This window comes from Shewanella litorisediminis (genome assembly GCF_016834455.1).
Lineage (GTDB): Bacteria > Pseudomonadota > Gammaproteobacteria > Enterobacterales > Shewanellaceae > Shewanella > Shewanella litorisediminis.
Window position 1 is genome coordinate 3,308,187 of sequence record NZ_CP069213.1, and the last position, 56,991, is coordinate 3,365,177.

57 protein-coding genes (2 of these 57 running past the window's edge) are annotated in these 56,991 nt (G+C 54.8%); 19 read left to right on the forward strand and 38 right to left on the reverse strand.

From position 1 onward, the window contains the following. On the forward strand, positions 1-113 hold the final stretch of the coding sequence (locus JQC75_RS14585; protein WP_203324772.1) for a symmetrical bis(5'-nucleosyl)-tetraphosphatase. Its footprint begins 700 nt before the window's first position; only the last 113 of its 813 coding nucleotides appear in the window; its start codon lies off the left edge, out of view; the stop codon is at positions 111-113. Between the two features lie 104 nt (positions 114-217). Continuing rightward, positions 218-2,239, forward strand: a complete 2,022-nt coding sequence (locus JQC75_RS14590; protein WP_203324773.1) for a methyl-accepting chemotaxis protein — start codon at positions 218-220, stop codon at positions 2,237-2,239. A gap of 282 nt (positions 2,240-2,521) precedes the next feature. Here JQC75_RS14590 and JQC75_RS14595 read toward each other — a convergent pair whose 3' ends face one another. From JQC75_RS14595 to rplU, 7 genes are all read right to left on the reverse strand, one after another. Beyond that, positions 2,522-2,929, reverse strand: a complete 408-nt coding sequence (locus tag JQC75_RS14595) for a DUF3718 domain-containing protein (protein WP_203324774.1) — start codon at positions 2,927-2,929, stop codon at positions 2,522-2,524. An 87-nt stretch (positions 2,930-3,016) separates the two neighbouring features. Next, on the reverse strand, positions 3,017-3,499 hold the full coding sequence (gene folA / locus JQC75_RS14600) for a type 3 dihydrofolate reductase (RefSeq protein WP_203324775.1): 483 nt from the start codon (positions 3,497-3,499) through the stop codon (positions 3,017-3,019). 24 nt (positions 3,500-3,523) lie between these two features. Continuing rightward, complete coding sequence (locus tag JQC75_RS14605; RefSeq protein ID WP_203324776.1) at positions 3,524-3,991, reverse strand: threonine/serine exporter family protein; 468 nt, start codon at positions 3,989-3,991, stop codon at positions 3,524-3,526. Continuing rightward, the gene (locus tag JQC75_RS14610) at positions 3,988-4,749 is read right to left on the reverse strand and encodes a threonine/serine exporter family protein (protein ID WP_203324777.1); all 762 of its coding nucleotides are present in this window, start codon (positions 4,747-4,749) and stop codon (positions 3,988-3,990) included. Before JQC75_RS14610 ends, JQC75_RS14605 begins: the two co-directional genes overlap by 4 nt. Positions 4,750-4,769: 20 nt before the next feature. Further along, positions 4,770-5,939 carry an Obg family GTPase CgtA gene (cgtA, locus tag JQC75_RS14615; RefSeq protein WP_011760935.1) on the reverse strand — a complete coding sequence of 390 codons (1,170 nt, stop codon included), beginning with the start codon at positions 5,937-5,939 and terminating at the stop codon, positions 4,770-4,772. 142 nt (positions 5,940-6,081) lie between these two features. Next, positions 6,082-6,336, reverse strand: a complete 255-nt coding sequence (gene rpmA / locus JQC75_RS14620; protein ID WP_037439204.1) for a 50S ribosomal protein L27 — start codon at positions 6,334-6,336, stop codon at positions 6,082-6,084. Between the two features lie 14 nt (positions 6,337-6,350). Beyond that, positions 6,351-6,662: a 50S ribosomal protein L21 gene (gene rplU / locus JQC75_RS14625; RefSeq protein ID WP_011760937.1), complete on the reverse strand. Its 312-nt coding sequence runs from the start codon at positions 6,660-6,662 to the stop codon at positions 6,351-6,353. 284 nt (positions 6,663-6,946) lie between these two features. Here rplU and ispB point away from each other — a divergent pair, with 284 nt between their 5' ends. Continuing rightward, on the forward strand, positions 6,947-7,918 hold the full coding sequence (gene ispB / locus JQC75_RS14630; protein ID WP_203327235.1) for an octaprenyl diphosphate synthase: 972 nt from the start codon (positions 6,947-6,949) through the stop codon (positions 7,916-7,918). Positions 7,919-8,011: 93 nt separating this feature from the next. Here ispB and ung read toward each other — a convergent pair whose 3' ends face one another. After that, positions 8,012-8,677, reverse strand: a complete 666-nt coding sequence (gene ung, locus JQC75_RS14635) for a uracil-DNA glycosylase (RefSeq protein WP_203324778.1) — start codon at positions 8,675-8,677, stop codon at positions 8,012-8,014. A gap of 181 nt (positions 8,678-8,858) precedes the next feature. Here ung and JQC75_RS14640 point away from each other — a divergent pair, with 181 nt between their 5' ends. Then, positions 8,859-9,176 (forward strand): DUF3144 domain-containing protein, encoded by a 318-nt coding sequence (locus JQC75_RS14640; protein WP_203324779.1) that lies wholly within the window; start codon positions 8,859-8,861, stop codon positions 9,174-9,176. 62 nt (positions 9,177-9,238) lie between these two features. On the opposite strand, the gene JQC75_RS14645 is transcribed toward JQC75_RS14640, so the two are convergent. After that, a complete protein-coding gene (locus tag JQC75_RS14645; protein ID WP_203324780.1) occupies positions 9,239-9,865 on the reverse strand; it encodes a LysE family translocator in 627 nt (208 codons plus the stop codon). A gap of 368 nt (positions 9,866-10,233) precedes the next feature. On the opposite strand from JQC75_RS14645, the gene JQC75_RS14650 reads away from it, so the two are divergent. The 3 genes from JQC75_RS14650 (at position 10,234) to JQC75_RS14660 (ending at position 14,019) form a co-directional block, all read left to right on the forward strand. Beyond that, positions 10,234-11,649, forward strand: a complete 1,416-nt coding sequence (locus JQC75_RS14650; RefSeq protein WP_203324781.1) for a sigma-54 interaction domain-containing protein — start codon at positions 10,234-10,236, stop codon at positions 11,647-11,649. A gap of 227 nt (positions 11,650-11,876) precedes the next feature. Further along, entirely contained in the window at positions 11,877-13,352 is a 1,476-nt protein-coding gene (ccoG, locus tag JQC75_RS14655) for a cytochrome c oxidase accessory protein CcoG (protein ID WP_203327236.1), read from the forward strand. Positions 13,353-13,479: 127 nt separating this feature from the next. Next, positions 13,480-14,019: a thioredoxin family protein gene (locus tag JQC75_RS14660; RefSeq protein ID WP_203324782.1), complete on the forward strand. Its 540-nt coding sequence runs from the start codon at positions 13,480-13,482 to the stop codon at positions 14,017-14,019. A gap of 71 nt (positions 14,020-14,090) precedes the next feature. On the opposite strand, the gene JQC75_RS14665 is transcribed toward JQC75_RS14660, so the two are convergent. The 3 genes from JQC75_RS14665 to JQC75_RS14675 all read right to left on the reverse strand — a co-directional run bounded on the left by JQC75_RS14665 (position 14,091) and on the right by JQC75_RS14675 (position 18,440). Continuing rightward, on the reverse strand, positions 14,091-14,819 hold the full coding sequence (locus JQC75_RS14665) for a phosphoadenylyl-sulfate reductase (RefSeq protein ID WP_203324783.1): 729 nt from the start codon (positions 14,817-14,819) through the stop codon (positions 14,091-14,093). Positions 14,820-14,916: 97 nt separating this feature from the next. Then, positions 14,917-16,632, reverse strand: a complete 1,716-nt coding sequence (cysI, locus tag JQC75_RS14670; RefSeq protein ID WP_203324784.1) for an assimilatory sulfite reductase (NADPH) hemoprotein subunit — start codon at positions 16,630-16,632, stop codon at positions 14,917-14,919. After that, positions 16,632-18,440: an assimilatory sulfite reductase (NADPH) flavoprotein subunit gene (locus JQC75_RS14675; RefSeq protein WP_203324785.1), complete on the reverse strand. Its 1,809-nt coding sequence runs from the start codon at positions 18,438-18,440 to the stop codon at positions 16,632-16,634. The genes cysI and JQC75_RS14675 overlap by 1 nt, the downstream gene beginning before the upstream one ends. Before the next feature lie 346 nt (positions 18,441-18,786). Between JQC75_RS14675 and JQC75_RS14680 the strand changes: the two genes are divergently transcribed. The 3 genes from JQC75_RS14680 to JQC75_RS14690 all read left to right on the forward strand — a co-directional run bounded on the left by JQC75_RS14680 (position 18,787) and on the right by JQC75_RS14690 (position 23,498). Beyond that, entirely contained in the window at positions 18,787-20,313 is a 1,527-nt protein-coding gene (locus tag JQC75_RS14680) for a Re/Si-specific NAD(P)(+) transhydrogenase subunit alpha (RefSeq protein ID WP_203324786.1), read from the forward strand. Between the two features lie 12 nt (positions 20,314-20,325). Then, positions 20,326-21,810 (forward strand): Re/Si-specific NAD(P)(+) transhydrogenase subunit beta, encoded by a 1,485-nt coding sequence (gene pntB / locus JQC75_RS14685; RefSeq protein WP_203324787.1) that lies wholly within the window; start codon positions 20,326-20,328, stop codon positions 21,808-21,810. A 542-nt stretch (positions 21,811-22,352) separates the two neighbouring features. Beyond that, positions 22,353-23,498, forward strand: coding sequence for a hypothetical protein (locus tag JQC75_RS14690; protein ID WP_203324788.1), 1,146 nt, complete (start codon positions 22,353-22,355; stop codon positions 23,496-23,498). Positions 23,499-23,659: 161 nt separating this feature from the next. Here the strand turns inward: JQC75_RS14690 and JQC75_RS14695 are convergent, their stop codons facing one another. Both JQC75_RS14695 and JQC75_RS14700 read right to left on the reverse strand, forming a co-directional pair. Then, positions 23,660-24,400 (reverse strand): sporulation protein, encoded by a 741-nt coding sequence (locus JQC75_RS14695; protein ID WP_203324789.1) that lies wholly within the window; start codon positions 24,398-24,400, stop codon positions 23,660-23,662. Positions 24,401-24,483: 83 nt separating this feature from the next. After that, positions 24,484-25,374 (reverse strand): LysR family transcriptional regulator, encoded by an 891-nt coding sequence (locus JQC75_RS14700; RefSeq protein WP_203324790.1) that lies wholly within the window; start codon positions 25,372-25,374, stop codon positions 24,484-24,486. Positions 25,375-25,482: 108 nt separating this feature from the next. On the opposite strand from JQC75_RS14700, the gene JQC75_RS14705 reads away from it, so the two are divergent. Both JQC75_RS14705 and JQC75_RS14710 read left to right on the forward strand, forming a co-directional pair. Then, positions 25,483-25,845 (forward strand): DoxX family protein, encoded by a 363-nt coding sequence (locus tag JQC75_RS14705; protein WP_203324791.1) that lies wholly within the window; start codon positions 25,483-25,485, stop codon positions 25,843-25,845. 210 nt (positions 25,846-26,055) lie between these two features. Beyond that, positions 26,056-27,594 (forward strand): MFS transporter, encoded by a 1,539-nt coding sequence (locus tag JQC75_RS14710; protein ID WP_203324792.1) that lies wholly within the window; start codon positions 26,056-26,058, stop codon positions 27,592-27,594. 83 nt (positions 27,595-27,677) lie between these two features. Here JQC75_RS14710 and JQC75_RS14715 read toward each other — a convergent pair whose 3' ends face one another. The 3 genes from JQC75_RS14715 to JQC75_RS14725 form a co-directional block, all read right to left on the reverse strand. Further along, complete coding sequence (locus JQC75_RS14715) at positions 27,678-28,340, reverse strand: hypothetical protein (RefSeq protein ID WP_203324793.1); 663 nt, start codon at positions 28,338-28,340, stop codon at positions 27,678-27,680. A 148-nt stretch (positions 28,341-28,488) separates the two neighbouring features. Then, on the reverse strand, positions 28,489-28,920 hold the full coding sequence (locus tag JQC75_RS14720; RefSeq protein ID WP_203324794.1) for a universal stress protein: 432 nt from the start codon (positions 28,918-28,920) through the stop codon (positions 28,489-28,491). A gap of 49 nt (positions 28,921-28,969) precedes the next feature. After that, complete coding sequence (locus tag JQC75_RS14725) at positions 28,970-29,353, reverse strand: SpoIIAA family protein (RefSeq protein ID WP_203324795.1); 384 nt, start codon at positions 29,351-29,353, stop codon at positions 28,970-28,972. A 192-nt stretch (positions 29,354-29,545) separates the two neighbouring features. Here JQC75_RS14725 and JQC75_RS14730 point away from each other — a divergent pair, with 192 nt between their 5' ends. Together JQC75_RS14730 and JQC75_RS14735 are read left to right on the forward strand one after the other, a co-directional pair. Next, positions 29,546-30,985, forward strand: coding sequence for a coniferyl aldehyde dehydrogenase (locus JQC75_RS14730; RefSeq protein WP_203324796.1), 1,440 nt, complete (start codon positions 29,546-29,548; stop codon positions 30,983-30,985). Between the two features lie 12 nt (positions 30,986-30,997). Further along, positions 30,998-31,582: a TetR/AcrR family transcriptional regulator gene (locus tag JQC75_RS14735; protein ID WP_203324797.1), complete on the forward strand. Its 585-nt coding sequence runs from the start codon at positions 30,998-31,000 to the stop codon at positions 31,580-31,582. A gap of 123 nt (positions 31,583-31,705) precedes the next feature. On the opposite strand, the gene JQC75_RS14740 is transcribed toward JQC75_RS14735, so the two are convergent. From JQC75_RS14740 to JQC75_RS14790, 11 genes are all read right to left on the reverse strand, one after another. Continuing rightward, complete coding sequence (locus JQC75_RS14740) at positions 31,706-32,491, reverse strand: CsgG/HfaB family protein (protein WP_203324798.1); 786 nt, start codon at positions 32,489-32,491, stop codon at positions 31,706-31,708. After that, the gene (locus JQC75_RS14745; RefSeq protein WP_203324799.1) at positions 32,488-32,877 is read right to left on the reverse strand and encodes a curli assembly protein CsgF; all 390 of its coding nucleotides are present in this window, start codon (positions 32,875-32,877) and stop codon (positions 32,488-32,490) included. Before JQC75_RS14745 ends, JQC75_RS14740 begins: the two co-directional genes overlap by 4 nt. A 2-nt stretch (positions 32,878-32,879) precedes the next feature. Further along, positions 32,880-33,248: a curli production assembly/transport protein CsgE gene (locus tag JQC75_RS14750; protein ID WP_203327237.1), complete on the reverse strand. Its 369-nt coding sequence runs from the start codon at positions 33,246-33,248 to the stop codon at positions 32,880-32,882. 193 nt (positions 33,249-33,441) lie between these two features. Next, positions 33,442-34,770 (reverse strand): sensor histidine kinase, encoded by a 1,329-nt coding sequence (locus JQC75_RS14755; RefSeq protein WP_203324800.1) that lies wholly within the window; start codon positions 34,768-34,770, stop codon positions 33,442-33,444. Positions 34,771-34,774: 4 nt separating this feature from the next. Further along, complete coding sequence (locus JQC75_RS14760) at positions 34,775-36,211, reverse strand: sigma-54-dependent transcriptional regulator (protein ID WP_203324801.1); 1,437 nt, start codon at positions 36,209-36,211, stop codon at positions 34,775-34,777. 94 nt (positions 36,212-36,305) lie between these two features. After that, positions 36,306-37,523, reverse strand: a complete 1,218-nt coding sequence (locus tag JQC75_RS14765; protein WP_203324802.1) for an ABC transporter permease — start codon at positions 37,521-37,523, stop codon at positions 36,306-36,308. 9 nt (positions 37,524-37,532) lie between these two features. After that, positions 37,533-38,840 (reverse strand): ABC transporter permease, encoded by a 1,308-nt coding sequence (locus JQC75_RS14770; RefSeq protein ID WP_203324803.1) that lies wholly within the window; start codon positions 38,838-38,840, stop codon positions 37,533-37,535. A gap of 10 nt (positions 38,841-38,850) precedes the next feature. Continuing rightward, positions 38,851-39,543, reverse strand: coding sequence for an ABC transporter ATP-binding protein (locus tag JQC75_RS14775; RefSeq protein ID WP_203324804.1), 693 nt, complete (start codon positions 39,541-39,543; stop codon positions 38,851-38,853). A 45-nt stretch (positions 39,544-39,588) separates the two neighbouring features. After that, complete coding sequence (locus JQC75_RS14780; RefSeq protein ID WP_157608342.1) at positions 39,589-39,726, reverse strand: hypothetical protein; 138 nt, start codon at positions 39,724-39,726, stop codon at positions 39,589-39,591. Then, complete coding sequence (locus tag JQC75_RS14785) at positions 39,710-40,966, reverse strand: efflux RND transporter periplasmic adaptor subunit (RefSeq protein ID WP_203324805.1); 1,257 nt, start codon at positions 40,964-40,966, stop codon at positions 39,710-39,712. The genes JQC75_RS14780 and JQC75_RS14785 overlap by 17 nt, the downstream gene beginning before the upstream one ends. Positions 40,967-41,248: 282 nt before the next feature. Next, complete coding sequence (locus JQC75_RS14790) at positions 41,249-41,632, reverse strand: MAPEG family protein (protein WP_203324806.1); 384 nt, start codon at positions 41,630-41,632, stop codon at positions 41,249-41,251. Between the two features lie 98 nt (positions 41,633-41,730). On the opposite strand from JQC75_RS14790, the gene JQC75_RS14795 reads away from it, so the two are divergent. After that, positions 41,731-42,399: an esterase/lipase family protein gene (locus JQC75_RS14795; protein WP_203324807.1), complete on the forward strand. Its 669-nt coding sequence runs from the start codon at positions 41,731-41,733 to the stop codon at positions 42,397-42,399. 118 nt (positions 42,400-42,517) lie between these two features. Here the strand turns inward: JQC75_RS14795 and JQC75_RS14800 are convergent, their stop codons facing one another. Next, on the reverse strand, positions 42,518-43,012 hold the full coding sequence (locus tag JQC75_RS14800; RefSeq protein ID WP_203324808.1) for an energy transducer TonB: 495 nt from the start codon (positions 43,010-43,012) through the stop codon (positions 42,518-42,520). A gap of 134 nt (positions 43,013-43,146) precedes the next feature. Continuing rightward, complete coding sequence (locus JQC75_RS14805) at positions 43,147-43,968, reverse strand: cobalamin-binding protein (RefSeq protein WP_476707507.1); 822 nt, start codon at positions 43,966-43,968, stop codon at positions 43,147-43,149. Positions 43,969-44,151: 183 nt separating this feature from the next. Here JQC75_RS14805 and pyrC point away from each other — a divergent pair, with 183 nt between their 5' ends. Both pyrC and JQC75_RS14815 read left to right on the forward strand, forming a co-directional pair. Next, positions 44,152-45,180, forward strand: coding sequence for a dihydroorotase (pyrC, locus tag JQC75_RS14810; protein ID WP_203324809.1), 1,029 nt, complete (start codon positions 44,152-44,154; stop codon positions 45,178-45,180). 354 nt (positions 45,181-45,534) lie between these two features. Further along, positions 45,535-45,933, forward strand: coding sequence for a hypothetical protein (locus JQC75_RS14815; RefSeq protein ID WP_203324810.1), 399 nt, complete (start codon positions 45,535-45,537; stop codon positions 45,931-45,933). Between the two features lie 59 nt (positions 45,934-45,992). Here JQC75_RS14815 and JQC75_RS14820 read toward each other — a convergent pair whose 3' ends face one another. The 3 genes from JQC75_RS14820 to JQC75_RS14830 form a co-directional block, all read right to left on the reverse strand. Beyond that, entirely contained in the window at positions 45,993-46,220 is a 228-nt protein-coding gene (locus tag JQC75_RS14820; protein ID WP_203324811.1) for a type II toxin-antitoxin system antitoxin, read from the reverse strand. A gap of 7 nt (positions 46,221-46,227) precedes the next feature. Continuing rightward, entirely contained in the window at positions 46,228-47,073 is an 846-nt protein-coding gene (locus JQC75_RS14825) for an SPFH domain-containing protein (protein ID WP_203324812.1), read from the reverse strand. Between the two features lie 192 nt (positions 47,074-47,265). After that, positions 47,266-49,272 (reverse strand): TonB-dependent siderophore receptor, encoded by a 2,007-nt coding sequence (locus tag JQC75_RS14830; RefSeq protein ID WP_239002018.1) that lies wholly within the window; start codon positions 49,270-49,272, stop codon positions 47,266-47,268. Positions 49,273-49,783: 511 nt separating this feature from the next. Here JQC75_RS14830 and JQC75_RS14835 point away from each other — a divergent pair. After that, on the forward strand, positions 49,784-50,725 hold the full coding sequence (locus JQC75_RS14835; RefSeq protein WP_203324813.1) for a HEAT repeat domain-containing protein: 942 nt from the start codon (positions 49,784-49,786) through the stop codon (positions 50,723-50,725). Between the two features lie 71 nt (positions 50,726-50,796). Here JQC75_RS14835 and lysS read toward each other — a convergent pair whose 3' ends face one another. The 3 genes from lysS to JQC75_RS14850 all read right to left on the reverse strand — a co-directional run bounded on the left by lysS (position 50,797) and on the right by JQC75_RS14850 (position 53,668). Beyond that, positions 50,797-52,299: a lysine--tRNA ligase gene (gene lysS / locus JQC75_RS14840; RefSeq protein WP_203324814.1), complete on the reverse strand. Its 1,503-nt coding sequence runs from the start codon at positions 52,297-52,299 to the stop codon at positions 50,797-50,799. A gap of 19 nt (positions 52,300-52,318) precedes the next feature. Further along, positions 52,319-53,417, reverse strand: a protein-coding gene (prfB, locus tag JQC75_RS14845; protein WP_203324815.1) for a peptide chain release factor 2 whose coding sequence is annotated in 2 segments (ribosomal slippage) — positions 52,319-53,341 and positions 53,343-53,417 — 1,098 coding nt in all. Because the reading frame shifts where the segments join, the coding sequence is not laid out codon by codon here. 11 nt (positions 53,418-53,428) lie between these two features. After that, positions 53,429-53,668 (reverse strand): hypothetical protein, encoded by a 240-nt coding sequence (locus tag JQC75_RS14850; protein WP_203324816.1) that lies wholly within the window; start codon positions 53,666-53,668, stop codon positions 53,429-53,431. Between the two features lie 49 nt (positions 53,669-53,717). On the opposite strand from JQC75_RS14850, the gene JQC75_RS14855 reads away from it, so the two are divergent. Then, the gene (locus tag JQC75_RS14855) at positions 53,718-54,701 is read left to right on the forward strand and encodes an ion channel (RefSeq protein WP_203324817.1); all 984 of its coding nucleotides are present in this window, start codon (positions 53,718-53,720) and stop codon (positions 54,699-54,701) included. Between the two features lie 150 nt (positions 54,702-54,851). On the opposite strand, the gene JQC75_RS14860 is transcribed toward JQC75_RS14855, so the two are convergent. Both JQC75_RS14860 and JQC75_RS14865 read right to left on the reverse strand, forming a co-directional pair. Further along, a complete protein-coding gene (locus tag JQC75_RS14860) occupies positions 54,852-56,516 on the reverse strand; it encodes a methyl-accepting chemotaxis protein (protein ID WP_203327240.1) in 1,665 nt (554 codons plus the stop codon). A 141-nt stretch (positions 56,517-56,657) separates the two neighbouring features. Beyond that, positions 56,658-56,991, reverse strand: partial view of a cytochrome b/b6 domain-containing protein gene (locus JQC75_RS14865; protein WP_203324818.1) — the 3' portion only. It continues 203 nt past the right edge of the window; only the last 334 of its 537 coding nucleotides appear in the window; the start codon falls outside the window, past its right edge; its stop codon occupies positions 56,658-56,660.

Consider the following 56,991-nt stretch of genomic DNA (forward strand, 5'->3'; position numbering starts at 1 on the left):
AAACCGATAATCCAAGGCGCATAGCCCTCGACACAGGCTGCTGTTGGGGTGAAGACCTCACTCTCTGGCACCTTGAATCCGGGGAAAAAATTACCCAAAAGAAGTTAAAATAGAGTTAAACTAAAGCGCAAAGAGGCCGATACAAAAGAGCCGCGCGTCACAGCACCATACTGCTTTCTGATTCGGGAAAAAAACTAAAACATCGCCGGAGTGTCCTATGAAAATCAAAGTCGCCACCAGAGTCATTGGCGGGTTCAGTTTTGTTACCCTTCTGTTGGTCATACTCGGTGGCGCTTCGCTGGTCACCAACAACAATCTCAAAGACAGTACCGCCATTATGCAGGAGTTGAGTATGCCTGCACTCGAGGCAACCGGGCATCTTTCCGAAACCCTCAGCGAACAGCAGCGGCTCATTCTTAAAGCCTTCCACAGCAAAACCTCGGCGGCCGTGCCTGGGCTGGAGAGGTCATTCGATCAACTGAGCACTGGCTTTGACAATCAATTTTCCCTGCTCTCCGGCCTGCTGAATAACCGTGATAATTTTCAGGGCCAACTCAGCGGTCTGAGCAGCAGCTATCAGTCGCTCGAAAGCAACAGCAAGGCCATGCTCAAGGCCCGCTTCGACGCCCTTTCCCAACAAGAAGAGCTGCTCAAACTGCGTGAGAGGCTGGAAAACAGCGCCGACGACGCCTCTTCCAATCTGTTTGATCTTATCGATTTGGAAAGCAGCCAAAATCAAACTGAACGCGAGATTGCCGCAGCCGCCAGCGCCATAGATACCACCATGACGGGTATCATCACCACGGTTTACGATCTGGTTGCTGCCGAAGAGCGCAGCAAGTATGAGCTCATCGCCAAAGAGCTGGACTACATGCTCGGCGAAGTGAAAACAAAGATGGAGTATATCTCCCGCCACGGTGAAGGCATTATTGATGCTGATTTGGTCAGCACCCTCAATGATGACAGTAACAAGGTGCTTAAAATGCTGGAAGGCAAGGACACCCTGGTCACCCTCAAGTCGCGCCAGATTGACAGTGACCTGCTGGCATCAGACAAACTGACCGTGGTGGAGAAAAATGCGCTCACTGTTACAGAGCAGATGAAGCGCCTTGCCAAAGACATAGAAACTGTCACTAACGACATCAGCAATCAGGCCCTGAACGACATCAACAATGCATCCCTCAGAACCCTGGTCCTGGTGGTCATCGCCATAGTCGTGGCTGTGGTGATTAGCTTTGCCGTGGTGAGCCCCCTGAAACGCTCACTGGATGAAGTGAACGGCGCCCTCAATGTGTTGGCCTCCGGCGACCTCACACACAAGCTGGACGACACGGGTCACGATGAATTTGCCGAGCTGTCACGCAACTGCAACCGCTTGGTCGACAGTCTGCGCAGCCTGATTGCCAGCATCCTCGACCGTTCGAACCAACTGGCTGCGGCCGCTGAAGAAACCTCTGCCATCACATCACAAACCACCATAGGTATTCAGGAGCAGAAGAGTCAGGTCGATCAGGTTGCAACAGCCACCACTGAATTGAGCTCCAGCGCCCATCAGGTGAACATGAGTGCCGATGATGCCTTGAGCCAGATTAAGCAGGCTGATGAAGAGACCCAGCACATGCGTACCATCGCAGATGAAAACAAGCGCACCATACTGTCGCTGGCAGATGAAGTGGCCAAGGCCAGCAAGGTGATCAACAAAGTTCATTCCGATAGCGCCTCTATCGGCTCTATTCTGGATGTTATCCGCGGTATTGCTGAACAGACCAATCTGTTGGCCCTTAACGCCGCCATCGAAGCTGCCCGCGCCGGTGAACAGGGACGTGGCTTTGCGGTGGTCGCTGACGAAGTTCGCAGCCTGGCATCACGTACCCAGGACTCCACCCGTGAAATTCAGCAAATGATTGAAGTGCTGCAGCAAGGCACTCAGCAGGCAGTAGCCGTAATGCAGCTGGGTCAAAACCAGGCGCAAAGCTGTGTGGAAAAAACCGAGCAGGCCAATCAGGCACTGCAGACCATCAGTCACTCAGTGCACCGGGCCTACGATGCGGGTACTCACATTGCCCAGGCCGCTCAGGAGCAGAATCTTGTCAGCCAGCAAGTTTCCGAAAAGCTGGAGCATATTGCGGCCATCTCTGAAGAAACAGCCTTGGGGGCAGAACAAACTGCCAAGTCCAGCCACGAGGTAGCCCGCCTTGCCGAAGAACTGCAAAGCTCGGTGAAAGAGTTCCGGGTGTAAACGCCCTGTCTTTTAAAAGCCCCTGTATGGGGCTTTTTTATTGGCACTTTAAACGCCTTCTGCCGCACTTGGGGAGTGGAGTGCGACAACTCAAGGCTAGGACTAGGGGGAAGTGAGATAAGTCGGTTCCATAGTGCTCAGCACCGGTTAAATCTAAGCTCTGGCGTGGCGAGTGATGGAAAATAACAGATAACGGCAGTGACGGGCAGGCGGCGTTGGGGTACAAAGCGGCAGTAAAAAGCCGGGCAATCGCCCGGCTTTTTTGATTGTGGGGGGATAAAATCAGTCGTCAGACTCTTCGCCACCGCCAGACAGACGCTCTTTGACAGCAGCAGTGATAGGGCTGCCGCCATGACCATTGGCTTCGGCCCAGGCCACTATGGTCATGCCATCGGCCTCAGTCGCGCTCAGTTCAGTGGCCGACAGACGCTTGGCAACAAATTCACCCACATCATTGGCACCGGCACCCATGGCGGTACGCAGCAAGCTCGCACCATCGCAGCTAATACCCGAATAGATGTTGCGCAGTTTTACACGGCTTTCCTTGAGTTTTTTACGAAGACGATTCTTGTCGTTCGCTTTCACATAGTCACAAATACTGGCCACCAATGGATCTGTATTTGCCATGGCGGGTGAAGGGAGGAAAGAAGCAGCAATGGCAGCTGCAAGGGCCAGGGGCAAAACACGCATCTCATACTCCTCGGATTGTTTTTTTATATTTATCAGTAAAGCCGAATTTTCGAATTTACCTTTAGGGCACATACCACGGCGATTAATTTAACACTTTTTTACCAAGGTGATAAAGCGATATCGAAGGCCTTTGTCTGACACATGTTCAGTGGATTCAACCGTTTCCCAGCTACCATCATCCCATTCCGGGAAGTGGGTATCGCCCTCAACATCCAAGGCTATCTCGGTTAAATATAGCTTATCTGCCTGGGAAATCAGGGTTTGGTAGAGCTGACCACCACCAATCACAACCAGCTCCTCGCAATTACCGGCCAGATCAACGGCTTCTTCAAATGAAGACACCAGGCTAATACCTTCGTGGGGGTAGTCACTCTGACGGGAAATCACAATATTGTGTCGACCGGGCAGTGGACGTCCGATGGATTCGAAGGTTTTCCGCCCCATCACCACGGGTTTACCCAGCGTCATGGCCTTGAAATGCTTAAGATCTTCCGGCAAATGCCAGGGCATTTGATTATCTTTTCCTATCACCCGGTTGTTGGCCATCGCGGCAATCATGGCGATACGCATAAAAGCTCCCTCTTTGAGTTGTGTTTATATGATGGGGCGGGTACGAAAATACAACAGACTCGGCAGGGCCAGGCCCACCGACAAGGCGCCAAGGATAAAGACGGTTTTCAGTCCATTACTTATCACGGCGCCGGTCAGCTCTGGGCTGACCTGAGATTGCGCCGTCAGCTGTACCAGCGCAATCACGGTGTTAAAAGCATAGGTTCCCGGGATCATGGGGATAATGGCGGCAACCGCGTAAAGCAAGGGTGGCGCCAGGTGACGTTTGGCAAATCCTATGGTCACAGTGCCCACCAGAGCCGCCGCAGCAAAGGTTGCCCATTCAATGGGTAAACCGAAGTGGAGGATAAGGGTACGGAAACTGTGTCCCAGGGCACCTGCGAGGGCGCAATAGGGTAAAAAACGTTTTGGAACGTTAAATACCATGGCAAACCCCACGGCGGGTATGGCCGAGAAGAAGGCGTCGTTGAGCAAGGTAAGTGCTAAATTCACAGAAACTTGCCCCCCAACTGCATCGCTATGGTAATGCCAATAACAGAGGCCACTGTTAACAAGGTCGCGTGCCCCCAGCGGGAAATCCCGACGTTCATATGCCCCTTCACCATGTCAGAGATGGCATTGATCATCGGAAACCCCGGCACCAACATCAGCACGCTGGCCGCCATGGCAAGCTCAGGGGTTTTGGTCAGCGGGCACTCATAACTGAGCTGTGCCACCGCCGTGGTAACAAAGGCGGTCAGTGAAAAAATGATCAGTGGGTTAAAGTGCCTGCGCGCCAGTGACAAGCGCACACTCATGCCTATGGCCGCTGCGATAAAGGTGATGATGGATGACATCCAATCGCCGCCAAACAGATGGCAAAAACTGGCACAGGACAGGCCAATCATGGGGATCACCAGCGCGGCGGGGTAACTCTTGGGGGTGATGCGGGCCACCCGTTTTCTGACTTCGTTGGGGCCATAGAGGCCTTTCTCAGCTAGCAGGCAAATCCGTTGCAACTCGCACACAATCCGCATATTGATGCCATGCTCACGAATACGGCGGGTGGTGGTGATACAACGGCCATGTACCAAGCTGGTCAGTACGAGGGAATTGGATGAGATGGACAATTCGACACTGGCCAGTCCAAGGGCCCTGCCCAGGCGCTGACTGATTTCTTCGACCAAATCAGACTCGGCGCCATAGGCCAGCAGGAGCTGCGCAACGCGCACCACCTGCCGGGTTATGTCATTCTGGGTATCTGCGTACACCGCTATCCCCGATTGAAGGCTTATCTCTGGTAAATGACTTCCACGTCGTAGTCGTCATCATCGAAATCATCGTCATCATCCGAATCATCGAAATCCGGGTTCAGATCGTCAAGCTGAGCCTTGTGGTAATTGTCCCACTTGAACTCCACTTCCTTGTCAGGATCGGCGGCAGCAGCCTCATCTGGCAGACTCTTGATGAAGTCGAACAGCTTTTCAGCCAGCTCTTTGGTACCTTCGCGGGTTGCGGCAGACATGGTGTACACATCGCCTTCCCAGCCAAGCTCAGCCACAATGGCGTCAACACGCTCCTGCAGCTCTTCTTCCAGCAGCAGGTCGGTTTTGTTGAATACCAACCAGCGAGGCTTGGCAGCCAGCTCAGGTGAATACTTTTCAAGCTCAGCCACAATGGCGCGGGCACTTTCAGCCGGGCTTGAACCATCAATGGGCTCAATATCCAGAATGTGCAGCAGCACGCGGCAACGCTCCAGGTGCTTCAGGAAGCGAATACCCAGACCGGCACCTTCGGCGGCGCCTTCAATCAAACCAGGAATGTCCGCAATCACAAAGCTCTGACCGGGACGCGGGTTCACCACGCCGAGGTTTGGCACCAGGGTGGTAAAGGGATAATCGGCAACCTTTGGCGTCGCGCGGGAAACCGCACGGATAAAGGTCGATTTACCGGCGTTTGGCATCCCCAGCAGGCCCACATCAGCCAGCAGCAGCAGCTCAAGGCGCAGCTCACGAACCTCACCCTTGGTACCCAGGGTCTTTTGGCGTGGAGCACGGTTTACGCTGCTTTTAAAACGGGTATTGCCCAAACCGTGGAATCCACCCTTGGCCACCAGCAGCTTTTGACCTACTTCGGTCAAATCACCCAGCACTTCATCGGTGTCAATGTCCACTGCACGGGTACCCACAGGAACACGCAGGGTCAGATCGCTGCCGCCTTTACCGGTACAGTCACGACCACGGCCATTTTCGCCGCGCTCTGCCAGATAAAAACGCTCAAAGCGGTAATCAATCAGGGTGTTGAGGCTGGCATCGGCCACCAGATACACACTGCCGCCATCACCACCGTCGCCCCCATCGGGACCACCGTCTGGAATGTATTTTTCACGGCGAAAGCTTACGCAACCGCTGCCACCGTCACCGGCCTGAACCTTAATGACCGCCTCGTCGACGAACTTCATATCAACTCCTCACCACAGAATGGGGCAATTATACCGCCTGCAGCGCGGCAGACCAAAATCTCTATCAAACATAGGGCAAAGCCCCAGACAAAACAAAAGCCCCACCAGAGGCGGGGCTTTATCAGCTTAGCTGTTACGAAGCTTATTCTTCGATGCTAACGAACTTGCGGTTGTTAGGACCTTTAACTTCGAACTTAACTTTGCCGTCAGTCAGGGCGAACAGGGTGTGGTCACGACCAATACCTACGTTCACACCGGCGTGGAACTTGGTGCCACGCTGACGAACAATGATGTTACCAGCCAGAACTGATTCGCCGCCGAAGCGCTTTACACCAAGACGTTTGCTTTCTGAATCGCGGCCGTTACGAGTAGAACCGCCAGCTTTTTTGTGTGCCATGAGTCAGACTCCTATTAAGCGTTGATAGCAGTGATTTTAACTTCAGTGAACCACTGACGGTGGCCCATCTTCTTCTCGTGGTGCTTACGACGACGGAACTTCTGGATAGTTACCTTTTCGCCGCGGCCGTGAGCAACAACAGTAGCAACTACTTTGCCGCCAGCAACCAGTGGAGCACCCACTTTCACGTTTTCACCATCAGCAACCAACAGAACCTGATCGAACTCGATGGTTTCACCAGTAGCAACTTCGATTTTTTCCAAACGTACAGTATGGCCTTCAGCAACACGGTGTTGCTTGCCACCACTTTGAAAAACAGCGTACATAGCTATTTTACTCCGAAAAATTCTGACGCTTCGCGCTAAATCCCCTCAGGGCGTGAGCGATGCGCCATAAAAAACTTTAATGACAATGGGCGCGGAGTTTACGCTAAGAATGCCCAGCTGACAAGCCCTAATTAGCAAAGATTAAAAAAAGACCCGCATAACTCCCACATTAACCGGGCAACTGCTGCCATCGTCATTATTTTTAGGTAAGATCGCGGCTATTATAACACTTATGCCTAAATCAGGGCTTAGTTATGCCCAGTCCTGACAATCAGAGTCTATCTATGGATTTGAATGCCATTCGACAGCTGGCCGACGCCGATATGCAGGCAGTCAATCAGCTGATCTACAAACAACTGGAATCCGATGTTGCCCTCATCAACCAGCTGGGCTTTTACATTATTAATGGAGGCGGCAAACGTTTGCGCCCTCTGTTATCGGTATTGGCCGCCCGCGCCGTTAACTATAATGGTGAAGGTCATCTCAAACTCGCCGCCATTATCGAGTTCATCCATACGGCCTCACTGCTCCACGATGACGTAGTGGATGAGTCTACATTGCGTCGGGGCCGTGAAACCGCCAACGCCCTCTTTGGCAACAGTGCCAGCGTGCTGGTGGGTGACTTCCTTTATACCCGCTCTTTCCAGATGATGACCGAGCTTGGCAGCATGAAGGTGCTGCAGGTGCTGGCCGACGCCACCAACGTGTTAGCCGAAGGGGAAGTGCTGCAGTTAATGAACTGCAACGATCCCAACACCACTGAAGACAGCTACATGCGGGTCATCTATTGTAAAACCGCCAAGCTGTTTGAAGCGGCCACCCGTCTTGCCGCCGTACTGGCAGGCAGTGATGAAAAGGTCGAAGAGGCCCTTGCCGACTACGGCAAGTATCTGGGCACGGCCTTCCAGCTGATTGATGACTTGCTGGATTACACCAGCGACGCCGAAGAGCTTGGCAAGAACATCGGTGACGATCTCGCCGAAGGTAAGCCTACCCTGCCACTGATTTACGCTATCGGCCATGGCAACGAGCACGAGCAAGCCCTCATTCGTACCGCCATTGAAAAAGCCGATGGCACAGACGCCATTGAGGAAATCCTAACAGCCCTGCATCGCTGCGGCGCACTGGATTACACCCGCAGACGCGCAGAAGAAGAAGCAGACAAGGCCATTGCGGCCCTCAGCGTCCTGCCGGAAGGTGACTTTAAGATGGCGCTCGAGTCACTGGCCAGAATCGCAGTCTCCCGCAGTAACTGACAGTCCGCAGTAACTGACAGCCAGCATCACCCAATAAAAAACCTCGCATCGGCGAGGTTTTTTATTGGGCTGCATTTTTAAACATAAAGAGAGTTACAAGCGCCAGTCGATGGGCTCACCGCCCTGAGCCTGTAATAGCTCATTGATTTTTGAAAAGTGGCCACAACCAAAAAAGCCACGATAAGCTGACAAGGGCGATGGATGCACACCCGACAACACCTGATGCTGAGGTGCGGTAATGCCCTTGCCCTTCTTGATGGCATGGCTCCCCCAAAGCACAAAGACGATGGGCGCCTCACGCTCATTGAGCAGCTTAAGCGCGGCCGCAGTAAAGGTTTCCCAACCCGCCTTGGCGTGGGAGTGGGCCTTGCCCTCCTCTACCGTTAGCACGGTGTTAAGCATCAAAATCCCTTGTTTGGCCCAGGGCAACAAGTAGCCGTGGGACGGGGTTTCAAAGCCGGGAATATCCGTGCTGAGCTCCTTATACATGTTCACCAGGGAGGGCGGCGGCTTAATGCCGGGTTTGACTGAAAAACACAAGCCATGGGCCTGACCGGCACCGTGGTAGGGGTCCTGACCTATCAGTACCACCCGCACCTTCTCCAACGGCGTGTGCTCAAACGCAGCGAACACCTCCTCTTCGGGAGGATAAATGGTTTTGCCGCTTTGACGCTCTGCGGCGACAAATTCGGTGAGGGATTTAAAGTAGGGTTTCTCAGATTCGGCGGCAATAAAGTCCTGCCAGCATGCAACGGCCATGGGGCTCCCGGGCTGAATGATTTACTGCGCCGCAGTGTATCTTATCGGCCATGGCAAATCAGCCTCTCTGCCCGGATAGCACACCAAGGGTCACGACGAAGATCCCAATCGAGACGAAAGTCGGTGGTCAGCCCCGTGGATTTGGGTAAAATCAGCAAAGATGAAAATACAGGACACAACCATGTCAGAAAACGCCAACAGTCTGTTTGAACTCGCCGATAAGTTTATTGCGCTGGCCAACGAGCTCACCGCCACCGAAGGCGATGTGGGTAAAGTGGGCACAGCGCTGCGTTTTGCCGCAGCCCGCTTCAATGCCTTCGAAGCCGCCATCAAGTCGGCGGATCTGCAAAACGAAAAGGCCAACGCCCTCAAGTGGTTCAGCGATGATTACCAGGACATGCTGAACGATAACCTGGACGACCATATCGCCAACCCGCCGGTGGCAACACCCGATGCGGAGCCTGCCGTTGACACCGCGGTGCAGACATTCAAGCTCTGAGCCGCGCCAAGCGCATTAAAAAGGCCGCATTATGCGGCCTTTTTCGTTCCTGCAAGGGTTCATCACAGACCTTGCCACAGGGTCCAGATTACCCTTAGGCCGAGCAGTATTAAGATGGCACCGGACAGCTTATCGATAATGGCCGCCTTCTCACGAAGTTTGGGTAAAAGCCTTGGGTGCGACAGCATCAGTGCCACGATTGTGTACCAGAGACCATCCACCACCAGCGGCGTCAGCACGATAATTGCCTTACCTTCGAGGGTGGATGACGCCATCACAAACTGGCTGAAGAGCGCCAGAAAAAACAGCAAAATCTTGGGATTGAACAGCGATATGGCAATACCGTCACGGGCCGCTTCGATAAGCGTGGATGCCTTGCCTGCGGCGAGCTTATCCTGCATGCCCCCTTTTGAGTTGAGCGCCCCCCAACCCATCCACATCAGGTAGAGGGCACCTATCAGCGCAATGCCATTAAACACCAGTGGCGCTTCTTTCATGGCAAGGGCGAGCCCAAGCAGGGTGATAAGGGCATACACGCCAATACCTATGGCATGGGCCCAGGCACAGGCGATACCCGCGCCCCTGCCGCCACCCAGCGTATGGCGCACCACCATGGCCAGGCTGGGCCCGGGCGACATGGCCCCCAAACAACACACAGCCAGCAGCGCCAGCCAAACACTGAAACTCATACTTCCCCCAATTTACTGCGAAATCCTGTTTATCTTTTTACTGCTGGCCAGGCTTACCACTGCTCTTCGCGGCACTGATAAGCAGATACTTAAGCACCAAAGCGCAGCACACAAAACCTGAAGGGTGCCACTATACTGCAGCCTCCTCAAAAGGTTGAAGTAAGAATTACCCCGTTTTGCTCATGGCCCCAAAGCATACCCTGGCGCCCCATTATCACAGACTCCCGTCGGTGAGAAACTGTTCCATGTGCATGGATATCACGATATTTCGTGACTTATTCAACAAAGATCCACCCTGAGTCCATGACGCCCCAACAGGGGCAGGCTATACTGCCGCCATTCATCAGTCACAGCCCCGACCAACGCCCATGCCTACACATGAAAGCTTTTTACCGGAGAACCGCCTGCTGCTGGATGCTGTCAGCGAAGGTATCTATGGTTTTGATTTGGATGGTCATGCGGTGTTTATTAATCCTGCGGCCGAACGTATGACCGGCTGGAAGGCAAACGAACTGCTGGGTAAAACCATCCATAATTTTCATCACCACAGCCATGCCGATGGCAGCCACTATCCCCATGAAGATTGCCCCATCTATCAAACCCTGAAGGATGGCAAGGCGCGGGAGATCAGCAACGAGGTGTTCTGGCGCAAGGATGGCAGCAGCTTCCCGGTGCATTACAGCTCCACCCCTGTGTGGCAGGACGGCAAGCTCAAGGGTGTGGTCGCGATATTTCGCGATATCAGTCTGCAGAAACAAACCGAACAGTCGCTGCGCCAGGCGCTGGAGCAGGTGCAGGCGCTGTCGGAGCAGCTGGCCTCTGAAAACTCCCTGCTGCAGGCAGAGCTTGAAGACAAGCGCGGCCCGTCGCAAATCACCGGCAGCAGCGACTGTATTCAAAACCTGCAAAAGCAAATCCGCCTGGTGGCCAACACCGACAGCACAGTGCTGATACAGGGCGAAAATGGCACCGGCAAGGAGCTGGTCGCCCGGGAGCTTCATCAGCTCAGCAGCCGCCGTGATAAGCCGATGATCTCGGTTAACTGTGCCGCCTTCTCGGCATCCCTGTTGGAAAGCGAGCTCTTTGGCCACGAAAAGGGCGCCTTCACCGGTGCCAGCAGTCGCCGTAAAGGCCGCTTTGAACTGGCCCACAAGGGAACCCTGTTTTTGGATGAAGTGGCCGAGCTCAGTCTGGAGGCACAGTCCAAGCTGCTTCGGGTGATTCAGGAGCAGGAGTTTGAGCGTGTGGGTGGCAGCGAGCGCATCAAGGTAGATATCCGCCTGATAGCCGCCACCCACCACGACCTGCAAAAACGGGTCGAGCAGGGGCTGTTCAGGATGGATCTTTTTTACCGCCTGAACGTGTTTCCACTGAAGGTGCCTCCCCTTCGCCAGCGTGCAGGAGACATTCCCGAGCTGGTTCAGCAACTGCTGAAGAGCCTGTCACAGAAGCTCGGCAAGCCGCTGGCAGGGGTCGATGCCACCAGCCTAAAACGCTTGCAGCAATACAGTTGGCCGGGCAATGTGCGCGAACTGCAAAACCTGCTGGAGCGTGAAGCGATTCTCACCCACCAGCCTATTCTGAAAATGAGCTCCATCCCCGGCAGTCAGGCAGTACCTGTCGCGGGAAAAACCCTGGCCGAGGTGGAGGCAAGCCATATTCTCTCGACCCTGGAAGATTGCGACTGGCGCATCTCCGGCCCAAACGGGGTGGCGGCGATTCTTGGACTCCCGCCCAGCACCCTGAGATCCCGAATGCAAAAACTCGGGATCCGCCGACCTTAGCCCAAAGTGCCGTTAACGGAGCGCCGCTTAAGTCACGACATATCGCCAAGTCACGATATTTCGTGATTCATCAGATTAAGCAAAACAAAATTAATCAATAATATCAGCTAGATGTAAACAAGCACCAGCTGGCACGGCTCTTGCCATTAGGCCCCTGTGTGAGTCATTCAGGAACAACCAAGGTGCAACAGAGCAATCAATCCCAGCAAAGCATTCCCGTTACTTTCATCCCCTCCAGCGAAGAGCCTTCAGCGCACAAGGAGCCCTCAGCGCATACAGAACCCTCAGCGAGTGGAGAGCCATCGGTCCCCCAAAAGCCGTCATCAAAAACGGCAGCCAAAAGCGGCGGTAAAATCCAGTTTCGAAGCCAGTCCGGTCTGTTTCAGCGTTGGCGCAGCGCCACCGGAGCTGGCCTGATAGCACTGTTTTTTCTGCTGCCCTTTATCAGCTGGCATGGGCGCCAGGCCATTTGGTTTGATTTAAGCAATCAGCAGTTTTACTTCTTCGGCACCAGCCTGTGGCCCCAGGATTTTACCCTGCTGGCCTGGGTCTTTATTGCCGCAGCCTTTGGCCTATTTTTCGTGACCCTGTTTTGGGGCCGGGTCTGGTGCGGCTTTTTATGCCCGCAAACCCAGTGGACTTTTATGTTTGCCTGGGTAGAAGAAAAGTTTGAAGGCAGCCGCAATCAACGCATCAATCTCGACAAGGCGCCCTGGAGCCGGGAGAAACTCACCAAACGGCTCGGGAAACACAGCAGCTGGCTGCTGATGTCACTGCTGACCGGCTGCGGCTTTATCGCCTACTTCGTACCGGCGCGGGAGTTGTATCCTGCCATCTTCAGTTTCAGCGCAGGATTCTGGGACACCGCCTGGGTATGGTTTTTTGCCATCTGTACCTACCTCAACGCCGGATGGATGCGCGAGCAAATGTGCCTGCACTGCTGCCCCTATGCCCGCTTCCAATCTGCCATGTTCGATGAATTCACCAAAACCGTCACCTACGATGCGGCCCGTGGCGAAAGCCGTGGACCGCGCAAGCGTAAGGCCGCCACCGAGCTTGGCGACTGCGTGGACTGTAATTTGTGCGTGGAGGTGTGCCCCACCGGCATAGATATCCGCAACGGCTTGCAGTACGAGTGCATCAACTGCGGCGCCTGTGTCGATGCCTGTAACCAGACCATGGCCAACTTCGGCTATAAGCCCGACCTTATCGCCTTCACCAGTGAAGCGGGCCTCAAGGGGAAAACGCCGCCCCTTTGGCAGCGCAAACGCTTTATCGGCTATGGTCTGGCACTGATTGCCATTCTCGCCACCATGGGACTGGACATGGCAAGTCGCAGCAGTATCGAGCTCAACGTGCTGCGGGACCGCCAAAGCCTTTACCGTGAAACCACGGGCGGCCAGATTGAAAACACCTATCTGCTTAAAATCCGCAATAAAACCCAGCAACCCAGGGAGTATCGGCTGGCCGTCACAGGCGCCCTGCCGCTGGCGCTGTCGAAAACTGAGGTAAGCATTGCCCCCGGCGAGCAGATTGAACTGCCGCTGACACTCACTGCTGCAGCAGGAGCCATCAAAACCAGTCGCAGTAAGCTCACCTTCACGGTTTCTGAACTCGTCTCTGAATCAGAGACTGAGTCAGGGGCTGGGGCTGATGAGGAAGCAGAGGCAGTCAGTCAGGATTCGGTGTTCTTCGCCCCCTGAAAAGCAGGACGGCAACCTGAGAAAGAGATGTGGGCCAGCTCAAACTCCGATGCAGGAGTTGGCCCCTTTCACCTTGGCTTAAGGGCGCATCATTATGCTGAGTGGGTTTTTACGAAAGGAATGACCCATGATCCTCACTCTCAGCACCCTGATGACCCTGCTCCTCGTTGCCGCCGTGGTGGCGCTGCTCATCGCCCGCAGCAAGGGTGAAGCTATCCCTCTGGCGGTTGTCCCCGTTATCGGGATGATGGCGCTGATGGTGGGTTCGGCCACCTACTTTGTGCACAGAGCCAGCGAGCAGCAGGACTATCGCGAGCTGTTATGGCAGCCTCTGGCTGCGGATAAAATTCCCATGCTGGTTCAGGGTGGCTATACGGTGTTTGTGGATTTGCATTCCGACTGGTGTATGGCCTGTCAGACCAACCGCGTTGGTGTGCTGCATCGCCCCGAGGTGGTCAGCACCCTGCTTTCTGGCAAGGTGGTGTTGATGCAGGCCAACTGGAGCCAGGAGGCCGAGCGCATCTCGCCCCATTACGGCAAGGTAGCTGCACCCGGTTCGCCCTTTAATAAGGTCTATGGCCCGGGAATGCCAAGGGGACAGATATTACCATCGGAACTGAGCCCGAATGATGTCATCACTGCCATCCGAAGCGCCAAAGGCAGCTGATACCACATAATAAAAACGCCGGCAAATGCCGGCGTTTTTTATGCTCGCACACAATGCTGTGCCCAGCAGGATTAAATCTCGTAGTGCAATCCACACTCACGCTTTAACCCATTAAAGCGGGTGTCTTCTTCGCTCATGCCGAGCTCCAGTGGCTTGGTGGAGTGGGTATCGCCCACAGACACATAGCCCTGCTCCCACAGCGGATGATAAGGCAGCTCGAATTTGGTCAGGTATTCATGCACATCCTTGTTGCTCCATTCAATAATCGGCAGCAGCTTAAAGCGCTTACCGTGAATGGCAAGGATGGGCAGCCCTTCCCGGGTCGATGCCTGGGTGCGGCGAAGGCCAGCAAACCAGGTGCCCATTTCCAGCTCATCCAGCGCCCTTTGCATAGGCTCAACCTTGTTGATGCGGTTGTAGCGCTCAAGGCCATCCAGCCCCTGCTCCCACAGCTTGCCGAAGCGGGCTTCCTGCCAGGCAGCCGTCATCGGGGCGCGGTACACCTTAAGGTTAAGCTTAAGGCGCTCGGTCAGTTCATCGATAAAGCGGTAGGTCTCCGGGAACAAATACCCGGTATCGGTCAGCACCACAGGAATATCGCTTTTTACCTGCGTCACCAAATGCAGCATCACCGCCGCCTGGATACCAAAACTGGAGCTTACAATATGCTCGCCGGGTAATTCACGCAGTGCAAATTCAACCCGCTCGGCAGGCGTGGCCTTGGCCAGCTGTAAATTGATGTCCGCAAGCGCGGCCGCTTGCTCGGCTGCGTCCAGACTAAGTAAATCGTGATAATTCATGCTTATCTCCAAGGGTTCTGGCGTCGCTACACGTCTTGGCACCGGCCATCGGGCCGCCAAAACAAATGGGGGAAGCTTTGCTTCCCCCTGACTGGTCTCAGGCGTGGAAGTCGGTTTTACTGACTTTCACTTCGGCAACAACACCCACCCGAATAACAAAATCACCAAAACATTCACCTGGGTTACGCTCAACTGACCAGCGGCCAATCAAGGTATCCAGTGCCGCCAGAATTTCCGCTTCGGCCACGTTATCCAAATACAATTTCGGAATACGGGTTCCCGCAGTGTTACCGCCCAGATACAGGTTGTATTTGCCAGGACCACGGCCCACTAAACCTGCTTCTGCCAACATGGCGCGGCCGCAGCCATTCGGGCAACCCACGACGCGCAGGATGATATGGTCGTCGGCAATGCCGTGCTTGCTCAAGATCCCTTCAACGTGGGTGACCAGCGTTGGCAGGTAACGTTCGGCTTCTGCCATCGCCAGCGGACAAGTTGGCAGTGACACGCAAGCCATCGAGTTTTTACGCTGAGTAGTCACGTTTTCCAACAAACCATGATTGCGCGCCAGCTGCTCAATCTGCGCTTTATCTTCGGCTGCAACCCCTGCGATAACCAGGTTCTGGTTTGCCGTCATGCGAAAATCGCCTTTATGCACTTTGGCAATTTCAGCAACACCCGTTTTCAGCGGCTTACCCGGGTAATCGAGCAGACGGCCGTTTTCGATAAAGAGTGTTAAATGGTGCTTACCATCAATGCCTTCCACCCAACCAAAGCGATCGCCACGGTGGGTAAATTCGTAAGGACGGCTTGGGCCAAAGGCCACGCCAACCCGTTGTTCCACTTCAGATTTGAAAGCGTCAACGCCGATACGATCTATCGTGTATTTGGTTTTGGCATTTTTCCGGTTAACCCGATCGCCGTAGTCACGCTGCACTGTGACCACGTGCTCTGCGACTTTCAGCACATGCTCAAGACCGATAAAGCCCAAATCTTCTGCCCGGCGCGGATAAGTCGCTTTATCGCCGTGGGTCATCGCAAGGCCGCCACCAACCAACACGTTAAAACCAACCAGCTGGCCATTTTCGGCAATGGCCACGAAATTTAAGTCGTTGGCGTGTACGTCGACGTCATTGTGCGGTGGGATCACCACCGTGGTTTTAAACTTACGCGGCAGGTAGGTATCACCCAGCACCGGCTCAGTTTCCGTGGTTTCTACTTTTTCTTCGCCCAGCCAAATCTCGGCATAGGCGCGGGTTTTTGGCAGCAAATGTTCAGAGATTTTCGCAGCCCACTCATAAGCTTGCTGGTGCAACACCGATTCCACAGGGTTTGAGGTACACAGCACGTTGCGGTTTACATCACCGGCGGTTGCAATCGAGTCGATGCCAATTTTATTCAGCATCTGGTGCATCGGCTTGATATCCGGTTTAAACACGCCGTGGAACTGGAAGGTCTGGCGGGTGGTTAACCGAATTGAGCCGTACATGGTGTGCTCGCGGGCAAATTCATCAATCGCCAGCCATTGCTCAGGCTTGATAATCCCGCCGGGCATGCGCGCCCGCAGCATCACATTATGCAGCGGCTCCAGCTTTTGCTCTGCGCGCTCAGCACGTAAATCGCGGTCATCCTGCTGATACATGCCGTGAAAACGCACCAACATGAAGTTATCACCGGTGAAACCACCGGTAATTTCGTCTTTTAAGTCTGTGGTGATAGTGCCACGCAGATGGTTGCTTTCAGCCTTCAGACGCTCGTTATCAGACAGCTGGCCCTGCACCTGCAGTTCAGGTTTAATTGGATATTGGCTCATTAATAAACATCCTTCTGATAACGCTTGCTCTCGCGTAACTCTTCAAAATACTCGTCGGCTGCTTCGTCAGACAAGCCACCGTGGGTTTGGGCAATTTGCAATAACGCCTGATGTACATCTTTCGCCATCCGGTTACCGTCACCACAAATATATAAGTGAGCGCCTTGTTGCAGCCAAGACCACACTTCGGCGCCTTTGGCAGCCAGTTTATCCTGCACATACACTTTTTGTGCTTGGTCGCGGCTAAATGCCACATCCAGGTGGGTTAACACGCCACGCTTCAAGTAGTCTTGAAGCTCCACCTGATATAAGAAATCACGGGTGAAATGCGGGTTGCCAAAGAACAGCCAGTTCTGGCCGGTCGCACCTGCGTTATCACGCTCTTGCAAGAACGCCCGAAACGGCGCAATACCGGTGCCGGGGCCAATCATCAACACTGGCGTATCATTGCTGGGCAGGCGGAAGTTGTCATTGTGTTCAACAAAGACTTTCACCGGCTCTCCTTCAGCCAAGCGCTCAGCTAAAAAGCCTGACGCACCACCTAAATGGGTGCTGCCAAAAGCATCGTAACGCACCACGCCAACGGTTAAATGCACTTCTTCGCCCACTTCGGCTTGGCTTGAGGCGATGGAATACAAGCGTGGCTGCACTTTGCGCAGGCTGTCCACCAGTTGCTGTGCGCTGATGTTGGCAGGGTTTTGCACAATCACATCGGCACTTTGTTTATCGGCCAGATAAGCGCGCAGCGCGTCTTTGTCTGCGCCAAGCGCTTGCAATTCGGCATTGTTGCTCGCCTCTGCGTACTTGGTCACCAGTGACGGGTAAGCCTGGGTGAGCTCCAGCTCGTCGGTTAACGCCGCTTGCAGGGTTAACGTTTGGCCAGACAGTTCAACTTGCTCGCTGCCAGTTAAACCTGTGGCGGCCAGCACGCTGGCGACAAGCTCCGGTGCATTGCGGAAATACACCCCTAAAGCATCACCCGGCTGATAGGTCAGGCCGGTGCCTTCCAGCGAGATCTCAATATGACGCACGTCTTTGGTGGAATTACGCGCCGTGATCTTTTGATTAATACTTAACTCAGCGGTAGCTGGGTTTTGCTTATCATACTGGCTTTGGCTAGCCGCGGTGCCAGTCGCACCAGGCCATGCAATCACTCGCTCGCTACCGGCGCCTGATGCTTTAAGCAGCGGTGTAAACACATCCAAGGCTGCTTCCTGCCAGTTTTTCGCACCCTCGGCATAATCGACGTCAAGCAGGGCGGGCTCATACAAGCGTTTTGCACCTAATACAGCCAGTTGGCTGTCAAAGTCAGTGGCGGTTTTGCAGAAAAACTCATAGCTGGTATCGCCAAGGCCCAACACGGCAAATTGCAGCTCGGGTAACTTCGGTGCCTTTTTGCCAAACAGGAACTTATAGAAACTCACTGCGCTCTCGGGTGGCTCACCCTCGCCATAGGTCGAGGCAACAATGATGAGGAATTTTTCTTTTGCCAACGCATTGGTTTTATACGAGGCAATATCCTGTAACTGCACCGCTAAGCCACGGCTTTCTGCCGCCGCTTTGATTTTACTGGCCACGCCTTTGGCATTGCCGGTCTGCGATGCGTAAAGCACCGTTAAAGTCGCGGCTTCCTGGGCAGCTGGCGCTGCAGCAAAAGCCCCCCCAGCGGCAGATTGCGCGCTTGCCGCCAGATAACCACTGACCCAGGCCAGTTGCACGGCATTGAGCTCAAAAGTCAGTTGCTTGAGCTTGTCGACCTGCTCGGCACTGAGCGGAGACGCGAGAGAGGATAATTCTTTTAACAGCATGAGGACGACCCAGTGACATTTTATTGCATGCTAGCTTAGTGCCCTTTCGGACAAGCAAAAAAGAATAAAATTTAATTTTTTATTCTCTTTGGGAATATGCAGAGTCGAATTTTTAAGCTACAAAAGTGTGGCCAGGCGCAAATTTTTTGCTCCGACCAGTGGCTTAAGTCGCCTCATGAAGAATATGCGCTTGTGTCGGCAGGCAGACTTGCCACAATGAGGTCACACCGTACAGAGCTCTGTCCCCTACAGACAGCCGGTTGCAAAACCGCCCAGCCTGTCCCTCCTGTTTCGCCCGACACAGGAAGCGGTGTGTTCACGTTTCAATAACCATCAGGGAATCGTCATGCAAATTGGAATTCCGAGAGAGAGTCTCGCCGGTGAAACCCGGGTCGCCGCGACCCCGGCAACGGTTGAGCAACTTAAAAAACTCGGCTTTGAAGTGGCTATCGAATCTGGTGCCGGCACCCTTGCCAGCTTCAGTGATGCCGCCTTTGAGGCGGTGGGCGCCAGTGTAGTGCCCTCCGTATGGCAGGCCGACCTTATTTTTAAGGTCAATGCCCCTACCGAAAATGAAATAAAAGAAATCAAAGACGGCGCTACCTTGGTGAGTTTTATCTGGCCTGCTCAAAACCCTGAGCTGGTTGAGAAATTATCACAGCGCAATATCAACGTGATGGCGATGGACATGGTGCCGCGTATTTCCCGCGCCCAGTCGCTGGATGCCCTGTCATCCATGGCCAACATCGGCGGCTACCGCGCCGTGGTGGAAGCCGCCCACGAGTTTGGCCGCTTCTTTACCGGCCAAATCACCGCTGCCGGTAAGGTGCCCCCTGCCAAGGTGCTGGTGATTGGTGCCGGTGTGGCCGGTCTTGCCGCCATAGGTACCGCAGGCTCCCTCGGCGCCGTCGTTCGCGCCTTCGATACCCGCCTCGAAGTGGCGGAGCAAATCGAGTCCATGGGTGGTCAGTTCCTCAAGCTCGACTTCGGCGGCGAAGACGGCTCCTCCTCCGATGGCTACGCCAAGGTGATGAGCGAAGAGTTTATAAAGGCCGAGATGGCCCTCTTTGCCGAACAGGCCAAAGAAGTAGACATCATAGTCACCACCGCCCTGATTCCGGGCAAACCGGCACCGCGTCTTATCACCAGGGAAATGGTGGATTCGATGAAGAGCGGCTCTGTGATTGTGGACATGGCGGCCGCCACCGGCGGTAACTGTGAATACACAGTCCCGGGCGAGCTGTTTGTCACCAAAAACGGCGTCAAGGTGATTGGTTACACCGATCTGCCCGGCCGTCTGCCAGCCCAGTCCTCCCAGCTTTACGGCACCAACCTGGTGAACCTGATGAAGCTGATGTGCAAAGAGAAAGACGGCAATGCCGTTATCGACTTTGACGATGTGGTAATGCGCAACATGACAGTGGTGAAGGCCGGTGAAGTCACCTTCCCGCCACCACCAATTTCTGTGTCTGCCGCCCCCGCCAAGGCTGCCCCCAAGGTCGAGCTGAAGAAAGCCGCGCCCAAGGAGCCTTCCAAGCTCAAGTACATTCTGGGCGCTCTGGGTTTGATTGGTTTTGGTGCTGTGGCAAGCGTGGCGCCGCCTGAGTTCTTGTCCCACTTTACCGTGTTCCTGCTCTCCTGTGTGGTGGGCTACTACGTGGTGTGGAACGTAACTCACGCGCTGCACACGCCGCTGATGTCGGTGACCAACGCCATCTCGGGCATTATCGTGGTGGGCGCACTGCTGCAGATTGGCAGCGGCTCGACGCTGGTCACTGTGCTGGCCTTTATCGCCGTGCTCATTGCCAGTATCAACATCTTCGGCGGCTTTACCGTCACTCAGCGCATGCTGAAGATGTTCCGTAAGGATTAAGGGGGAATCACTGTGTCTCAAGGACTGGTAACAGCAGCCTACATAGTAGCAGCGCTGTGTTTTATTTTGAGTCTCGCGGGCCTGTCCCGTCAGGAGACCGCCAAGCAGGGTAACCTCTTTGGAATCACGGGCATGGCCATTGCGCTTATTGCCACTATCCTCAACCCGGAAACCAGTGGTGTGCACTGGATCATTCTCGCCATGGTTATCGGCGGCGCCATTGGCGTGCGTCTGGCCCTCAAGGTGGAAATGACCGAAATGCCGGAACTGGTGGCCATTCTCCACAGCTTTGTGGGTATGGCGGCCGTACTGGTTGGCTTTAACAGCTTTATCGACGTGCATCCCCAGGCGGTCACCGAAGTGGTGATTAGCGTGGGTGGCAACATCGACCAGAGCCTCGAAGCCGCCAAGGCCGCATTGCAGGAAGCGAGCAAGGCCGCCGAAGGTCATCAGCTGACCGGTGCCATGCTCAGCATCCATCTGGTGGAAGTCTTCCTCGGCGTCTTTATCGGTGCCGTGACCTTCACCGGCTCTGTGGTGGCCTTCTGTAAGCTGCGCGGGCTGATTTCCTCCAAGCCACTGATGCTGCCACATCGCCACAAGCTGAATTTGCTGGCGGTACTGGTGTCCTTTGGCCTGATGGTGCTCTTTGTAAAAGCCGACGGCGCCATGGTGCCGCTTATCATCATGACCCTTATCGCCTTTGCCTTTGGCTGGCATCTGGTGGCCAGCATCGGCGGTGCCGACATGCCGGTGGTAGTGTCGATGCTGAACTCCTACTCAGGCTGGGCGGCGGCAGCGGCGGGCTTTATGCTCTCCAACGACCTGCTTATCGTCACCGGTGCTCTGGTGGGCTCCTCGGGTGCCATCCTGTCTTACATCATGTGTAAGGCCATGAACCGCTCCTTCATCTCGGTGATTGCCGGTGGTTTTGGTACCGATGGCGCCGTGTCCAGCGGTGATGAAGAAATGGGTGAATACCGCGAAACCAACGCCGAAGATGTGGCCGACATGCTGAAAAACGCAAGCTCAGTCATCATCACCCCCGGCTACGGTATGGCGGTGGCCCAGGCCCAGTATCCGGTGGCCGAAATCACCCAGAAGCTGCGTGACCGTGGCATCGAAGTACGCTTCGGTATCCACCCTGTTGCCGGTCGTCTGCCAGGCCATATGAACGTGCTGCTGGCCGAGGCCAAGGTGCCTTACGACATAGTGCTGGAAATGGATGAAATCAACGAAGACTTCCCCGAGACCGACGTGGTGCTGGTGATTGGTGCCAACGACACCGTGAACCCGGCGGCCTCGGAAGACCCAGCCAGCCCCATCGCCGGTATGCCGGTGCTGGAAGTGTGGAAAGCCCAAACCGTTATCGGCTTTAAGCGTTCCATGAACACGGGCTACGCCGGGGTACAGAACCCGCTGTTCTTCCGCGATAACACCCAGATGTTGTTTGGCGATGCCAAGGACAGTGTTGAGGCGATTTTGAAGGCACTGTAAGCCTTCCAGCATCCCCGGCTGTTGTTACACAAATAGTGCACAGCTAAATTTAAAAAGGGCGCCTTCGGGCGCCCTTTTTTATCCCTGCTTTACGGAGGCTCCAATTGCCATTGGGGTGACTCGTCTCGTTCTGTTGCGTCGCTTTGCAAGCGACTGAAGATCGTGGGTCAAATGCATCCATTCATAACGGCCAGTTCACCATCCATGGTTCTCGCTCGTAAGCCTGTCGCGTGACGACACTCGCCCCTGATTCGACTGACGCTGCCTAGCGCTAATAAGCATGTCTTGTCGCGTTCCGACATTCACCCATGCCTCATCCACGCACGGCCGCTTAGGGCGGGAACTGTATATTCCTTAGTAAAAGTGTTTTGGGTGTCCTGACTCACCGAGGCAATGCCCGAATTTGGCGCAACCTTTGAAAACTGAGTCATGCCTACTATGGCTATTGCATTGAATTGCATTGAATTGCATTGCATTTTCATGTTGGGCATAATACACATACAGACAACAAGGACGTAACAAATGAAAAGGAACAGGTCTAGATGAAATGCCTTCAATTAATGTTTTTAACAATACTTGTCACATTCATTTTTAATACTCAAGCTCAGGCAGGGCTGACTGAAACCATGGCCTGCGATGACTGTGACTATCAGAATGCAAGAGCAAAAGCATTGTTGTTCGCTCCTTTACAACCGTGCAGCCAAGGTTTACCGGGCGAGCAATTGTTTACCCAACCACTCACCGATGGTAGCGGGAGCCTGGAGAATACTGCATGCTCCTTATCTAAAAACGTCATTTTTGCCAATGTAGCAACAGGGCAAAGCCATAAGTTTATTGTCACCGCTACGACCTCTGGATTTGATGAAACTCAAATTACGGTCAAAGACACCTATATTACCACTGCTGAACAAGGCGCATTGGAGCGGCTTTTCGATTTTTATGATGAATACAAACAAATTGATGGGCACTTCACATTAATAGCAACTCAGCACAGTGAGTTACAAAGAGTTCTTGCATCCTCCCCTCAATATTCTAGCGAGGATAATAATTGTGATAACCACCCAATTAAATATCTACAACCCAAAGGCCAGGATGAGATTCATCAAGCAATAAAACGCGATATATTTGATAGAATGGGAAGTCAATCATGGAATGACATTTCTCAAAATACACAATGGAGCGGTTGGACCCTCAATATAGCTCATCCCGGAGGAGGAGCTAGTGTTCATTGGAATCTCGTGACTAATAAGGTTGAAGCTGCATATAAGTTTGGGGATGATAACAACATGTTGTGGTTTGAGGTTCTGCCTTATGGTGAAATTGACACAGAAAACAACAAAAATTTGAGCCTTACATTCAAAATAGATGACCAAATTAGTCGGGTTGATGGCCAAAAATATGCCTATATTGTAAATAGTGTCATTTACGATACGACACATCCCAATATGGGTACTTTTTCTGATTGTGCTCAAAGAAAATTGGCGGACATGGCCTCTGAAGTAGAAACTGAAAAGTTATCCAATGATACTGATGATTATTGGGATGCACATGATCAACTAGGCTTGGAAACTGATTACTCAACAACCTATGAGCTTTGCAAAACGTCGATTCAAGCCTATACATGTCATAATGAGAACTGCAAACTGCAAACAGTTACTTGGTATGAAAAGTGTAGGTTTGGTTTTTAAGACATATATGTTCACCTCGGTTACACACAGCGTCAGAAAATCTCAGAGAGTGCCCCAGCATATATTGAGCTGATTGTCTGTTACCCGACCATATCAAAAAAGCGCCCTTTTCGGATTAAAGAGGCGCTTTTTACTTTTTTCTGTGCGCAAAGATTGAGCTATCAGCGGATGTAGTGCTTAAGCTGGGTGAACACCTCGGCAGCGCTGGCGTTGTTGGCGATGGAAAACGCGCGGTAGCCGTCACCGCGAAAGGCGCGGTCGAGTTCGATTAAGAGATGCGTCTCGGTGGCATCACACACCAAAGAGATTTCCACTTCGCGCAGGCTGGAGAAGCCAAAGCTGCGGGGGTGGAATTCCAGCTCCTGATAGCAGCCGGAGCGGGAACGAAACCCCGGGGCGCTCAAATAGCCCTGCTCCACATCGGCCTTGGTGAGGGCAAAGCCCAGCTCCTGCATGGCGTTCAGCACATGCCCAAGCAGCGGCGTTGGCAGTATGTCGATAACATCGGCATCGGTTGGGTCGATTGCCGAGTCAATGTCAGCGCCGGTTTGCAGCCACACACGGCATTGATTGTTGCGTACCGGCAGCGCGGTAAAGGGGGTTTCGGGATGCAACTGGCCGCTGAAGGGGATTTCACGCACTTCGCCGGGCTGGATCTCAAAGCGCTCGGCCACCCGCCAACGGGCGAGGCAATGATTTTTAAAGTAGTCGCCATTGTCAGTGCTGACCTTGGCCTTGGTCATCAGCGCCAGGTCGATACCATCGATTTTTTGCGCCACGTCACCGCCCTGCACCACTATGGTGGCGCTGAAGGTTTGCCCCGGCAGCAGCTGGCTTTGGTGTAAACGGGTATCCACTTTGGCACTGCCAATACCAACGGCAGCCAGTATTTTTTTAAACATGCTTGAATCCTTTGCAAGTACAGAACCGGCTTCGAGCCAATCCGAAAGTCGGCCATGGTAGCAGGCGAAGGATTAAAACAGGATTAAAGTTCGCTGCCGCCAAGGCGCTGCCAAAGCCGTGTTGCCACCGGGCCCGGCACAGCAGCGCTTCGGCGCACCAGATGATAATCAAACCGCTGGCGCGCCGGAAAGTCGGCGAGCTCCAGCACTCTCAGGCACCCTGCCGCCAACGCCTCTGTCAGCATCCACTCGGGCAAGCGCCCCCAGCCCATACCCTGCTCTATCAAGGAGAGCTTGGTGGCAAAGCTATTCACATACCAATGCCGCTGGGCAGTTTGCACGCCAAGCTTAAGCCCGAGGGTGCCGCTGCCGGAGTCCTGTACCAGTATCTGATACTCTTTTCGCAGCTGCTCTACACTGGAAAGCGCCGGATAGCGGGCCAGCAGGCGGGGCGCGGCCACATTGAGCATCTGCCCCTGACTCAGGGGCTTTGTATCGAGCCGGGTGCCCGGACTCAGCGCCGGTGCCAGCGGTGTAATGGCAAGATTTGCCTGCCCCTGCTGCACCCGCTCAACGGCGCCTGTGAGGTATTCCTGTTGAATCACGATGTCGGTTTGCGAAAACTCGGCCTGCACCGACTCCAGCGCCCGGAGGATGGGCGTCAGCTCGAATGAGGCTTCCACCGTCAGCACCACCCTGTCTTCATCCCCCCGGGCCAGATGCTGCGCCAACTGCTCAATCTCCGCGTGGCTCTCTAAAGTTTTCAGCGCCAGCTGATAAATGCGCTCGCCATTGCCGGTAAGCACAAGCCGGTAGCCATCACGATTAAACAGGGTCAGCCCCAACTGAGATTCGAGCTGTTTGAGTGCGTGGGTCAATGCGGGCTGGGTTTTGCACAGCGCCTCGGCCGCCTGGCGCAGCGACGGCTTTTCCACGGCGGCGCACAGGGCCTGAAGCTGAAAAACAGAGGGCATAAAGATAAATCCTGTGAATCATCTTAATAAAAGATAATCAATATATTTAATTTTTTGACTGATGAATACTGAGGCTATCCCTCAAAGACCCACGGATTGTCGTCAACCATGCCCTCTGTCCCATCCTTTGTGCGCTTACTGCCCATATTCCTGCTGGCACTGCCCATGGCAGGTTTTGGTGTGGCCAAACTGCTCGGCGTCCCCGAGCTGCACCGCGCTTTTCAGGCCATGGCGCTGCCTGCCTGGTTTGGCTACTTTATTGGCGCCGCCGAACTGGCGGCCGGTATAGGGCTCTTGCTGCCGCGCTGGAGCGCTCTGGCCGCCACGGGCTTAATCCCCATCATGCTTGGTGCGGCCGGATTTCATCTGGCCTTCGATGTGCCCTCGCCCATTCCGGCGCTGATCTTTTTGGCGCTGTGCCTCTATATCATCACCCTGCGCCGCAAAGACGCCATCTGGTATCCCTTCTGACCTCTGGCTGTTTAGGTGTTTTCCCTGGGGAAGGGAGTGCCTTGCACTCCCCTTTTTTTGGTATTCATCCGGCATTCTGTCCCGGATTTTTTGGCCTTTGACGCCAAAGCCTGTAAAGTGAGCCTGCCGGTGGCAGACTCCCCCGGCAGCGGCGCTATTCAAACGTACAATAGCCGACGATAACAACAATGACAGGATGAAAGACGGACTATGAGTCAACCAACGAATCTTTCGGGCAACGACCTCAGCGAGGTCAAACAGCTCGGTATGTGGGCCTCCATCATGAGCCTTGGCTACATTTTCTGGCTGGTGGGTGGCATGGAGCTGGTGGAGCGTATTGCCTATTACGGCGTGAAGGCCAGTGCCGGCCTCTATGCCAAGGCGCCCGTTTCCGAAGGCGGCCTGGGTATTTCCCTTTCTGACTACGGCATCATTATTTCGACCTGGGCGATACTGCAAACCTTTATCCCCGTGTTTACCGGCGGTATCTCCGACCGGGTGGGCTACAAAGAAACCATCTTCGCCTCCACCATCATTAAAATTGCCGGCTACCTGTGTATGGCCTTTTTCCCCAGCTTCTGGGGCTTTCTGGCAGGTGCCATGCTGCTGGCCGCCGGTACGGGTATCTTCAAGCCCGGTATTCAGGGCACCCTGGTACTGGCCACCCGTCGCGACAACAGCTCCATGGCCTGGGGTATTTTCTATCAGGTGGTGAATATCGGTGGCTTCCTCGGTCCTCTGGTTGCCGTACACATGCGCCAGTTGTCATGGGACAATGTGTTCTATGCCTGCGCCGCGATTATCTCGCTTAACTTTTTGTTTTTGCTTACCTATAAAGAACCCGGCAAAGAAGCCCGCCTGGAGCGCCAGCGCAAAATCAAAGCCGGTGAAATCAAACAGGAATTCCTGTGGAAAGACGCCTGGAACGAGCTGAAAAAGCCGGTGGTGATTTACTACATGCTGGTGTTTGCCGGTTTCTGGTTTTTGTTCAACTCCCTGTTCGACGTGCTGCCCATTCACATTGCCGAATGGGTGGACACCAGCGTGATTGTTTCTACCCTGTTTGGCGAAGAAGGCACCCGCAGCGGCATTTTGCAGTTCTGGCTGGGGCTGAATAACGAAGGCACCAAGGTGATGCCCGAAGGCATGCTGAACCTGAACGCGGGTCTGATCATGACCAGCTGCTTTTTGGTGGCCGCCCTGACTGCCAAGTACCGCATCACCACCGCCATGCTGTGGGGTTGCCTGTTGTCCATCGGTGCCTTTGTGATGATTGGCGCCACCCACGCCGCCTGGTACATAGTGCTGGCAATTGCCATGTTCTCTCTGGGCGAGATGATGATTAGCCCCAAAAAGAACGAGTTTATGGGGAATATCGCCCCCGAGGGCAAAAAAGCCATGTATCTGGGCTTTGTAATGCTGCCACAGGGTATCGGTTGGGGTCTTGAAGGCTATTTCGGCCCCAAACTGTATGAAATGTACGCCTCCAAAGAGAAGTTCGCCCGCCAGATGCTGGGTGAAGAAGGCATGAGCGCTGCTGATGTGGCCGCCATTCCCAACGGCGAGGCCTTTAACCGTCTGGTGGAGTTTACCGGCCGCGGCAGCCGTGAACTGACAGAGGTTTTGTACAACGCCCACAACATAGGTATGGCCTGGTACATTATCGCCGCCATCGGCACCCTCTCGGCGGTAGGAATCTTTATCTACGGCAAGTGGCTGTTTAAGATGCAGCAGCAAAACCCGGCATAAATGAAGCCTAAAGGCTTGATTTAAAGACGGAACACGCCCAATAAAAAAGCTGCCGATGGCAGCTTTTTTTATTGCCTGCTGGTTCAGCCGGCGTATTTTTTCAGCCACTTGGCAACATCGTTGCCCAGGGTATTGACCGTGTGCTGCAGCACGCTGCAGGAGCCCTTGAAGCCGCCCCACATACCACCGGTGGAAAAACGCGAAAAGTCACTGATTTTGGTTTCTTCACCATCAATCACCAGCACGGCGGTGGCAGCCACATGCTTGCGATGGGGGTTAAAGGGGTTGGCATTGCCTTCGCTGTAGACATTGTCGATGGTGATTTTGACTGAATAGCCAGCATCCGGGAGGGTGTCTACCCGCTTAATCCGCAGCTTTTGCTTGTTGCCGTATTTCACGATGGAATCGGCGAACTGGCGGCCAAGCTCGGTGCATTCCAGCTCCACCTTATCGACTATGTTGCTCTCGGGGTTATAGGGAATGTCAGTGAGGATATACACCACGCCCTCTTCGGCGGCCTTCACGGCTTTCGGCGCGGGCGCGGCCTTGGGTGCAGGCGCCGCTTTTACGTCAGGCGCTGTCGGGGCAACCGGTGCGGCGGCGGTTTCAACTGCCGGGGTCCCGGCCGTTTGGGCGGCGTTGGTTGGCGCCTTATCAGTGGCGAATTTGTCGGTGGCGCCGCAGGCTGCAAGCATCAGCGCCAACAAAGGGGCGGTGACGGCTGCGGAAAAAGGCCGTTTTTGCATTTCAGTCTTCCTTATGAGATTTCCTTGTTGGTGCAGGCAAGCTATCGAAAAACAAGCAAAAAGAAAAGCCCCGATACTGGATACCGGGGCCTTGAGTGTGATTGCTCACGAAGCGTCGCTCACGGAGCGTTTACGGATAACTGACGGACTATTTCACCACCAGTACCGGGCATTGGGCGCCATTGGCGACAGCCTCAGCCACATTGGTGTGGAGAAAATGCTGAATACCTGAGTACCCATGGCTGGCGATAACCACCATGCCTATCTCACCGCTGTTGGCTTCGGCAATGATTTCATCCGTCGCATCGCCCATACGGATTTGGGTTTCAACCGGCAAATCGGTATTGAGTTTGGCAAGTAAGGATTTCATCTTTTCGGCCGCCGCGTCCTCCATGCTCTTGGCGAGTTCTTCAGGGGTAATTGCCAATATCATGAAATTTTCATCCCCCATGGGTCGTGGGACCACATGCAGAATCTTCAGTCCCACCTTATACAGGTTGGCCATTTCCACCGCATACCTGAGAGCATGGGAGGCCGTTTCAGTAAAGTCTGTGGGCCAGAGTATTGTTTTGTTTACCATATCTACCTCCCGAAACACCTTGTGTTGTCAGAGTTGCACACTGGGTTACTCAGTCGCCCAACCACTCCAGGGCATCCTGCCTGTCGACAAAAAATCTGGCGTCGGCCGGGGTAAACCAGTCCGCTAACTTGGTCATCCATTCCTGCCAGCCCGGTCTGCCGAACACGGCGATTTTCTCGAAGTGGCGGCCATGCTTAATGCCCAGTTTCAGGTCATCCCACATAGCCCTCGCTTCCCAACCGTCAAGCTCGGTGGCGTCCACCAGCATATAAATATCGGGGTCACTTACGCCGGCAATGGCGCCCTCCAGCACGGGCACCATGCGCTCATAGTCCTCGTGGGTGAGTGTGCCCGTGACCTTGAGCACCACAAAAAAATCATCCTTTCCGTGACGCTCAACCCCTATGGTTAAACCATGTCTGAGTATTGTCATCTCCATGCTCCTTGCCACTGCACCTGAGGATATTGTAGGCACCGCCCAGCAGGGAGAATTGTGATCCAGGTCAAGCTTTTTCCCCGGCGCTTGCCTATTTCAGCCACAGGCATTAACCTAGACCGACTAATCAGTCGGTTTCTTTTTACACCAATCTGCAGCCGCCAACTTATTAATCTCCAGGATATGACCATGAATGCAGCCGCCCAGGTTAAAAGTATGCCCGCCAACGAAATCGATGCCATGCAGGCGCTGTTCAGAAAGCAAGCCGACCATTTTGCCAGCCATCCTTACCCGGACATCGCAGCCCGCAAAGCCACGCTGAAACACTTAAAGCAATGCCTGATTGATTCGGCTGACTCACTGATTGCGGCACTCAGTGCCGATTATGGGCACCGAAGCGCCGATGACAGCCGGATATCAGACATCATGCCGGTGGTTAACCATATCAATTACAGTCTGGCCAACTTAAGCCGTTGGTGCAAACCCAGCCGCCGCCATGCCGGCATCCTCCTGGCACCGGCCAGTGTCAAAGTGACCTATCAGCCCAAGGGCGTGGTTGGCATCATAGTGCCCTGGAACTTCCCGGTGATGTTAAGCATCGGCCCGCTGGCGACAGCCATTGCCGCCGGTAACAGCGCCATGCTGAAGATGTCTGAATTTACCCCCGAAACCAACAAGGTCATCAGGCAGTTGCTGGCCAGGGTGTTTCCCGAGCATCAGGTCGCCGTTATTGAGGGTGAGGCCGAGGTGGCGGCGGCGTTTTCGTCCCTGCCCTTCGACCATCTGCTGTTTACCGGCTCCACCGCCGTGGGCAAACACGTTATGCGGGCCGCCAGTGCCAATCTCACACCGGTGACCCTGGAGTTGGGGGGCAAGTCCCCTGTGATCGTGGCGCCGGATATGATGCTGGACACCGCCGTTGAAAGGCTGATTTACGGCAAGTGCCTTAACGCAGGGCAAATCTGTGTCGCGCCTGACTATGTGTTGGTGCCGCGGGGCAAGGAAGATGCCTTTATCAAGGCCTATCAGGACAAGTTCGCCGCGCTCTACGGTAAGGTAGAGTCAAACAATGACTATGGCGCCATCATCAATGAACGTCAGTGGCAACGACTGATGCAGGTGCTGGACGATGCCAAACAGCAAGGCGCCAAAGTGCACAGCGCCAGCGGCGAGCCGCCGCTCGGTGCACTGCGTAAACTGCCCACCCAACTGCTGACCCAGGTGACGGATGAGATGCTGGTGATGCAGGAAGAAATCTTCGGTCCGCTGCTGCCTGTGGTGCCCTACGACAGCCTCGATGATGCCTTGAGCTACATCAACGCCCGCCCAAGACCGCTGGCGCTTTATCTGATGAGCTTCGATGCCGCCACCCAGGACAAGGTACTCAGCAGCACTCACTCTGGTGGTGTTTGCATCAACGAAACCGTGTTCCATGTGGCCGCAGACGATGCGCCATTTGGCGGCATAGGCCCATCGGGAATGGGGCACTACCACGGCGAAGAGGGGTTTCGCACCTTCAGCCACGCCAAAACCGTTCTCAAGCGTGGCCGCCTCAATACCGGCAAGCTGGTGCATCCTCCCTATGGAAACACCATTCAACGACTCCTGATGAAAGTCTTTTTGCGCTGAGGGCTCAGGCAGATGGCGATTCCGCAAAAGGGCACAGACAAGCGCTACCAGATATTGACGGCGGCCCTGGGTCTCTTCAACCATCAGGGATTTCACGGCACCTCCACCGCCAGCATTGCCAAGGCGGCCGGGGTAGCCACAGGTACCCTGTTTCATCACTTTCCCAGCAAAGAGGCACTGCTGGAAACCCTGTTTTTAACGGTGAAGCAGGAGTTTGCCGACAGCCTTGCGGCCATGGCGATTTTGGAGGGAAATCTCGAAGACAGGGCCAGGCAGCTTTGGTTTGGTGCCATCGACTGGGCGCTTGAAAATCCTGATAAACAGCAGTTTTTTCAGCAATTTTCCATGTCGGTGGAAATCCCCTTATCCCTTCGCGAGCAAGCCATGCAAGGGATCCTGGGCTTTATCGGCGTGATGATAGCCGAGGGGCAAACCTCAGGGGCTCTGGTGCGGCTACCGCTGCCACTGATGCTGGAAAATTGCCACGGTCAGTATCTGGCCGCCACGCGCTTTTTTTTGGACCATCCCGACCTTGGCAATGACGCCGGGCACAGAGAAGCGAGTTTTCGCCTCTTCTGGCATGCCATGACGCTCTAACCCGCAGCCCTTGCTGGAGTGCAGCTCAAGCGGCCGAATCCAGAAAGCCCAAATGCGTTAAATGAAAAAGCCGCTGAACAAGCGGCTTTTTCATTTCGATTGCGGGGTGTGGGGAGCACGCTGTCAATCTTCACCCAACTGCTGACTGCCAGGAGCCGACTGCGAAGCCGACCAGTAGCCCTGTGCAACGCCCTTCTCAATCATCTCGGCAACCGCCACTTCGATGGCTTGCTGCACACAAAACTGCACCGGCTCGTTGGTAGTAAAGCCCACCTCGGCTTCGGCCAGACGATTCAGGCTGGTAAAGCGGAACAAACCGGCACGCATCTCCTGAGACATCACCCGCTTGGTGGTATTCACCGACATCAGCACCTTACCCGTGTGCACATCCACGGCGCGCAGGTAAATGGTCACCTGATCCTCACGGTACAGCTCCGATGCGCCTATCCCATAGTATTCCACACCCGTGCCGCCGGTATTGGTGTTGGTTTCGTAGCTGATAATGCCGCCCTCAAGCAACAATCTTGCATTGGCCATCACCGGCAACTCGGCAGAGTTCTTCTGTTTATTGATGAACTTGCGCTCGGTTAACAGGTTTTGCAGCCCTTCACGCTCCACCGGTGTAAACCAGCCCGAATCCAGCAGGGTTTGCACCAACATAGAGGTCGCGCCCTGGGTCACGGCGGTGGAGAAGGAACTGACATTGGCCTGGGGCTTATATTGCCCGGTCTGATCACGGAACGAATACACCGCCACCGGAATGGGGTATCTGGGGCCGGGTTTGGCCTTCAGGCTTTCCATGGTTTGACTCAGGGGATTGACCTGCGCCCCGGTAATATTGAGGTCAGGTTTGGGGATAAGGCTGCAGCCACCCAATGACAGCAGCGCCACCGCAAGCAGCAGTCTCATGAATTACCTCCATAAACGGGCATCTCAATCACAGTGACTTCGCCCGTCAGCTGGTTGGTAATGGTGAGCACCACCCCGCTGCCGTTGGATGCCACCTCGATGCGGTAATCGCCCGTGTCATACACCCCATCGGTGATTTCACCGTCGGCGACCTTGCGGGTAATGGAGTTGATGATGTTGCGCTCCAGCGATTCCTTGAATCGGGTCACGAAGTCCTTTTCACTGGAGGGAGACTGGTTGTCGTTCTGGCTCTGTGCCTTGTTCAGCAGGAAAGAGCCATTGAGAGGCGAACCGCCGAAACTCGGGTTGATGGGGGTATACACCAGCTCTGTTGCCTGGGCCGAGCCCATCAGGGCCAGCGCCGCCGCGAATAACGTCCTTTTCATTTTCAATCCTGTGTGCTGATGGCGAGATCGGCGCCCTCACCCAGCAGGGCATTGGCCCTCACCTGGGCCAGATAGTCCACCGTGATGAGTACCGCTTGCTCGGCCTTGTCCTTGATTGAGCTGGCCCTGCGGCCAAAGTGTGTGCTGTAAATCTTTTGGCCGTTGATCTCCATCACCAGCAGGGTGCCGGCCTGGGGAAATACGGTTTCGGTGAGGGTAACGTTAAAACCCTGGGTAAAGGGCAATTCACGCCAATAGGAGGAATAGTAAAAGCTGAACTCCTTGCCAAAGCGGGTCAGGGTTCGGTCAATCACCAGACCACTGATCTCCACCTCATCGTCCATCGCCCGCGCCTCAAAGGCGCAAACCATAGATAATGAAAGCAACAAGGCTGCCCATAATGCCTGCTTCAAGATGCCTCTCCCCTGGCCAAAAAATCCTTGATCCACTTAACACAAACAGCCAGCAATGTATCAGGACAGCCACGGGGAGGTCATCAAAAAAGATTAATCTTTACAGCAAATTAGCTCGAAGGTATAGGCGGTGGTTTTCCGGATAACACTTTTATACTAGAGAGGATTGCGGTAAGAAAAGCTGCACCTGAAGGCCGCCACCACTGCGGTTTTGCAGGCTGATGCGGCCATCGTGCGCCTCTATGATTTCCCGGCACAGCGCCAGTCCAAGCCCGGTGCCCTGCTGTTTGGTGGAGTAGAATGGCAACAGTGCCTGGGACAAGACCTCTGGCGACATGCCCGGCCCCCGGTCGCTGACTTCTATCAGCACCCCGGGCTCACTCGATTGCTGACGACGCACTGACAGGCTCACTTCGCCGGGATCCGAGCCACTCTCATGGGCATTTTTAATGAGGTTAATCAGCACCTGTTGCAGCTGTATTTCGTCGGCCCACACCGGCTCGGCAGGTAATTCTCCCTCGATATTGAACGCCAGCTGCAACTTGAGTTCATGGCACAAACGGCCCATGTCCACCTCAGTCTTAATAGGCCGTGGCAGCCTGGCAAAACGGGCATAGCCTTCGATAAACTGCCCCAGATGCTCGGTGCGCTTGTCGATGGTATCGAATATCAGATTAAGCCTTGGCTCTTTCAGCCGCCCTGCCAGCACCCGGCCCGAGTTGACCATGGAGCGCATGGGCGCGAGGGAGTTATTCAGCTCATGGCTTATCACCCGAATAACCTTCTTCCACACCGCCACTTCCTGACGGTTAAGCTCCCGGGTCATCTGCTTGAGCAGAATAAGCTGATGCTCAAGACCGTTCAGGTGAAAACGGCTGCGACTCAGGTGCCAGGTCTCGGTCTCGCCGTCGCACTCCAAAGCAAACAAGCCATCGGTCCCCTCCTGCAACATGTGAGCCATGGCCTCATCCAGTTGGTCAGCCAGCCCAGCCATCGTCATGCCAGTCAGGGGCTTACCCCCCACCAGCCCATGACGCGCCGAGTCGTTGGCATAAATGATATGGCCGCTGCCATCAAGCAGCAGCATCAGATTGGGAGAATTCTGGATAACCTTGTCCAGCAGCAGTTCCCGCTGGTAGATATGCTGACGCTCGCGGCGCAGCTCCCCGGAGGCGCGATTAAAAAGCACCGCCAAATGCCCAAGCTCGGGGTCTTTACTCTGGGGTAAAGACACACTGAAATCATTGTCGATAAGATTAAGCAGCCCAAGTTCCATGGCCTTGATGGCATCATTCACAGGTCGGGTAAGCCAGGCGGTGACCAGCAGCGACATCAGGGCCCCCAGGAACAGTGCCAGCAGAGGCAAAGGAGATTGCCAGTCGCCCCCGAGCCAATAGGCCAGAGCACCGCCGATAAGCCAGCTTATCAGCACAATCAACATCAGCCTGCTTCTGAGGCTCAGAGTAAAGCTTTTGCCCATGGCCTTAGCCTTCACTCTTGGTGGATTTGACCTCAATGCCGAACTTTTCCATGCGCCGATAAAGGGCCTGACGGCTGAGACCAAAAGATTTGGCCACCCGGGCAATCACGCCGTCGTGGGCAGCGATGGCAGCCTCTATCTCGCTTCTGCTTGGTTCAGTGTGAAGGGGTTCGGTATTAAAAGGCTCCGAGTGATGGGAAACCGTGTTGGATGGCTTGGCCTGATTTGAAGCCATCATGGTTTGATTTGCCACAGGCTGCTGCAACGCCGTGGCCGGCATCAAACCGAAATCCGCCGCACTCAACACCTCATCTTTGGCCAGGATACAGGCTCTTTTGCAGGCGTTTTCCAACTCCCGCACATTGCCGGGCCAGGGATGGGCCAAAAGCGCTGCCTTGGCAGCGCCATCCAGCGCCCGCCCTCGGGTAAAGTGCTGCACCAGGGGCAGCACATCATCGCGGCGCTCACTCAAAGGCGGCAGCGCCAGTTCCACCACGTTCAGGCGGTAGAAGAGATCTTCGCGGAAACGGCCACTGTGAATATCCTGGCGCAAATCGGCATTGGTGGCGCTGAGCACCCTGACTTTACATTTGCGGGTCTGGTGGCTGCCGAGGCGCTCGAACTCGCCGGTTTGCAGCACCCGCAGCAGTTTTACCTGACCGCTAAGGGGCAGATTGCCAATCTCATCCAAAAACAGGGTGCCACCATCGGCGGCCTCAAAACGGCCGATACGGGCCTTGGTGGCGCCGGTAAAAGCACCTGCCTCGGCGCCAAAAAGCTCGGCTTCCATCAGCTCCATGGGCAAGGCGCCCACATTCACCTTGATAAAGGGTTTATCTTTTAGCGGGGAATTGGCGTGGAGAATGTCGGCAAGGCGGTCTTTACCCGCGCCGTTGGGGCCGGTGATAAGGACAGACACATCCGACTTGGCCAGCTGCAGCGCCAAATCGACACAGCGCTCCATGGCCGTGCTGCCAAACACCAGACCACAGAGATTGGCCTCGTGGATAATCGCGGTGCGTTCGGCCTTCTGGCGCTTAAGCTCGCCGTTTTCCCGGGACAGTTTGTGCAGCGAAATCAGGTTGCCAATGCTGGTGAGCAGTTTGGCGTCGTCCCAGGGCTTACCCAGATAATCGGCAGCGCCGGCTTTCATCAGCTCCACCGCCATCTCCAGCTCGGTCCAGGCCGTCAGCAGGATGATGGGGATCCCCGGACGACGCTCACGCAGGGCATGGAACAGCTCACGCCCTTCTTCACCACTGGTAGTATCGCGGGTGAAATTCATGTCCTGGATCACCAGCGAAAACTCGTGCTTCTCAATGGCATTGAGCGCCATGTCGGGGCTCTGCACGCAATGGCTTTTGTAACCGTTCAGTTCAAGCATCAGCGAAAGCGCTTGGCAAACGTCCAGATTGTCGTCGACGATTAATATCTTATCCATTTGAATACTTTGCTCTTTTGCAAAAAATCCTTTGCGGACACCTTAACCCATGGGGCCCGCAATTGCGAGCCCCGGGTCATGCTGATTGCCTCACTCAAACACTGCGGGTCGCGGTGGCCGGTGAGATATTGGCGGCCTTGCGGGCCGGCAGTATTACCGCCACCGTGGTCACCACAAACAGCAGCACCACTGTCATGGCCGGGTAACGCCAATCCAGTGCCGGCAGGCTGAAGAAGCTCATCAGGCGACGGCCCAGCTCAAAGGCCAGCAATACCCCCACCAGGGCACCCGTGCCAAGGATCAGGTAATTCTCGGTCAGGAACCAGCTCAGTATCGCGCCCTTGCTGGCCCCCAGCGCCCTGCGGGTGCCTATCTGCTTGGTGCGGCGCTCAATATTGAACATCACCATGCCCGACAGGCCCAGGGCGGTGATCACCAACAGCAGCACTATCATGCAGCCCAGCACAAAGGCCATCATGGCGTGGTTGGCATAGTTCCGCTCCCGGTTTTCGGCTATGGTGCTGAAGCCGCTGATCACCCGGCGCGGCTCATCCTTAAGCAAGGCCGCCTTGATGGTCTCCTTGAGCTCGGGAATATCAGCAGCCTCGGCCCGGATAATATAGCCGGCATTGGGGGAGCTCCCGTTGAAATCAATGTTCATGATAACGCTGTTTTCCAGATGCATATCATCGACCCAGGCACCCTGGAGACGTTCCACCACCCCCACCACGGTAATGGGTTCGTCATCGCCCTGGTACACTACCTTGCCAATGGGGGACTCCTCGCCCCAAAAGGCCCTGGCAAGTGTCTGGCTGAGAATCACCTCTCGTTGGATGCTTTTGTCTTCAAACCCCTTGAGTACCTGGCCCTTGTGGAAGTTACGGCCCTCCACCAGCCTGAGTCCAAGAGCATTGACCAGCTCTTCATCGCTCAGATAGAAGGCAAATTGTGGCAAGGATTTGGCATTTTCGGGATCCGGGCCATCGACGAAGCGATCGCTCCAGCCTGAACCACTCAGGGGCACCATATTGGTCGGGGCGGCGGCCTTGATGCCCGGCAGGCTGCGAAGAATCTCCAGATCCCGCTCATCCCTGGCAAGGAGATCCATATCCTCACCAAAATTGAACACAGAAAACTCAAAGGATTCGGTTTCGGTGATGCCTGAGGGTCTGGCCATCAGCTCCAGGCGCTGCTGAATAATGAAGGCCGCATTGGCCACTATGGCTACCGAGAGTATGATTTGCGCCAGCAACAATAATGGACCACTGCGGCTTCGCAGCATGGCGCTGAGTGTGGGTTTTATGGCAATCATGGCCGCTCCTTATTGGCTCTTGAGATAAACACTGGGTTTGGTTTTGCAAATCACCCAGGCAGGATACATACCGGCCAGCATCGCCGACACAATGGCAATGGTGGGAGCAATCACCCAGATGCTGGGGTCAAGATGGGTCATGGCCTCTTGCAGGAAGAACTTGTTGGCCAGGTACTGCAGCGCCGCCCAGGCCCACAGCAACCCCAGGGCACCGCCTATTGCACCAATACAACCCACCTCCACCAGGTGCTGTGCAAAGATCTGCCGCTTGCTGGCCCCGATAGCGCGGCGTACCCCCACCTCGGGAGCCCGCTTAAGGAACTTGGTCAGCATCAGGCCAAGAATGTTCACCAGACACACCAGCAGGAACAGCAGGCTGAGACCGATGAGGATTTTGTTATCTTCGGGCACCACCTTATGAAACTCCAGCAGGTCAGCCACGTTCATGGTTCTGGCCCAGGAGTCACGGCTCTTGTCGGTAAAACGCCCCAGTTGTTGCTGACTGTCCACATGGGCATTCAGATAGTCCTGGAAGGCCTTTCTCTGCTCGGGCGAGTCCAGCTCGGCCCAAAACAGCAACCAGGCTTTTTCCGATGCCATCCTGTCCTCATAGGTCCGCATGGGTTCAAACTTCCAGCCATTGGTGTTGCCCCATACCTCGAACTCCTCCATCGGCGTCAGGGAGAAAGGTACAAACAGCAACTCAGCATCCTGCATGCTGCCGGTGGTGAGGTCATAGTATCTGGGTTTGGGTGACCAGCTATCGGTAACGCCAACAATACGGTAGGGCTTGGCATTCAGATACAGGGTTTCACCCACGCTGTTGCGACCGTCAAAGAGCTTGTCGTTTAGCTCCTTGCCAATCACCACCAGGTACTCGGGCATCTCATCCACCGCCTTATCCCACACGCTGCCGTATAAAAAGGGCACAGAGAACATGGCGAAGAAGTCACTGTCAGTCACCCGGACGGACTGCATTTCGGCCTCTATATCCGGATTGTCCGTAGTAACCGCCTTGCCGGTACGGAACATGGCCGCCTGGCGCGCGGGCACAGTGCCGCGTCTCAGGCTCATCGCATCCTGGTAGGTGAGAATGGGGCTGTAGTCCCGCCAGGTATCCTGTCCCTGGGTCCAGAGTTGAACACCCAGCAGCTTATCGCTTCGCTCACCGGCAGGATTGGCACTCATCACCTGATGGACGTTGAGGGTCATGATGGTGATGCCGATACCAAAGGAGATGGCACATACCATCAAGAGCGACATCATGGGCGTCTTGCGAATCGAGCGCCAGGCGAGATCCAAATAGTGACTGAACATGGTTCCCCCCTTAACCGTTAACCACGGCGCGGCTGCTGAGGAAATCACACACCTGACCATCCACAATCTGGATATTGCGGGCGGCGCGGCGGGCCAGCTCGCCATCGTGGGTCACCATGATGATGGTGGTGCCCTGGCGGTTAATATCTTCCAAAAGCTCCATCACCTGACGGGCCATGAGGGAGTCAAGATTCCCCGTGGGCTCATCCGCCAGCAAAAAGCGGGGCTCACCAGCCAGAGCGCGGGCAATGGCCACCCGCTGCTGCTGACCACCTGATAGCTGCGATGGCAGATGCTTTTGTCTGGCAGCCAGTCCCACCTGGGACAGGGCCTGCTCCACCCGGCGCTTGCGCTCGCTGCTGCCAAAGCCACGGTAACGCAGGGGCAGCTCCACGTTTTCAGCCAGATTCAAATCCGGAATCAGGTTAAAACCTTGAAAAATGAAGCCAATTTTCTGATTTCGAACCCTGGCAGCCGCACTGTCGCTGAGGTTGGCCACGTTCTCGCCATCGAGCCAGTATTCGCCACCGGATGCATTCTCCAGCAAGCCGGCAATATTCAAAAAGGTGGTTTTCCCTGAGCCTGAAGGTCCTGTCACGGCCACAAACTCCCCTTCGGCCACCTCCAGGTTAAAGTCCCGCAGCGCATGGGTCTCCACCAGGTCAGTACGGAACAATTTATTGATATTCTTCATGGTTAACATGGTTCGCTTCCTTACTCGTTAATCTGTTTTGCTTGGATTGCCGCATCAGCGCAGCAACATCAGTCCCAATGCCGGGTTGGTGGCGAGCCACTGCGAGGCCATGGCAAGGGCCAACATCAACAGTGCAATCATCCAACCCAGGCGTCTTTGTTTCATTTCAGATGGCTCAATAGAGGCTGACATGCTCGGCCTGCTTCATCTTGTCGCTGCCGGAGATAATCCACTCATCACCGGCCTGGCCGCCTTCAAGCACCTGCACGTGGCTGACACTGCGGGCGCCAAGCTTGATGGGGGTGCGGCTGGCGATATCGCCTTCGATACGGTAGACATGATTACCGCCATCACTGACAAAGCTGCCACGGCGCACCATGAGTACATTTTCTAAGTTTTCCAGAAGGATACGGGCACTGAGCCGCTGGTTTTGTCTGAGTTTCAGCCCATCAGCGTTATCAAAACGCACCCGGGTGAGGACTTCGCCACGGCTCACTTCCGGTGAGATGGAGGCCAGGGTACCCGTGGTTTTAAGGCCGCCCAGGTCCAGCTCTACCGCCATGCCAAGCCCCAGTTCGTCGGCGTAGGATTCAGACACGGCCAATTCGGCTTCGAAGGCACTCAAGTCGACCACGGTCAGGATTGCCTGGCCGCGGCTTAGACGGGCTTTTTGTTCGGTAAGCCAGTTGCCGATAATGCCATCCACAGGGGCGACAACTTCAAGAGCCGCCACCTGACGGCGCAGGTCATCCACCACCAGCTGTTGCCGTTTAAGCTCCAGCGCCTTGTTTTTAAGCTCGAACGCCTGGGTGTCGGCCATCAGCGCCACTTCCTGCTCGGCATGGTCAAACCGCAGCTGCGCTTTTTTGTAGTCGTCTTTTACCTTTTCAAAGTCGATGCGGCTGATGAGTTCCTTGGCAATGAGCAAGTCGCCACGGCGGCTCTCACGCTCGGCGGCGTCGAGTTCTACCCTGGCGGTATCCAGCACCTGACGGGCACTGAGCTGCTCGCGGCGGGCGCTTAAGGTGGCGCGCTCTACTTCGCCTTCCAGCCCCGCCAGACGGGCCTGTTCCTGGGCCAGCGCATTGGTGAGCAAGGGGCTGTCGATGGTCGCCAGAATCTGGCCTCTGGATACTGTGTCACCGGGTTTGGCCAACAGGGTGACCATACCTTCGGCACTGGCATACATGACGGGCGCATTGGCAGCGACGATTTTGCCGTTGGAGACGATGTCACGCACCAGGGTGCCGCGGGTGATGGTAGCGGTCACCATCTCACTGCGCTTGACGGAATGCCCGGCAGAGATGCCGCTGTTACCCATGGCCCAGGCGGCCGCGATGGCAAACAGCGCCACACTGCCTGCAATCCACCCGATACGACGATACTTGTTTGGGGCCATAATTCTGTCTTGTCCGCTGGTATCCCTGATCATGCCTTGTCCTTCGCCGGTGTGTCCGGTCTTGGCTGATGAAACATATGATGCAGGGAGTAAAACAAATAGCGTGCCAAAACTCATTTTGGTTATCTTTCAATTAGATACGCGCAATTTATTTTACAACGAGTGTCCGCGGACAATGTAAAGTGTCCGCTTTAAAGGGTGAGTGTCCGCGCCCCTTAACGCCCTGTCCGGCCAGAAAACACAGAGCCCGTACAAACTTAATTATCCGGGCTCAATGGCTGCAAAGAGGCAAAAATATTGGCGGGGACGCCCGAATCAGAACGCCTGGGCAAACAACGTAAAGCAGCTGATCATACTCACAAACCACAGGCCGGATCGCAGCTTGTCCTGGTCATACAGGTACGCTAGGTGATAGCCCACCCGGGCAATCACATGCACCACAGCGGCCACTTCTGCGGTGCCATTGACCTTATCTGTAGCTATCACCACCAACGCCGCCAGGCCGAAAATCAACAAAGATTCGAAGGCATTTTGATGGCCTGCCAGGGCTCTGGCGCCAAATCCCTCGAGCCTGGCCTGCTGGCTGCGGGGATGGTGGTTATCGTAGCCACCCATTTTAGCCATGGCCACAGCGACAGGCCCCTTGGCCAGATAAGGCAGTAACATGGAAATCAATAAACACACGAGCAAGGTTGTCATGTAAGCTCCCGCTTAAAGGATGAAGAAGGTTTCATTTGTCATCGATAATTTAGCCAGCTAAAAACAAAGGCTTCAAGGGAATATTCAGGAGGCGGACCATGCATGCCATCTTTGTCCATGGATTGGGTCGTACCCCACTGTCCGGGTTCCCGATGCTCGCCACCTTACGGCGGGCAGGTATTCGCTGCCAGACCCTCGGCTATCTGGCCGCTGCGGAGCCTGTGGATGCAATTGTAAGGCGCCTTGGCAAACAAATTGCCCGACTGCCTGCCGATGAACCCTACATACTCATAGGTCATTCACTGGGCGGGGTTATCATCCGCACTCTGTTGAGTGCTTCACCCCCACAGCCCCAGCTGCCGTCTCACGTCTTTTTGCTCGGCTCACCGGTGCAACCGGCAAGGCTGGCCATAAAGCTTAAAACCAACGCCCTGTTTCGATTATTCAGTGGTGACGCAGGACAACTGCTTGGCAGTGGGCCGCGCATGGCGGCCATTGGCGAGCCCACCTCAGCGGGCGTCCCCTGCACTGTCATCAAAGGCACAGGGGGGATGCCCACCGGCGCCAAGGGCGCCAAACTGCCGCCCTTCTACGGCGAAGAAAACGATGGCGTGGTGTCTGTTTCCGAGGTTACGGCGCCCTGGCAGCGCAATAATCCCCTGTGTGAGCTGGTTTCACTGCCATTGCCCCACACGCTGCTGCCATCCAGCCCTGCCATGGGAAGGCTCATCATTGCGCGGCTGCGAAGCTCAGGCTTGATAACTTAGCGTTCATCACCATCAGGATTCAGTACTGCTGTACCTGGGTAATAACGATGGGCGGCACAAACAAAAATGCCACCTAAGCTATTGACCTTGCTCCGGTGGCACTCTGGTGGTTCAAATGCTAAGAAAGGACTATCTTTTCGCAGGCGGCTTTGGCCTCAGCTACGTTCTTCGCCTCTTTACCTTCCCGCTCCATTTTAAACTCAAAATAAAGGTCCTGAACGGCCGGCATCTTTTCAGTATTGTGCGCTGCAGGTGCCCAATCCCATTTACCGATAACATTCACCATGCTGCCAACGAACATGTCTTCAGGATAGGAGTTTTTTATCTGATAACCATCAACTTTGCCTTCGGCATTGATGGATACCACCATCTGAACACAGCCATTTTTGCTTAAACGCACGGCTTCCCTTGGATAGCTTGGCGTCACCATTTTCTTGGCTTTCCAATAAGAACCCCGCTCATCCCTTTCCGCTGTGAGGTCCTTATATCCCGGCTTATAGGGATTGGTATCCAATGTTTGACAGCCAGCCAGTACCAAGAGTCCAACGCCAATCAAATAGCTTTTGCGCATATGCCAACTTCCTTGTTTTGAGAAAATTAAAAACTGCTTCAAACTTAACAGCTTGGGCACAAAAACACAACAATTGGTCAAACTTGTTACCGAGTAAAATCATCACCCTCGTCAGGACGACATATCAAATGAACCAGAGCATGGAGAATACCCCCTGCAAGTGGGACTCACCTGCCCTACTGACGCGCCTTATCCAACGCCTGACAGAGCACCTCCACACCATCAATTGCCCTTGGGCCGGCGCGGTGCAGCAGGTCGGCATCAAGGGCATAGATGTGGCCCTTGGCTACCGCTGGTACCTCTGGCCACTGCTGCCAGTCAATGCCGTTGATATTGCCCTCATCCTGGCTGCGTAAAATCACCTCGGGCGTCTTCTGCAATACCGTTTCTATGCTGACCTGAGGGTAGTCGCCCTGGGTGTCCAGAAACACGTTTTCACCATGGCAGGTTTGGATAATCTGCTCAATCCAGCTGCCTTTTCCGACCGTCATCAGAGGTTGTGACCACAGCTGATAAAACAGCCGAACTTTGGGCTTGGCGGCATACTCCTGACGTATAGCACCGAGCCGGGCAAGATAGTCATCGGCTACCTGCTGCGCCTGTGCCTCCCTGCCGGTTAATTTGCCCAGGGCAAGCAGCTCTTGCCCCACTTGCTCCAGGGTCTTGGGATTGCTGTGGAACAGGGTAAAGCCAAACTTCTTCAGCATCTCCAGGTCTTCGGCGCGATTGCCCCCTTCCCAGGTCACTATCAAATCCGGCTTCAGTGCCAACACCTGCTCCATCTGAATACCGTAATAGCCGCCGATGCGGGGAATGGCTTTGGCCGCCTCGGGATAATCGGCATGATCCGTGGTGGCAACAATGGCATCACCGGCGCCAATGGCGTAGAGCATTTCCACCGAATGGGGAGAAAGCGCAATAATGCGCTCGGCGCGCCCCGCTTCAGCCAGGGCAAGCTGAGGAGTCAGTGCCAGCAACACTATAAAATACGACAGGATTTTCAATGGCTTCTCCAATTTTTATCTTCCTTGGGCTTGGCCCAGCACTATAGCCCAAAGCCCACAGGTGGCATAGTCTGCCAAAGGTGGATACCCGAGAAGCAGGGATAATTCCCTTCCCGCCTTGCCCTTTGAGACCGCGATACTTAAAATCTGCCCACCCTCACAGCAGAAGAACACCCTATGACTCATTTGACTCTCACCCGCCCCGATGACTGGCATATTCACCTGCGCGACGGCGAATCGCTCGCCGACACAGTGCGCGACGCCGGCCGTTACATGGGCCGCGCCATTGTGATGCCCAATCTGGTGCCACCTGTGACCAACACAGAGGCTGCGATGGCTTACTACGAGCGTATCAAGGCCCACAGCAGCACCGCCTTCGAACCTTTGATGGTGCTGTACCTCACCGACAAGACCAGCCCGGATGAAATCCGCGCCGCCAAGGCCTCCGGCAAGGTAGTTGCCGCCAAGCTGTATCCTGCCGGTGCCACCACCAACTCAGATTCCGGCGTGACCGACGTCAGGAACATCTATGGCGTGCTCAAGGCCATGGAAGAAGAAGGTTTGCTGCTGCTGGTACACGGTGAAGTCACTGATTCTGCTATCGATATCTTCGACCGTGAGCGTATCTTTATCGAGAATATTCTCTCCAAAGTGGTGGCAGACTTCCCCGGCCTCAAGATAGTGCTGGAGCACATCACCACCAAGGATGCGGTGGATTTCGTGATGTCAGCCGGTGATAACGTCGCCGCCACCATCACAGCTCATCACCTGCTGTACAACCGCAACCATATGCTGGCCGGCGGCATTCGCCCGCACTTCTACTGTCTGCCCATCCTTAAGCGCAACACCCACCAGCAGGCCCTGCTGGCAGCGGCCACCAGTGGCAGCAAGAAGTTTTTCCTTGGCACCGATTCGGCGCCACATGCCAAAGACAAAAAAGAAGCCGCCTGTGGCTGCGCAGGCTCTTACACTGCCCACGCGGCACTGGAACTGTACGCTGAAGCCTTTGAGGCTGAAGGCGCACTGGACAAGCTGGAAGCCTTTGCCAGCTTCAATGGCCCGGACTTCTATGGCCTGCCCCGCAATGCAGACACAGTCACCCTGGTGAAAAGCCCCTGGCAGGTGCCCGAGTCTTATCCCCTCGGCGGCGCCACTGTGGTGCCTATCCGTGCCGGTGAAATCATTGGCTGGAAAGTCGAAGACTGACGGTGCCTCTGTCAGACCCTTGGCAGCCACCAGGCTGTTAATAAAAAGCCGCGATCATGCGGCTTTTTCTATTGTTGAGTTAAGCCGGCTCGCTCAAAAGCGAAGCACCAGTTTTGGCAGAGCGTTCGGCGTTATCGCAAATGCCATGGGTCAGGATTGGATGTAAGACGGCGCTTGGCAAACCAAAAATCAGCGCGGGTTAACAATCCCGTACAAATCCCCGTCAACCCGAGGAAAAGCCGGTCAAAACCACACGGCAGGTCAGCTGCGGTTCAGCTCATTCTGCTACCCTGCCCGGGTGATGGTTGGCAGCGGCAAAATCCTGAAATTTCGCCGACAAAGATGGGGTAAAACATGAGATTGCTGGTAAGTACGATTTTGGCCTTGTGTCTGGTGAGCGCTTGTACCAGTAAGCCCGTACTGGAACTCGACAATCTGCTGGTGCCAGTGAGCCGCTCCGGTGCCACCATGCCGCTGGAGCAGGTCGAGCAAAGCATTCTGACTGCCACCCGCAAACGGGGCTGGGTGTCACGGGTGGTGGAGCCCGGTCTGATTGAAGCCCAGATATCGGTGCGAAGTCACGGCGCCAACGTGCTGATTCCCTTCAGCCAGCAAAGCTATTCCATTCATTACAAAGACAGCGCCAATCTCGACTTTGATGAAGGCAGTATCCACAGAAACTACAACAAGTGGGTCCATAACCTGTCCGGGAGCATACGACTGGAGCTGCAAAGCAACAGTCAGCGCCTCTGAAGGGGATAAATAAAAAAGGAAGCGCTGCGCTTCCTTTTTAATGGATTCTGAACCTGCCACTATTTGGGAGCTGTTTGCTCCTTAGTTGCTGGATCGTCAGACTCATCAGTTGCCTGCACTTCCACCACCACCTTTTGCACCAGTTTCACCCGGCCGCTTTTCACCAGCGCATCCCGCAGCACATATTCAATCTGGGCATTGAGGCTTCGAAGCTCATCGTCCGACCAACGTTGCATGGCTGCCAGTACATCGCTGCTTATCCGCAAGGGGTAGGCTTTCTTACTCATAGGCGCCTCAATACAGGCTGCCGGTATTGACCACAGGCTGAGTACTCTTATCGCCACACAGTACCACCAGCAGATTACTCACCATCACCGCCTTGCGCTCTTCATCCAGCTCCACCACGTTTTGGGCTTTTAACCGCTCCAGTGCCATTTCCACCATGCCCACGGCACCCTCAACGATTTTGGCCCGGGCGGCGATGATGGCGGTGGCCTGCTGACGCTGCAACATGGCACTGGCAATTTCCTGGGCATAGGCCAGGTGGCTTATACGGGCTTCCAGCACTGTGACACCGGCGCGGCCAAGACGCTCCTGGATTTCCTGTTTGAGCTTATCGGCAATCGCCTGGGGATGGCTCCTCAGTGCCACTTCGTTTTCATCCTGGGGATCGTAAGCGTAGCTGCTGGCCATGTTGCGAAGCGCCGCTTCACTTTGAATAGACACATAGCTTTCGTAATCATCCACCTCAAATACCGCCTCGGCACTGTCGGTAACCGACCAGACCACTATCGTGGCGATTTCGATGGGGTTGCCCAGGTTATCGTTCACCTTGATTTTGGCGCTTTCAAAGTTACGGATACGCAGGGATATGGTGCGCTTGGCAAAGAGGGGGATGGTCCAGCGCAGCCCCGTGTTTCTCACCGAGCCCACGTAACTGCCGAACAGTGTCAGCACCTTGGCCTGATTGGGCTGCACCATAAAAAAGCCAGGCCAGCAAAGGGCGGTCAATACATTACCTATCACGCCACCATATTGAGGGCCTGTCGCCATCATGGCAAAAAACACCAGATGCAGGGCGATAAGCACCACAAACACCAGATAGCCACTGAGGGAAAATCCACGTTTTTCTTGTACCATGATTCACTCCAATTGATATCACTTTGATATCAAATTTAGAGATGATTAAAAAAAGATCAATCAGCAATTTGTAAATCTTGTGTCAGAAACCCGCCAATAACGAAGCGCTGCCCAATAAATTAAATTGCAATTAGCTGTTTTTAATAAAAAAACACGGTTTACTCCGTGCTTTTTTATGGTGGTGAATGCTGACTAGAATCGGTATTTCACGTTCGCCGTGATTTGGCGCTGTTGGCCGTAGAAACAGTCCCCCCGCGCCAGGCAACTGGTGATAACCGTTCTGTCGCTGAGGTTATCGAGATTGAGCGTCATATCCCAACTCTCCCATTCGTAGCCCAGCATCATATCCCACATCTGATAGCTATCTGTCTGCAAAGCCCTGTGGGCATAGCTGCCATCCGGCAACAGCACATCCACGCTGCCATCTGACGTTTGCCCCACATACCGATAGCCCAGGCCCATCTTGAGCCCCGGCAGCCAATTATCAGGCCGATAGGTTGCCCACACAGACAGCATATTGTCCGGCATAGCGGCCAAACGCGCGCCCTGCTCGTACAGCTTGTCGGTGACCTTGATTTCAGAGTCGCTGTACGCATAGCTGCCGTACAGATCCCAGTGTTCCCACTCAAGCTGCGCCTCAAGTTCGATACCACGAATTTCCACCTCACCCAGCTGACTCATGGCATCCGGCGTATCCTGAGTCACCCGATTGGACTCTACAATGCGATAGCCGGCCAGAGTGATAAGGTGCTCAGTCCCCTCCGGCTGATACTTAATCCCCCCCTCCCACTGCTGACCTTCCCTTGGCTTATACACCTCACCGGACTTGGACACCCCGGCGATGGGATTGAACGACTCGGAATAGCTGACATAGGGCGAAATGCCGCCGCTGAAGGCATACATAAGCCCGGCCCTGGCGGTGGTGGCCGAAGGTGATGTCTTAATGCCGGCGGTGTTTTTCACATCCAGACTGTCGTGCCTGAGTCCCAGGCTGAGTACCCAGTCATTCCAGCGCATGGAGTCCTGCACATATAGGCCCAGCTGACGCTGGCTGGCACTGGGGTTATCCCTGATAACCTCATCACCGGGCAGGGTGACTTGCCCATACACAGGCTGGTAGACATCAATCAAACCACCCTGACCGGAGAGATAGGCGCTGTCGTTATCTGTCACCACATCCTGATAGTCGGTGCCAACCGTGACCCTGTGGGTTAAGGCCCCGGTGTCAAACTCACCGTGGAGCTGAAGATCTGTGGTGAAGGCACTGGCGCTGGCGTCGCTCAGGTACACAGAGCGCAGCAACTCGCGCTTGTTGTCCTGAAACTTGGGCGGCCAGGCATACAGGGTGCGGTATTCGGCGCTGGAGTCCATTTGCCTTGCTGCCCAGTTGAGCTGAAGTCCGGATTCAAACTCGTGCTCCAGCTTCAGGGTGACCGAGTGCTGCCGGGTATCGTATCTGTCCCATCCCGGCTCGCTGACAAAGCGCTCGCTGGGGATCTGGCCGTATTTGGCCGGTAACAGGGTGCCTTCGTGGGGGAAAAACTGGGTGCTGGATCCGGTGTGATTATCCTGAAAATAGGTCAGCAGGGTCAGCCTGGTATTGTCGGTCACATAAAAGCTGACGGAAGGCGCCACAAAGAAGGCATCGTCGGCCACGTGCTCGGTTTGGCTGTTGGCGTCGCGCACCAGCGCAGTCAGGCGGTAGAGTACATTGGCATCCTCATCGAAAGCGCCGGTAAAGTCACCGGCCAGCTGCTTGCGCTGATAATTGCCGAGCTGGGCCCAGATTTCGTTGCTGCGCGCCGCCGTGGGCTGCTTGGTGACCATATTGACTATGCCACCGGTGCTGCCCTGACCAAAGAGGACAGACGAAGGGCCCTTAAGAATTTCAACCTGTTGCAACAGATAAGGATTGGGGCGGGCATTGTTGTAGTTGCCAAACAGCAGCTGCAAACCATCGAGGTAGCTCACCGGCGCCACCGAGCGAATTTGCGACCAGTCGCCACGGGAGTCCATGCCGTAGGGGCCATTGTAAACACCGGCCACGTAACCCAGGGCATCCTGCAGTGTCTCGGCGCCCAGATCGGTAATGCGCTTTTCGGTGAGCACAGACACAGACACAGGGGTTTCGACCACGGGTACATTGCTCTTGCTGGCAGAGGCACTGACAAAGGAAATCAGGCCGCGGCTGCTCAACACCTGGATCCGCTCGATGTCGGTATTTTCCGTTTCATCCGCAGTCCTGGCATCGGATAACTCGCTCTGCTCTGGTGTCGCCTTCTTTTCAACCTGTGCGTCTGCCTGAACCTTTTCTGCAGCAAGCCAACATCGCCAGCCACAGCAGTGAATAGCCTTGGTGCTTAGTCGCTTTCATACATCCCCCGAATGAGTAACCCTGTTAAAATCGTCGGGAGATTATCATTTTGAGAATAATTCTCAATTGCAAAATAAGAAATTTACAAACCGCTGAAATCATGAAGATTGTAAAGAAGACTTCTGTGGTGATTGACCTGAAATTCACCCGGGATGCAGGCCATAAACAATGGCGACGTGCCATCAGGATAGCCACTCGAGAGCCAAAGCAATCAACATAAAGGCAACAAATGTACGCATTCCCTCTTGCCCGGTGGAAACCTAATGATAAAGTGTGACTCCCCATCCCCTGCAGCGGGAAAAAGTTGCAGGAAATTACAACAAAGGAATGAATAAGATGACTTTCCCCATTAAGCGCCTGCTTGCTGTTGCGTTGACTTCAGCGCTCCTGGGTGGCTGTGCCCCCTCTTCGTATCAGGTAAAGACGCCAGCCCCTTCCAACGCTGGCTACGCAAAAACCACCACCAATGAGTTTTCCCCGCTGCAACTTGTCGATATGCGCAGCGACAAGAAAACCTTCAGCTATGGCATACTCCCGGCCGAGCTGAAGCTCAATAAGGCGCCCCTTGCACCCGTGGCCTTTTTGCAGGAACACACGGATAAAGAGCTGGCGGCCCGGGGGATCAATCCAAGCGCCGTCGCAGCGCCGCTCAAAGTCGATGTGCTCAAGCTGGCGATGCGTAACCACCGCACCAATGCCTATACCCCTTTCATCACCTTCACCATGCTGAGTGCCGACGTGCATACGCCAGAAGGCATCAAGCGGGTGGGAGTGTTCGTTAAACGCGGCAAGGTACCTGTGTGGAGCTTCGATGAAATCATCGAGCCAACCCTGAACGAACCTCTGTCGCTGTTGGTAAAAGAATTTGCCGCCAAGGTGAATGCGCTGGTGTATCAGCAGCAGATTTCAGACGATGATGTGAATGCACTGATAGCCAAGACCAAACAATCAGATGATTATCTGGATGTGTATCAGCTTGGTTTTGGCAACAACAAAACTGCCGTGCCTTTCCTGAAAGAACTGCTCAAGTCAGACGAAGAATATGTGCGCCTGGCGGCCATTTCTTCTCTGGGTATTCTCGATGCCGAAGAAGAACTGGAAACCCTAAAAGGCGTGTTCGCCACTGCCGACAATTGGTCAGATAAAGCCATGGCCGTCAAAGCCATTGCCGACCTGAACCTGGAAGAGGGCAACCGCTTTATCCGTGACGTACAGTCAAGCTTCAAAGACAGCAAAGAAAAAGACTGGGGCAACATGCTGATTGGTTTGTACCTGTAATCCACGGAATACAGAGATTAAACCCATAAAAAAACCGGCCAGTTGGCCGGTTTTTTATTTGTTCACACAGCTTACGCCTGAGGACGCATAGCCGGGAACAGGATCACGTCACGAATGGTGTGAGTGTTGGTAAACAGCATCACCAGACGGTCGATACCAATGCCCTGACCGGCAGTGGGTGGCAGACCGTGTTCCAGCGCTGTGATGAAGTCAGCATCGTAGAACATGGCTTCGTCGTCACCGGCGTCCTTGGCTTCTACCTGCGCCTTGAAACGGTTGTCCTGATCTTCAGCATCGTTAAGCTCGCTGAAGCCGTTGGCCACTTCACGGCCACCGATGAAGAACTCGAAGCGGTCGGTGATGAAGTCGTTACCATCGCTGCGGCGGGCCAGAGGCGAAATGTCCGCTGGGTAGCCGGTGATGAAGGTAGGCTGCATCAGCTTGGGCTCGGCAGTCTCACCGAAGATTTCTTCCAGAAGCTGACCACAGCTCCAGAAGGATTCGGTTTCGATGCCCACGTCCTTGGCAAGCTTACGCATGAAGTCGATGTTCTTCACTTCTTCGTAGGTCATGGCCTGGATGGTGGCGTTGTCCGGGTTGTAGTGCTTGATGGCTTCCAGCATGCTCATACGGGTGTATGGGCCGCCGAAATCAATCACGTGCTCGCCGTAAGGCAGTTTGGTGTCACCCAGCAGTTCCTTGGCGATGCTGGAGAGCATCTCTTCGGTCAGATCGATAAGGTCGTTGTAATCGGCGTAGGCCATATAGAATTCCATCATGGTGAATTCCGGGTTATGGCGTGGCGACAGACCTTCGTTACGGAAGTTACGGTTGATTTCGAACACACGCTCAAAACCACCCACAACCAGACGCTTCAGGTACAGCTCCGGGGCAATACGCAGGTACATTTCGATGTCCAGCGCATTGTGATGGGTGACGAAAGGACGGGCAGAGGCGCCGCCTGGGATCACGTGCATCATTGGGGTTTCAACTTCCATGAACTCTTTTTTGATCATGAAGTTACGGATAGCAGCAACCACTTTTGAGCGCATTTTGAAGGCTTCACGTGAGTCTTCGTTCACGATGAGGTCAACATAACGCTGGCGGTAGCGGGTTTCCTGGTCGGTCAGACCGTGGAACTTTTCAGGCAGTGGGCGCAGCGCCTTGGTCAGCAGCTCGTAGCGCTCCATGTTCACATAGAGGTCGCCCTTGCCGGACAGGTGCAGGGTGCCTTCCACGCCGACGATGTCACCGATATCCAGACCGGCATAACGGTCTTTCAAGTCGGCCTGTACGCCTTTGTCGGCATAGGCCTGAATGCGGCCGGATACGTCCTGCAGTACCAGGAAGGGGCCACGCTTGGCCATTACACGGCCGGCGATGGCGGTTTGGAAACCCAGGGCTTCCAGCTCTTCCTTGGTCTTGTCACCGAACTGTGCCTGAAGTTCAGCGGCCTTGTGTTTACGGCGGAAGGTGTTCGGGTGACCATTGGCTGGGCAGTTCTTGCGGACGTGTTCCAGCTTGGCACGACGTTCAGCAATCAGCTTATTCTCGTCTTGGATGTGTTCAGTCATCGTCTCTTCTCGCAGTAAATTACAGCCCGGATTTAAGGCTGGCTTCAATAAACTTGTCCAGATCGCCGTCCAGCACCGATTGGGTGTTGCGGGTCTCTACGCCGGTACGCAAATCCTTGATACGGGAGTCATCCAGTACATAAGAACGGATTTGGCTACCCCAGCCGATGTCAGACTTGGCATCTTCGGCGGCCTGCTTTTCAGCGTTTTGCTTTTGCAGCTCCAGCTCATAAAGCTTGGCTTTCAGCTGCTTCATGGCGGTGTCTTTGTTCTTGTGCTGTGAGCGGTCGTTCTGACACTGCACCACGGTATTGGTGGGCAAGTGGGTAATACGTACCGCAGATTCTGTCCGGTTTACGTGCTGACCACCGGCACCCGAGGCGCGGTAAACGTCGATACGCAGATCGGCCGGATTGATATCAATCTCGATGTCATCATCGATTTCCGGATACACAAACACAGAGCAGAACGAGGTGTGACGACGGCCGCTGGAGTCGAATGGCGACTTACGCACCAAACGATGTACACCGGTTTCGGTGCGCAGCCAGCCATAGGCATACTCGCCGGTAAACTTGATGGTGGCACTCTTGATACCGGCCACGTCACCGTCTGACACTTCAATCAATTCAGGTTTGAAGTCGTGGGCTTCACCCCAACGCAGGTACATGCGCAGCACCATTTCGGCCCAGTCCTGGGCTTCGGTACCACCGGAGCCGGACTGAATGTCCAGGTAACAGTCAGAGGGATCCTGTGGGCCGGAGAACATACGGCGGAACTCCAGATCCTCAAGGCTCTTCTCAAGCTCATCGAGCTCGGCCTTGGCATCTTCAAAGGTGCCTTCGTCTTCTTCCTCAACAGCCAGTTCCAGCAGGCCTTCCACATCTTCCAGACCCGAATCCAGAGTGTCTATGGTCTTGACCACATTCTCCAGGCTGGCGCGTTCTTTGCCCAGTGCCTGAGCACGCTCGGGGTTGTTCCAGACATCTGAGCTCTCAAGCTCACGGGTAACTTCTTCCAGACGCTCTTTTTTGGCGTCGTAGTCAAAGATACCCCCTAAGGAGCATAGTGCGCTGGGCCAGCTCCTTAATTTTGAATTTAACCGGATTGATTTCAAACATGGTGATTCAACTTAAATCGATTGGATAACGGAAAAAATAACGGCGTATTCTACCAAAGTGACCGCCTGGTTACCAGTTAAGCATCCGGCTTTGTCCGGGGCTTTTTGTACCATTTTTCCCTCTGCAATCCCCTTGATTCTGCCGCACTCTTGCACCCTGATGTGGTAAGCCATCAAATAGCGGGCACCAACCGGGCCGGGCTTATCATCGCCCACCACGCCCATCGATGGCCACAGCCCGTTGGGGAACAAGCATAATCCCCCTTCTGGCAGGGTCGCAGCGCCTGTCTATACTGTTGACATGGACGAGAAAATACCCGTGTGCTGCTATCACGAAGATGAAGGATTTTCATGCTCGGAACCCGCAGGTCCCAGTGGTCTGTGTTACTGGCATGACCCCCGCATCACCAAAGATGGCCCTGACGACAAAGCCAAACTCGAAGCATATGCCCGCAAGGGCGGTATGCTCAGGGGCGTGCATCTCAAACGTGCCGAGCTTGCCGGTATCGACCTGGTAAAACACCACAGCAAAACCGGCTATGACATGAGCCATGCCGAACTGTACCGGGCTAATCTGAACGGCGCTCACATGTTTAATCTCAATCTGGAAAGCGCCAGTTTGATGAAGGCCGATCTGCGGGAGGCCAATGTTCACTGCGCCAATCTGGTTAATACCAATTTGCTTGGTATAAAGTGGATGGGCGCCAAAATTGAAAACATCAATACCGGCAAACTGCTCAAGCAAGAACGCATGGCCATGGAGGCCGAGCGGGTGGGTGAGATGGAAATTGCACTGGATTATTTCGAGCAGGCAGAAGAAATTTACCGCGACCTGCGCAAGGCCGCCGAGCGCGAAGGCCTGTTCGCCATGGGCGGGCATTTTATTCAGCGCGAGCTGACCATGCGCCGCCACCAGTTGCCCAAGTATTCCCGGGCCCGGCTGACCTCAAAGATAATCGACCTCTTCTGCGGCTATGGCGAATCCCCCGGGCGGGTTATCGGCTTTTCCATGGTGCTCATTCTCATTTGCGCCATCTGTTATTTTTTCACTGGCCTGAGCTACGGCGGCAACATACATGTGTTCAGGCAAGAAAACACCTTTATGATGAATTTTTACTTATTTTTTAACTGCATATATTACTCGGTTGTGACATTCACCACCCTGGGGTACGGCGACTTTACCCCCATAGGCTTTTCCCGCCTGATAGCCGCCATCGAAGCCTTCACCGGCAGCTTTACCATCGCCCTATTCGTGGTGGTATTCGTAAAGAAAATGACCCGCTGAGCAGCGCTGGAAAACGCCGTTCCCTATTCCCCATTCCCCATTCCCCATTCACCATTCCCCATTCCCCATTCCCCATTCACCATTCACAATTCCCCCATCCCCATTAAGCCAAAAGGCACCCGAAGGTGCCTTTTTCACGCTAACACACAATCACACCTTGAACTGCCCCACCAGGGTGGCGAGCTGCGCTCCTTCGGTGGACACGGTGCGGCTGACAGAGCGCGCCTCCTGGCTGGAGGCCAGCAGGGCATTGACGATTTCCTGAATGGCATACACATTGCGGTTAATCTCTTCGGTCACAGAGCTTTGCTCGGTGGCCGCCGCCGCAATCTGGGTGCTCATATCATTAATGGCGGTAACGGCGCTGGTCACAGAACCCAGACTCTCTGAAATGGCCGTTGAAGCTTCCACCGAACGCTGACAACTGTGCTGGCTCTCTTCCATGGTCTTCACCGCCGATGACACCAATCGGTGCAGGTCGGTCAACATTTCATTGATTTCAAGCGTACTTGCCTGGGTTCGACTGGCAAGATTTCGCACCTCGTCGGCCACCACCGCAAAGCCCCTGCCCTGCTCACCGGCCCGCGCCGCCTCAATGGCCGCGTTCAGCGCCAGCAAGTTGGTTTGCTCGGCAATGCCGCCAATCACAGACAACACAGAATTGATTTTTTGCGACTGTTCACTTAACGACTGAATATTGGCCGCGGCATCGTTGACCTGTGACATCAGGTTCGAAATCTCCGTCAGCGAACTGTCAACACAGGCCTGGGCTTTCGCCACATCGCCGGTGGCGGCCTGGGTTGCCTCAGCCACCTGAGTGGTATTTTGAGCTACCTCGGCGGCGGTGGACGACATCTCAGTGATGGCGGTGACCACCTGATCGGTCTCATTGTTGTGGCTGTTGAGCTGACTGGCCATCTCTGTGGTCTGGCGGTCTATATCAACGGCGGCCTGCTTTACCCGCCCCGTGGTATCGGCCACATCACGGATAATGCCCTGCAGCTTGTCCACAAATTGGTTAAAGGCAGTACCGAGCTCGGCAATTTCATCCTCACCGCGAACGCTGAGGCGCGCCGTGAGATCCCCTTCCCCCCGGGCGATATCGTTGAGGCTGTCGACCATGGCTCGAATGGGTTTCACCATCCGATGGGCGGCACTCCAAATGGCTACCAGGGTGATAAAGGCCAGTACCAGCGACATCATAAAGATGGCCACAGCCTTTTCCAACATGGCCTGACGCGCGCTCTGGGAGTAGGCTTCAACCGCGGCATCTATGTCGTCCAGATAAGCGCCTGTGCCCAAGAGCCAGTCTTTTCCGGGAATGGGTGCAGCATAACCGATTTTAACCACCAGCCCCTCGACCCCGGGCTTGGGATACACGTAGTTAAAAAAGCCGCCGCCGCGTTTGGCCGCATCAATCAACCCCACCACTATCTTGGTTCCCTGGGGATCCGTCATACCAATCTGTGGCGTACCTTCCAATGCCGGGTTGGTGGCATGGAACACGTTCGCCCCCTGATAGTCGTAGATAAAGAAGTAGCCCGCACTGCCAAATCTCAGCGGCCGCAGGGCATCATTGATATTGCCGTTTTGCCCCAGGCTGACCTGATGGGCAACCACCGCCAGGGCAATCTGGGTAGCCTCCTGAAGCTGTTGTTGCCGCTCATTAACCAGCTTCTCCTGAAACAGCGCAACCGAGTCGTCCAGAGCCTGGCTCTCGACTTGCCAGGAATAGCTCATCACCGCAGTGAGGATCAGCACCAAAGGCACCATAGCCAAAAGCAAAAGTTTGTTTCTCAGACTGTAGTTAGACATGGATATGGACATATACCGCTCCTTCGATAAGCTCTCGGTGCCGGGATTTATATGTGTTGAGTATAGCCCTACAACTCGAGGCTGATAGTGGCGTGTTCAATACCCTGTTGTCAGCAGCGCAAGTAGGGAGTAAAGAACGGCTTATTGGCGGAAAAAGTCCACAAGGTGAGATAAGGCCGCCAGCACGTGCAGCGCCAACAGCACCACAAAGCCGATGGCAAGGTCCTTGTGCCAGGCGCGCCAGCTCAAGGCCTCGGCGCTGCCTTCGGTGCAATACCACCCAAGCCCGGTCAGGGCAACGGCCACCAAAAAGAGGGCACAAAGCCCTTCGAGTAAGCTGAAAAGCCCACTGCCACCGCCCTTGGGCAGCCTGGCCGAGGCCAGCGCTTTTATGTCCTGACGCAGGGCATCGCTGCCCCACAGCGGAAAAAACTGCCGCCAGCGCCCCTGCACCACACAGGAAATGAGCAGCAGC

Bases quoted from the DNA above. Each gene is read 5' to 3' on its own strand.
- JQC75_RS14780 (WP_157608342.1), bottom strand. From the start codon at position 39,726: ATGTCAGCCTCTATTGAGCCATCTGAAATGAAACAAAGACGCCTGGGT.
- JQC75_RS14785 (WP_203324805.1), bottom strand. From the start codon at position 40,966: ATGATCAGGGATACCAGCGGACAAGACAGAATTATGGCCCCAAACAAG.
- JQC75_RS14645 (WP_203324780.1), bottom strand. From the start codon at position 9,865: ATGAGTTTCAGTGTTTGGCTGGCGCTGCTGGCTGTGTGTTGTTTGGGG.
- cgtA (WP_011760935.1), bottom strand. From the start codon at position 5,939: ATGAAGTTCGTCGACGAGGCGGTCATTAAGGTTCAGGCCGGTGACGGT.
- JQC75_RS14755 (WP_203324800.1), bottom strand. From the start codon at position 34,770: ATGGGCAAAAGCTTTACTCTGAGCCTCAGAAGCAGGCTGATGTTGATT.
- JQC75_RS14650 (WP_203324781.1), top strand. From the start codon at position 10,234: ATGCCTACACATGAAAGCTTTTTACCGGAGAACCGCCTGCTGCTGGAT.
- JQC75_RS14595 (WP_203324774.1), bottom strand. From the start codon at position 2,929: ATGCGTGTTTTGCCCCTGGCCCTTGCAGCTGCCATTGCTGCTTCTTTC.
- JQC75_RS14855 (WP_203324817.1), top strand. From the start codon at position 53,718: ATGGACGAGAAAATACCCGTGTGCTGCTATCACGAAGATGAAGGATTT.
- JQC75_RS14795 (WP_203324807.1), top strand. From the start codon at position 41,731: ATGCATGCCATCTTTGTCCATGGATTGGGTCGTACCCCACTGTCCGGG.
- JQC75_RS14715 (WP_203324793.1), bottom strand. From the start codon at position 28,340: ATGCAAAAACGGCCTTTTTCCGCAGCCGTCACCGCCCCTTTGTTGGCG.
- JQC75_RS14665 (WP_203324783.1), bottom strand. From the start codon at position 14,819: ATGAATTATCACGATTTACTTAGTCTGGACGCAGCCGAGCAAGCGGCC.
- JQC75_RS14725 (WP_203324795.1), bottom strand. From the start codon at position 29,353: ATGACAATACTCAGACATGGTTTAACCATAGGGGTTGAGCGTCACGGA.
- folA (WP_203324775.1), bottom strand. From the start codon at position 3,499: ATGCGTATCGCCATGATTGCCGCGATGGCCAACAACCGGGTGATAGGA.
- JQC75_RS14790 (WP_203324806.1), bottom strand. From the start codon at position 41,632: ATGACAACCTTGCTCGTGTGTTTATTGATTTCCATGTTACTGCCTTAT.
- JQC75_RS14675 (WP_203324785.1), bottom strand. From the start codon at position 18,440: ATGCTGTTAAAAGAATTATCCTCTCTCGCGTCTCCGCTCAGTGCCGAG.
- JQC75_RS14720 (WP_203324794.1), bottom strand. From the start codon at position 28,920: ATGGTAAACAAAACAATACTCTGGCCCACAGACTTTACTGAAACGGCC.
- JQC75_RS14710 (WP_203324792.1), top strand. From the start codon at position 26,056: ATGAGTCAACCAACGAATCTTTCGGGCAACGACCTCAGCGAGGTCAAA.
- JQC75_RS14705 (WP_203324791.1), top strand. From the start codon at position 25,483: ATGCCCTCTGTCCCATCCTTTGTGCGCTTACTGCCCATATTCCTGCTG.
- JQC75_RS14760 (WP_203324801.1), bottom strand. From the start codon at position 36,211: ATGGATAAGATATTAATCGTCGACGACAATCTGGACGTTTGCCAAGCG.
- JQC75_RS14730 (WP_203324796.1), top strand. From the start codon at position 29,546: ATGAATGCAGCCGCCCAGGTTAAAAGTATGCCCGCCAACGAAATCGAT.
- JQC75_RS14750 (WP_203327237.1), bottom strand. From the start codon at position 33,248: ATGGTTTGCGCCTTTGAGGCGCGGGCGATGGACGATGAGGTGGAGATC.
- rpmA (WP_037439204.1), bottom strand. From the start codon at position 6,336: ATGGCACACAAAAAAGCTGGCGGTTCTACTCGTAACGGCCGCGATTCA.
- ung (WP_203324778.1), bottom strand. From the start codon at position 8,677: ATGGCCGTTGCATGCTGGCAGGACTTTATTGCCGCCGAATCTGAGAAA.
- JQC75_RS14700 (WP_203324790.1), bottom strand. From the start codon at position 25,374: ATGCCCTCTGTTTTTCAGCTTCAGGCCCTGTGCGCCGCCGTGGAAAAG.
- JQC75_RS14765 (WP_203324802.1), bottom strand. From the start codon at position 37,523: ATGATTGCCATAAAACCCACACTCAGCGCCATGCTGCGAAGCCGCAGT.
- cysI (WP_203324784.1), bottom strand. From the start codon at position 16,632: ATGAGCCAATATCCAATTAAACCTGAACTGCAGGTGCAGGGCCAGCTG.
- JQC75_RS14735 (WP_203324797.1), top strand. From the start codon at position 30,998: ATGGCGATTCCGCAAAAGGGCACAGACAAGCGCTACCAGATATTGACG.
- JQC75_RS14680 (WP_203324786.1), top strand. From the start codon at position 18,787: ATGCAAATTGGAATTCCGAGAGAGAGTCTCGCCGGTGAAACCCGGGTC.
- JQC75_RS14660 (WP_203324782.1), top strand. From the start codon at position 13,480: ATGATCCTCACTCTCAGCACCCTGATGACCCTGCTCCTCGTTGCCGCC.
- lysS (WP_203324814.1), bottom strand. From the start codon at position 52,299: ATGACTGAACACATCCAAGACGAGAATAAGCTGATTGCTGAACGTCGT.
- JQC75_RS14775 (WP_203324804.1), bottom strand. From the start codon at position 39,543: ATGTTAACCATGAAGAATATCAATAAATTGTTCCGTACTGACCTGGTG.
- JQC75_RS14745 (WP_203324799.1), bottom strand. From the start codon at position 32,877: ATGAAAAGGACGTTATTCGCGGCGGCGCTGGCCCTGATGGGCTCGGCC.
- JQC75_RS14695 (WP_203324789.1), bottom strand. From the start codon at position 24,400: ATGTTTAAAAAAATACTGGCTGCCGTTGGTATTGGCAGTGCCAAAGTG.
- JQC75_RS14825 (WP_203324812.1), bottom strand. From the start codon at position 47,073: ATGGTACAAGAAAAACGTGGATTTTCCCTCAGTGGCTATCTGGTGTTT.
- JQC75_RS14860 (WP_203327240.1), bottom strand. From the start codon at position 56,516: ATGTCTAACTACAGTCTGAGAAACAAACTTTTGCTTTTGGCTATGGTG.
- JQC75_RS14770 (WP_203324803.1), bottom strand. From the start codon at position 38,840: ATGTTCAGTCACTATTTGGATCTCGCCTGGCGCTCGATTCGCAAGACG.
- rplU (WP_011760937.1), bottom strand. From the start codon at position 6,662: ATGTACGCTGTTTTTCAAAGTGGTGGCAAGCAACACCGTGTTGCTGAA.
- JQC75_RS14640 (WP_203324779.1), top strand. From the start codon at position 8,859: ATGTCAGAAAACGCCAACAGTCTGTTTGAACTCGCCGATAAGTTTATT.
- JQC75_RS14740 (WP_203324798.1), bottom strand. From the start codon at position 32,491: ATGAGACTGCTGCTTGCGGTGGCGCTGCTGTCATTGGGTGGCTGCAGC.
- JQC75_RS14590 (WP_203324773.1), top strand. From the start codon at position 218: ATGAAAATCAAAGTCGCCACCAGAGTCATTGGCGGGTTCAGTTTTGTT.
- pyrC (WP_203324809.1), top strand. From the start codon at position 44,152: ATGACTCATTTGACTCTCACCCGCCCCGATGACTGGCATATTCACCTG.
- ispB (WP_203327235.1), top strand. From the start codon at position 6,947: ATGGATTTGAATGCCATTCGACAGCTGGCCGACGCCGATATGCAGGCA.
- JQC75_RS14820 (WP_203324811.1), bottom strand. From the start codon at position 46,220: ATGAGTAAGAAAGCCTACCCCTTGCGGATAAGCAGCGATGTACTGGCA.
- JQC75_RS14815 (WP_203324810.1), top strand. From the start codon at position 45,535: ATGAGATTGCTGGTAAGTACGATTTTGGCCTTGTGTCTGGTGAGCGCT.
- JQC75_RS14690 (WP_203324788.1), top strand. From the start codon at position 22,353: ATGAAATGCCTTCAATTAATGTTTTTAACAATACTTGTCACATTCATT.
- JQC75_RS14835 (WP_203324813.1), top strand. From the start codon at position 49,784: ATGACTTTCCCCATTAAGCGCCTGCTTGCTGTTGCGTTGACTTCAGCG.